This is a genomic window from Pseudomonas sp. GW456-12-10-14-LB2 (assembly GCF_002884345.1).
Lineage (GTDB): Bacteria > Pseudomonadota > Gammaproteobacteria > Pseudomonadales > Pseudomonadaceae > Aquipseudomonas > Aquipseudomonas paraglycinae.
Genome location: NZ_POHV01000043.1, coordinates 1 through 53998 on the forward strand (window position 1 = coordinate 1; position 53998 = coordinate 53998).

Here is a 53998-nt window from a genome sequence, read left to right on the forward strand (position 1 = left end):
ACCCTAACCCTCTCCCGGGGGGAGAGGGGACTGATTGGGGGATATTGGGGAAGTACGCCGACGTGAACGAACTGTTCTGAATCCATAGTCGACTGGTTTTTTCAGGTCGATGTATAGCGAAAGACACCTCGGTAGGCTCCCTCTCCCTCCGGGAGAGGGCTGGGGTGAGGGCAGCTCTTGATCTTGCCACCTCAATCCGGCTGAAACGGCGACTCACTCAAAATCACCCCGGTCTCCTCCACATACCGCTGCCAATGCTCGATCAGCGCTTCAAGTTTCTGCGGCTGACTCGACGCCAGGTCATGAATCTCCCCCGGATCACTACCGAGATCGTAAAGCTGCCAGGTTGCCGGCCCCACCGGGCCGGGGATCCACACCGCCTTCCACTGACCCTGCCGAATCGCCCGGCGCCCGAACAATTCCCAACCGGTGACCGTGTGTTCGTCATGCACCTGCGCCGTCTCGCCGGACAGGAAGCCCAGCCACGATTTACCACGCAACGGCGCCACCGGTTTGCCGTGCCACTGCTTGCCGGGATGCCGCACGCCGGCCAGATCGAGAATGGTCGGCGTGATGTCCATCACCGTGCCGAAACCATGGCTGATCTGCCCCTTCAGCGGCAGTTGCGGATAGTGCAACAGTGCCGGAACGCGAATCCCGCCCTCGGTGGTGAACGCCTTGAACAGGCGCGACGGCGCGGTGGCCACCTGCGCCCAGTTCGGCCCGTACCAGACGTAGGAATTGGCGCGGCCGATGTTGTCGAGGCTGTTGTCGTAGTGCTGGCTCAGGTAGGTCACCAGCTCCGGACCGAATTTCGGGAAGGCTTCCAGCAGCGCGCCTTCGGCACCGTTGTCGGACATGAACAGGATGAAGGTGTTGTCGAGCTGGCCCTGCTGGCGCAGGTAATCGACGACGCGCCCGATGTTCCAGTCCATACGCTCGACCATCGCCGCGTAGACCTCCATCGCCCGGGCGGAAATCTGTTTTTGTTCATCGCTCAGCGCGTCCCATTGCGTGGTCAGCTGGATCAGCGGATGCGGCTCGACATCCGGCTCGATCAGCCCCAGCGACTTGAGCTTTTCCAGACGCTCGAGGCGCAGCACTTCCGGCCCCGCGTCGTAGCGGCCGCGATATTTTTCGACGATGTCGGCGGGCGCCTGCAACGGCCAGTGCGGTGCGGAAAACGGCAGGTACGCGAAGAACGGCCGGCTCTGGTCGCGCTCCTTGAGGTACTGCAACAGCTTGTCGCCGAACGCGTCGGAGGAATAGAAATCCTTGGGCAGTTCGTCGATGAACCTGTCGTCCTCGATGTACAGCGCCGGGGTGGATTTCAGCAGGCCGGGTGTGTGTTCATCGTAGGTCGGTTCGAATCCGTAGTGATTCGCCGCGCCGGGCAGCAGCGAGAACGAGCGCTCAAAGCCTCGGGCGTGAGGCGCCAGTTCGGCGGTCAGGCCCAGGTGCCATTTGCCGCTCATCAACGTCTGATAACCGGCCTCGCGCAGCAACTCCGGCAACGCCACGACACGGTCGTTGAGATAGCCTTCGTAACCCGGTTTGCCGATCAGCTCCGGGGTCAGGGTTTCGGCCATGGTGCCGATGCCGGCGATGTGGTGATCGGTGCCGGTGAGCAGCATCGAGCGGGTCGGCGAGCAGGTTGGTGCGGTATGAAAATCGGTCAGGCGCAGGCCATTGTTGGCCAGGGCATCGAGGTTCGGCGTGGCGATTTCGCCGCCGAAGGCTCCGATGTCGGAGAAACCGAGGTCATCGGCCAGAATCACCAGAAAGTTGGGACGTTGCGGCATCGACAGGCTCCTGTTCAGCAGGCAATGAACGACAGCGGCAGATCGCGGATCTGCACCGGTGCGCTCGGTTGGTAATGGTCGTCACTGGTCAGTTCGTGCAGCAGTTCTTCGCGCAGCTGATGGAAGTCGAAACTGCTGCGCTGGCGCGGATGGGGCAGGGCGATGTCCACCACCCGCTTGATCCGGCCGGGGCGCGGTTCCATCACCACCACGCGGTCGGCGAGGAAAATCGCTTCCTCGACATCGTGGGTGACCAGAATCGTGGTGATCTTTGCCCGCTCGCGGATCGCCAGCAGTTCGTCCTGCATCTGCTGGCGGGTCAGCGCGTCGAGGGCGCCGAAGGGTTCGTCGAGCAGCAGGATTCGTGGGCTTGCCACCAGCCCGCGAGCAATCGCCACGCGCTGGGCCATGCCGCCGGAGAGTTGATGCGGGTAGGCGCGGGTGAAGTCGCGCAGGCCCACCAGTTCGATGAAATCGTTGACGCGTTGCTGCTTTTCGGAGGCAGCCAGCGGCTCGTTGACCAGGCCCAGGCCGATGTTGTCGGCCACCGTCAGCCACGGGAACAAACGGTGCTCCTGAAACACGATGCCGCGCTCGCCGCCAATGCCATTGACGGCTTTGCCATCGACGCTGATCTGCCCGCGAAACTGCGTGTCGAGACCCACCAGCAAACGCAGCAAGGTGGATTTGCCACAGCCGCTGGAACCGACGATGGCGACGAATTCGCCCTCGGCGATGTCGAGGTTGAATTCGCGAATCGCCTCCAGTTCGAAACCGTCGACGTCAAAAGATTTGCCTACATGGTTGAAGCTGACAATCGGTGCGTTCATGCGTGTCTCCAGCGGGTGGCGCGGATTTCCAGGCGTTCGCCAATGAGGTTGAGCAGGGCGCCGGTGAGGCCGACCAGCAGCATCCCGGCCATGATCAGGTCCATGTGCAGCAGTTGTTGGGCGCCGATCATCTGGCTGCCGATGCCGCCGTTGGACGGCATGAAATATTCGGCGCCGATGGTGCCGAGCCAGGCGTAGATCAGGCTCAGGCGCAGACCGGCGAAAATCCCCGGCGCGGCGCCCGGCAGGACCAGTCGGCGCAGGCGCTGAGTGAGGCTCAGGCGCAGCACCTGCGCGGCTTCATTGAGTTGCGGCGAGAGGTTGGCGACGCTGCGTTGAGTCGCGACAAACAACGGAAAGAACGCGGCGAGGGCGACGAACACCCATTTCGCCAGTTCGCCCAGACCGAACCACGCGGTGAGCAGCGGCACCCAGGCGAAAATCGCGATCTGGCGCAGGGCGGCGAGGGTCGGGCCGAGTACGCGTTCGCTGGTACGCGACAGACCCAGCAACAAACCCAGCACGAGGCCGAGGCCGCCGCCAATCAGCAAGCCGCCGAGTGTGCGGCCCAGGCTCAGGGCCATGCCCGAGATCAACGTGCCGTCGAGCAATCCGTTTTTCGTCGCCTCAAGCACCACCCACGGGCTGACCAGAATGTTGGCATCGATCCATTGCTGATCGACCGCCAGTTGCCACAACGCAAACAGCGCCAGCGGCAGCAGCCACGGCTGTACGCGCTGCCAGCCTTCGTAGCGCGGGCCGCGACGAATCTCCGCCGTGGCCGGGTGCGGCCAGTGCACCAGTTTTTTGTCCAGCAGACCGATGCCGCGATCCATCGCCACGCCGATCAGACCGATCACCACGATGCACACGAAGACGATGTCGAGCATGAACAGCTGTCGCGCCCAGACCATCAGGTAACCGATGCCTTCGCTGGAGGCCAGCAGCTCGACGGCGAGCAACGAGGTCCAGCCAGCGGCCAGCGCCAGACGCACGCCAGCCATGAACGCCGGGAGGGCGGCGGGCAGCACCAGTCGGCGGATCAACAGTCGTGGAGGCAAACGTAAAACAGCGGCGGCTTCGCGCAGCTTGGGTTGCGCATCGCGCACGCCGACCAGCGTATGCAAGGTCACCGGAACCACGATGGCCTTGACCAGCACCACCAGTTTCAGCGTTTCGCCGATGCCGAAAAACACCATGAACAACGGAATCCACGCCAACGTCGGCACTTGGGCCAGGCCGGCGAATGTCGGGAAGATCAGGCGCTCGAGGCGGCGGCTGAAGCCCAGCGCCGCACCGAGCACTGCGCCGGCGCTAACACCCGCCAGCAGTCCCCAGAACAACCGTTGCAGGCTGATCCACAAATGACTCCACAACTCGCCCTGGGACAGTTCGATCGTGCTGCTCCACACCAGTGACGGCGCGGGCAGGATCTGTTCGCTCATCCATTGATTGCGCGCCGCCAGCCACCACAGGGCGAACAGTCCGAGCGGTAATATCCAGGGTAAAACGCGGTGGCTCAGGCTTGGCCAGGTGCGCCGGCTTTTCAACGGCGGTGCGGCCAGTGGCAGGCTGAGCAGGGATTCACGGGCCATGGGTGACCTCCGTTGTCGGGTTGGATCGTGTCAGCGGAATTAGCTAAAAACCAATTGTTATAAGTGAGTTGGAAAATAATCATTTTGGAGATAAGCAGCGCCATTTAAGGCCTCCAGCCCTGCGCGCATCCAATGCATTCGAAGAATATTTTCGATGCTCTCCATGCATACGGCTCTGCATGTCCCGACTTTGCTGGCTTAGCTTGAAAAGCTATAAAAATGTGCTTTTTAAGTATTTAAACGTTGATACGGAATGTGCCTACTTTCGGCTCCTCAATGCCCGCCGTGATCAGGAGCCGCACCCATGAACCTTCCCTTCAAACGTGTCATCAGTCTGTTTGCCGCGCCGGCACTGGCGGGTCTGCTGGCGTTCTCTGCCCAGGCCGACGAGCTCAAGGAAATCAGGATTGCCGTGCCTGATCTGAGTGCGGGTACTCAACACAGCGGCGGGGGCATCGTGGACGTGTTGCGCGATCAGCAGATCTTCGAAAAGGCTTTCGCCGATCAGGGCATCAAGATTCAGTGGAGCTTCTTCAAGGGCGCCGGACCTGTGATCAACGAGGCGTTCGCCAACGGTCAGGTGGATCTGGCCTATCTCGGAGATCTGGCGGCCATCATCGGCAAGTCCAACGGTCTGGATACGCGCCTGCTCAGCGCCAGCGCCCGGGGTGTGAAGCAATACCTCGGCGTGGTGCCTGGTTCGGGGATCAAGACGCTGCAGGATCTCAAAGGCAAGCGCGTGGCGATCTTCCGGGGCACCGCGACCCAGTTGTCGTTCGATGCGGCGCTGGCCAGCGTGGGCCTGAGCGAGAAGGACGTGAAGGTGATCAACCTCGATTTCAACGCAGCGGTTGCGGCGCTGGCGGCGAAGCAGATCGATGCGTCGTGGGGCAGTTCCGGGTTGACTGCATTGCAGGCCAAAGGCCTGGCCGAGTTGCCGCTTAACACCAGGGATCTCGGTGGCGCCGGCAGTGTGCAGTCGGTGCTGGTGGGCACCGGCAAATTTGTCGACGGGCATCCGGAAGCCGTGGCGAAGCTGCTCAAGGCGCAGCAGCAGGCGGTGGAGTGGTTGACTCAGGACAGCAACAAGGACGCTTACGTGCAGCTTGTGTCGGGACTGGCTAGTTATCCGCCAGTGATCCTCACCCAGGATCTGAAGGATCAGAATCTGAGCGAAGTGTTCCCGTCGACACTGGATCCGCTGTTCCTCGAAAACCTGCAGGGCAAGGTGGATCTGGCGGCGCAGCAGAAGCTGATTCGCAAGCCGTTCAAGGTGAACGAGTGGGTGGCGCCTGAGCTGGCGGCTGCGAAGCTCTGAGTCATGTGGTCATTCCTGCGCAGAGCGTGGGAATGACCCTCAAACCGCGACGCTGATCGCCTGTTTATCCACCGCCACCAACGTCTCGATCATCGCCCGCGCTGCCGGTGACAGCCGGAATCCCGTGCGGCTCACAATCCCGCACCGCGCATTCATGCTCTCCAGATTCTGCGGCAGATTGCGCCAATGCAGCAGCGCCAGCGAGCCTTGGGCGATGTCCTCGACAAACGCCTCTTCAGTGCCGACACCAATCGCGTTGGATTGCAGCACCACTTTCACCAGCGCCGGAAAGTGCTCGGTCTCGATGGTAGGCGAAAAGTCGATCCGTCCGCTGAGATTCGCCAGCAGTTTGCGAATGCCTGGCGGGATCAGCGTGGTCGCCAGCGGGTAGTCGAACATGTCGTTGGTCGACAGGCTTTCCTTGGCCAGCAGCGGATGCCCCGGCCGGCAGAAAAACACCCCGCGCTTGGGCGTCAGCGGCTGGGTCTGGAAGTTCGGGTCGGACTCGAAATGGCGGATGTCGGCGATGAAGAATTCGATCTCTTCGCGGCTCAGGGCGCGGCTGAGTTTTTCCCAGTTATCCACCTGAAAACAGGTGCGCACTTTCGGGTGCGCATTGATGAATTGCGCCACCGCATCCGGCACCAGTTTCACCGCTGGCGCCGGGCCGCAACCGAAATGCAGTTCGCCGGCGTCGAGCTTGGTCATCTGCGTCACTTCGGCGCTGAGCAACGCCGCGCCCTGCACCAGGGTCAGGGCGTGTTGCAGCACCACTTGGCCTTCGGGTGTCGGGCGCAGATCCTTGTTGCCGCGATCCACCAGCACGCAGCCGAACTCCTGCTCCAGCCCTTGGATGCTGCGGCTGAACGCCGGTTGAGTGATGCCCATGGCGTCAGCCGCGCGGACAAAACTGCGGTGTTCGTTGAGGGCGATGAAGTAGCGCAACTGGCGAAGATCCATATGCTTTTCCGGCATCCTAAAAATAGCTCGAAGGCATTTGCGACGAGGTTGCTTGAGGTTTTAAATGCAAGCTCTTATTCCGTCAACGAAGCATGTGAATATCTATTAGATGTAAATGGAATATAGATAGAGCGTTGTTTCGCTGCCGTCCAACCGCAAGCAGTCGATGAGGGTCTACCCATGAGCAATGCCGCACTCGCTGTAAAACCCGCTGTCCACGCGCTGGATATTCATCCGGTGGCCGGCCGTATCGGCGCCGAAATCCGTGGCGTGCACTTGTCCGGTGAGCTGGATGCCGCGACGGTTGAAGCCATTCAACAGGCGCTGATCCAGTACAAGGTCGTGTTCTTCCGCGAGCAGACCCAGCTCGACGATCAACGTCAGGAAGCCTTCGCGCATCTGCTCGGCGAGCCGGTGGCGCACCCGACCGTGCCGTCCCGCGAAGGCACCCGTTATCTGCTGGAACTGGACGGCGCCGAAGGGCAGCGCGCCAACTCGTGGCACACCGACGTGACCTTCGTCGATGCCTACCCGAAAGCCTCGATCCTGCGCTCGGTGGTGGCCCCGGCGTTCGGTGGCGACACGCTGTGGGCGAACACCGCGACCGCGTACAACGAACTGCCGACTGAATTGCGTGAGCTGGCAGACAAACTGGTGGCCGTGCACAGCAACGAGTACGACTACGCCGCCGTGAAGCCGGACGTGTCGGCGGAGAAGCTCGAGCGCTATCGCAAGATCTTCACCTCGACCGTCTACGAGACCGAGCACCCGGTGGTGCGTGTGCATCCGATCAGCGGCGAAAAGAGCTTGCTGCTGGGGCATTTCGTCAAACGCATCAAGGGCTATTCCCAGGCCGATTCGGCGCACCTGTTCGGCTTGCTGCAAAGTCATGTGATCCGCCAGGAGAACGTCGTGCGCTGGCGCTGGAAGGCCGGTGATGTGGCGATCTGGGATAACCGTTCGACGCAGCATTATGCGATTGATGATTACGGCACTCAGGATCGGGTGGTGCGGCGGGTGACGCTGAAAGGAGAAGTGCCGGTCGGGGCGAATGGGCAGCGTAGCCAGACCATCAAAGGGCGTGAGTAAGAGCAGAAGATCAAAAGCCCCTCACCCCCGCCCTCTCCCGGAGGGAGAGGGAGCTGACCGAGATGTCTGGCGCCATACATCGACCTGAAGGATCAAGTCGATTATGGATTCAGCAAAGCTCATACAGGTCAGCGCAAATCACCAATATCCCGCGGTCAGTCCCCTCTCCCTCCGGGAGAGGGTTAGGGTGAGGGGGCTCTTGCTCTTGCCTTCGCTCGATCACTACCAAACGCCAATCTGAACGAGCTTCTCGGTCTCGGGCTCCCCATAGCGAAACCGCTGCCCGCGCAAATCAATCTCCTGATGACTGATCGTCGTGCGCCGCTTCAACCCGCGCACCCACTCGAACAGATACCCCGCATGCTCCTCGCGCACCGCCGCATACGCCTGGTCCGCGCCCAGATCCTGCAGCTCCTGCGGATCATTCAACAGATCGAAAAGCTGCGGCCGGAAGCCGTCATACGCCAGGTATTTCCAGCGCTCGCTGCGCACCATGGTCATGCGGCAACGGTCGATCGGCTGGCCCAGTCGCTCCCGCGCCGGGGCCTGGAAGGCGTAGTCGTATTCGCTGATCGCATAGCGGCGCCAGTCCGGGTTTTCACCGTGCAGCAGCGGAATCAGCGAGCGACCTTCCAGGCGATGCTCGGCGCCCGTCACGCCCAGCGCGTCGAGAAAGGTCGGCACGCCGTCGATGGTTTCCGCCAGGCGTTCATCCACCGTGCCCCGCGTGACATCCGCTGCCGTACGCGGATCGCGCACGATCAATGGCACGCCCACCGCCTGCTCCAGCAAAAACTCCTTCTCGCCCAGCCAGTGATCGCCCAGGAAGTCGCCGTGATCGCTGGTGAACACGATCAGCGTGTCCTCCCAGCGGCCGTTGCTTTGCAGGAAATCGAACAGCCGCCCCAACTGATCATCGACCTGTTTGACCAGGCCCATGTACGTCGGGATCACGTTCAGTCGTACCGGATCTTTGGAGAAATTCAGGCTTTCCTCATGCTGGCGAAAGGCCTGATAGACCGGGTGGTCGCTTGGAGAGGCATTACGTACCGGTTCGAGAATCGATTTCGTACTGTAAAAAGTGTGGTACGGCGCCGGTACGATGTAGGGCCAGTGGGGTTTGATATAGGACAGGTGTAAAAACCACGGTTTTTCACCTTGCTCACCGATGAAGTCGATGGCTCGATTTGTAGTGTAGACAGTCTCTGAATGTTGCTCGGGAATTCGTGCCGGCAAATGGGCATTACGCATTTTCCAGCCGCTGAGGATTTCGCCGTTGTCGCCTTCGGCCGCGTTGGCCCAGTCATGCCAGGGGTTACGCCCTTCGAAACCCTGCTCGCGCAGGTAGTGGGTGTATGGCGCGGATTCGCGTTTGTCATCGAACAGCGGGTTGTCGGGGAAGATGCCGTCGTGACGAAAGTACGGCTCGAAGCCGACTTCATTGAGCACTTCGGCCTGGGCGCTTTCGGGGTTGATCGCCAACCGCTGCAAGGCGTCCACATTGGCCGTGGCGTGGGTCTTGCCGACCAGCGCAGTACGAATGCCGTGGGGCCGCAGGTAATCGCCGATGGTCAGTTCTTCCAGCGGCAGCGGCACGGCGTTCCACGCCACCTGATGGCTGCTGACATAGCGCCCGGTGTAAGCCGACATCCGCGACGGTCCGCAGATCGTGCCCTGGGTGTAGGCGCGGCTGAAGCGCACGCCGGCAGCGGCCAGGCGATCGATGTTTGGGGTGTGCAGGTGCGGGTGGCCGTAGCACGACAGGTAATCGCGGCGCAGTTGATCGCACATGATGTACAGAACGTTGCGCACAGGGTTTTGCGGGTTGGACATGGGGTTCACCAGTCAGAAAGACAGGCGAGGTTTTTCGCTTTCGGCGAGGGTGTTCGGCAAGTGCATTCGGGGAATGCTTGCCATGCATGAAACGCATGGGCTCAGACGGCGAGGTTCGCCAGTGAACACACCTCCTCATCCACCGCATCGATCGCCTTGATCTGCTCGATCATCGCCTCGGCCAACGGCGACAGCCGATACCCGGCGCGGCTGACAATTCCGTAACGGGTGTAAAGCTCCTCCAGATCATCCGCCAACCCTTCGACCTTCAAGCACACCAGTTCACCCCGCGCTTGATGCAGTGCATCCGAATAGGCGCCAACGATGCCGATTGCATCGGAGCGCAATACAACGCCGAGCAGGCTGGCACTGTTTTCACATTCCACATTCGGAACGAAATCCGGGCGGCCACTGAGGTCGACGATGACCTTGCGCAGATTCGGCGGACGAATGCTGACGGCCAGTGGATAACTCATCAATTGCTCGGCCGTGACCCGATCCGATGCGGCCAGCGGATGCCCGGCGCGGCAGCAGAAATGCCATTTGCGTGGCCGCAAGCGGTGGGTCAGATAATCCGGATCTGCTTCGAAGTGCCGAGTGTCGGCAACGAAGAATTCGAACTCTTCGCTCAGCAGCCGTTTGCTCAGGCTCTGCCAGTCATCGACCTGGTAATGCACTCGCGCTTTCGGGTAGCGGCCGATGAAGCTGCCGATCGCTCGCGGGATCAATCCCGCCGCTGGCGCCGGGCCACAACCGAAGCGCAATTCCCCCGCCTCCAATCCGTTGAACTGGCTGATCTCGTTGGCCATCTGCTGCGCACCGCTGACCAGTCGCCGCGCGTGTTCAAGCAGCACCTGGCCCTGTTTGGTCGGCGGCAATTCCTTGCGTCCGCGATCCACCAACTGGCAACCGACGCTGTGTTCCAGCGCCTGAATGCTGCGGCTGAATGCCGACTGCGACAGGTTCACCGCCTGCGCGCCCGCGACGAAGCTGCGTTGTTCGGCGAGGGCGATGAAGTGTCTGAGTTGGCGCAAGTCGATATGCATTTTTCACATAAAAAATATCCGGGAAATGCATTGGATATGCATTGGGTCGACTCCTTATAAAGGCAATCTCTTATGCAGTAAATCTTTGTAAAAACATAAATAAATAACTTAAAAGAATATGCGGCACGGAAGATGTCTGCGTGTTTTTTGACCAGGAGCAGCCCCATGAGTCCGTTGAATCTCGCTTCACCGCCGCCGCCACGACGGCTCAAACGTCTGCCTCTGGCCCTGTTGCTGGCGGGGAGTGCCAGCTGGACCCACGGCTACGCCGCTGAAACGGAAACCCCTGTGCCAGCACCGGCCGGCAAGACCGCGACCGCCACTTCGCAACTGGAAACCGTGACCGTCACCACCCGCCGTCGAGAAGAAAGTTCTCAGGACGTGCCGACGCCCATGAGCGTGGTCAGCGGCCAGACTCTGGAGACGCAAAGGGTCTACCGGATTCAGGATCTGCAGCAACTGGTGCCCAGCGTCAACGTCGCCTACATGCATGCGCGCCAGTCCAGCGTGTCGATCCGGGGCCTGGGCAACAACCCGGCCAGCGATGGTCTGGAAGGCAGCGTCGGGCTGTACATCGACAACGTTTATCTGGGCCGTCCGGGGATGGCGGTGTTCGATCTGATGGACATCGAGCAGCTCGAAGTCCTGCGCGGGCCGCAGGGGACGTTGTTCGGCAAGAACACCACCGCCGGCGTGATCAACATCAGCACCCGCGCGCCGAGTTTCACCCCGGAGCGCAGCATCGAAACCTCGGTCGGCGAGGACGGTTATTTCCAGACCAAGGGCACGATTTCCGGGCCGCTCAACGATCAGTTGGCCGGACGCATCTCTGCCTATCGCACCCGCAGCGACGGTGACATCAAGAACGAATTCAACGGCCATGATTTGAATGGCGGCTCCCGCGACGGCTTCCGGGCGCAACTGCTGTTCAAGCCCAACGAGAATTTCAACCTGCGCTGGATCGGTGATTACAACGAAGAGGATTCCAGCGCCGGCACCCGCGTGTTGTACAACACCGGGCCGACCATCAATGGCGTCAATCTCTACTCGGCCCGCGCCGCCGCTGCCGGCGCGACGCTGGTCAACGGCTCGCACCGCAAGGTCAATCTGGACAATGATCAGCACGTCACCGTGCATCAGGGCGGCACGTCGGTGGAGGCCAACTGGACCCTGCCGAGCGACTTCACCCTGACCTCGGTCAGCTCCTACCGCTTCTGGAATTTCACCCCGCGCAACGATGATGGCCTCAACGTGCCGGCAACCTACAACGCCGGGGTGTCGGTGGAGGACAAACAGTATTCCCAGGAATTTCGTCTCGCCTCGCCCAAGGGCGAGTTCTTCGATTACGTCCTCGGTGCCTACTATTTCGGCTCGGACCTGGACAACAAATCCTTCGCCTATTACGGCCCGCAGGCAGACATCTGGAACGGCACGCCACGGGGCGCGCTGGCCAACGTCAACAGTGTCGGCCGTGGCCATATCAAGACCGACAGCTTCGCGTTGTTCGCCCAAGGCACCTGGCACCTGACCCCGCGACTGGATTTCACCGCCGGGGTGCGTGGCACTTATGAAGAGAAGAACGCCTGGGTCAATCGTGATGCGCCGGTCGGTGGCGCCGCTGTCACGGGGGCCGCAGCCACTGCGCGACGCGGCCGGACCGGTGCCTACGATTCCGGCGACCTGAACCAGTACAGCTCCAGCCCGTCCGGATTGCTCAACCTCAGCTATCGCTTCACCGATGATCTGCTCGGCTACGCCACGTTGTCTCATGGTGAAAAATCCGGTGGGGTCAACCTTGTGGTCGGCTCGGCCCCGACCGCTGGTGCCGACTCGCTGCTTATCGGTACCGAGCGCGCCAACAACGCCGAACTCGGTTTCAAGAGCACGCTCTGGGATCGCCGTTTGCAGCTCAACGCCAACGTGTTCTGGACTCAGGTCAACGCTTACCAGACCAACGCCTACGACGACGTCAACCGTGTGCAATACCTGACCAACGCCGGTTCGGTGCGCTCGCGCGGCGTGGAGTTCGAGAGCACCGTGATCCCGTTGCGCGGCCTGACGCTGAACTTCAACGGCTCGTACAACGACGTCAGTTACCTCTCGTACAAGGACGCGCCGTGCCCGCCGGAAGTCAGCCAGGCACCGGGTGCTCCGGCCTCTTGCGACCTCAGCGGCCATCAGGTGGTCGGCGCCTCGAAGTGGATCGGCAACGCCAACGGCAAGTACGAATGGAATCTGAATAACGGCCTGCAACCTTACGTCACCGGCAGCTACGCGTTCCGCTCCAAAGCGGTGGGCACGGTCGAAGATTCCGACTACGGCCAGATCCCGAGTTACGCGGTGGTCAATCTCTCCACCGGCCTGCGCGGCGATTTCAATCAGGGTCAGTGGGATGTCTCGCTGTGGCTGAAAAACGCCTTCGACAAAACCTACTACACAACCCTGTGGACCGGCGGCAACGGCGGCTATGAAGGCCTGCTCGGCACGCCGCGCACCCTCGGTGTCACTGGTCGCTACGACTTCTGATCGATCCTTCAAGGAGCTGCATCATGTTGCGCATCAAAACCGCTTTACCGGTGTTGTTGTCCGGCGCAGTGCTCAGTGCCGGGGCGCTCGCCGCGCCCAGCGTCTACCCCACCGGCGTCACCCGTTACGACCCGGCCAAGGCCTTCAATCAGTATGTGATCTTCAGCGGTGCCGACAAGCAGACGCACCTGATCGACATGAACGGCAACGAGGTCAAGAACTGGCCTCAGGCCGGTTTCCCGTCGGCGATCATCGACCCGCAACTGGTCGGTGGCGAGCGCGGCCATGTGTTGCTGCAACTGAGCGAAAAGGATCCGGGCAAGCTCGGTTCCGCCGGCAACGGCCTCGGCAATCAGAGCGTCGGCGAGCTGGACTGGAATGGCAAAGTCGTCTGGCAATGGGGCGACAAGGCCCCCGGTGGGGCGGCGCAACAGCATCACGATCAGCGTCGCCTGAGCAACGGCAACACCGTGGTGCTGGCGAACAAGGTGCACAAGGTCAAAGGCTTCAAAGTGCCCGAGGTGATTGACGATGCGATCTATGAAGTCAGCCCCGCCGGCGAGGTGAAATGGCAGTGGCTGGCGTCGGATCACTTGAACGAATTCGGCTTCACCACCGAGCAGTTGAAGCTGGTTCGCGCCAGTGAAAATCCGGATTATCTGCACATCAACAACCTCAGCCTGGTCGGGCCGAACAAGTGGTTCGATGCCGGCGACAAGCGCTTCAACCCGGACAACCTGCTGATCGATTCGCGCAACGCCAACTTCATCGCGATCATCGACAAACACAGCGGCAAGGTGGTCTGGCGCCTGGGGCCGAATTTGCCGCTGGCCAGTCCGAAAACCGCGCAGAAAATCCCGCGCCCGGTAGACCAGTTCGTCGGCCAGCATGACGCGCACATCATCCCGGCCGGACTGCCCGGCGCGGGCAATCTGCTGGTGTTCGACAACCAGGGTTCGGCGGGTTACCCGAACGTCACGCTGGGGCTGATTTCCGGTTCGCGGGTGCTGGAGATCGACCCGGTGAAAAATGAAATCGTCTGGCAGTACAGCGCGGCGAATTCGAAGCAGCCGGGGTGGGCGTTCTACAGCTCGTTCATCAGCAGCGCGAGGCGCTTGCCCAACAGCAACACGCTGATCGACGAAGGCATGAACGGGCGGTTTTTCCAGGTGACCGCCAGTGGTGAAAACGTCTGGGAATACGTCAGCCCTTATCTGGGCAAGGCACCGGGCAGTGACGCGATCAGCAACTGGGTCTATCGAGCCCTTCCTGTAAGTTATGACTGGGTGCCGGCGGGCACGCCGCGTTCGGAGACAGCAGTGATTGCGCCGGCCATCGGCGTGCAACAGACCAATGCCAGTCGTTAGTTATCAAGATTGTTCACCGTCGAAACCAGGACTGTTGAGCTTGTGAAGCAATAAGAAATTCAGTCATCGAAGGCCGATGCATTAAACATGCATCGGCCTTTTTTGTTTGGTTATTTCCAAGATCCGATGCCTTGGATGAATACTTTTTATGCCGGGAAAGCATGTCGATTCTGACGAATCGCTGGAAGCCTTGCAGGCCGTGGCTATGGCGGAAATGACCGTTTCACATATTCCGAAAGCGTCTATTCATAACATGAAAGATTACTTTCGGAGATAAGCCGCTGGCCCAATGATTGACCCATCGATCACGCCGTGGGGGATTCAACAAGCGGCGAATCGGCTAAGCGAAAAAACGCAAAGAGACCGCAGGGAGTAAATCAATGGGCAATGTCCAGACCGCCGCCAGTGCACAGGAGGTGCTGTGGCGCCAAGCGCCGAGTGGCGAGTTGGTCGATCTCGGCCGGCCCCATCGCGTGCCGTTGGGGCAGCTGCGTTTGCAGCGCGCGCCCAAGGGCATTCTGAGCCGCCGCGAAACGATTCTGCTCGGCGTTCTGGCGCTGGTGGTGCACGGCGCGGTGATCTACTGGATCAACCAGCATCCGACACCGGCGCTGCCGATCGTGCCGCCGGAAATTCCGCCGATGACCATCGAATTTTCGCGCCCGGCGCCACCGGCACCACCTGTGGTTGTACCGCCGCCACCGGCACCGGTGGTCGAGCCTCCGCCACCGGTGGAGGACGAACTGGCAACCAAGCCACCACCGAAACCGAAGCCGATCCCCAAACCGAAACCGGTCGCCAAACCTGTACCGAAACCAGCGCCAAAAGCGGTCGAGCAACCACCGGCGCCGCCACAACCGGCCACTCCGGTCGCCGCGCCCGCGCCACCTGCACCACCGGCGCCTGCTCCGGTGACGCCGGCCTCGGCCAACGCCGCGTACCTGAAGAACCCGGCGCCGGAGTATCCGTCGCTGGCCCAGCGTCGCGGTTGGGAAGGCACGGTGTTGTTGCGGGTGCACGTGTTGGCCAGCGGCAAACCGGGCGAGATCCAGATTCAGAAAAGCAGTGGCCGGCAACAGCTCGACGACGCGGCGCTGGACGCCGTGAGGCGCTGGAGCTTCGTGCCGGCCAAGCAGGGTGATGTCGCCCAGGACGGCTGGGTCAGCGTACCCATCGATTTCAAGATTCATTAAACCGAAACCAATTTCGCGCTAAACGTTTACACGAGGGAACACATCATGACGTTACTGGCATCTCCACTGGAATCCATCGAAAGCGCGGTGATCTGGCTGCTGGTGGTCTTCTCTGTCGCCACTTGGGGCCTGGCATTGCTCAAGGCTTTGCAGTTCGGCCGGTTGAAGGCGCAGGACCGAAAATTTCACAAACGCTTCTGGGCGGCGTCGAGTCTGGACTCCGCCGCCGAGTTGAGCGAAACCCAGCCCGGCGCGGCAGCGCGGGTGGCACAGGCCGGTTATGCGGCGATACAAGTGGGCGAGGCGCCGCAGGCCAATGACCTGAGCCAGGCGATCAATCATCAGGATCGCCTCGAACGTGCCTTGCGCCAGCAGATCGTCCGCGAGCGCCGTTCGCTGGAAACCGGTCTGGCGGTGGTCGCGAGTATTGGCAGCACCTCGCCGTTCATTGGTCTGTTCGGCACGGTGTGGGGAATCATGGAAGCGTTGAAAGGCATCAGCGCGGCAGGTTCGGCGAGCCTGGAAACGGTCGCAGGGCCCATCGGTGCAGCGCTGGTCGCCACCGGGGTGGGGATCGCGGTCGCGGTGCCGGCGGTGCTGGTTTACAACTACTTTTTGCGTCGTCTGAAACTGACGGCGGCGGACCTGGACGACTTTGCCCACGACTTCTACAGCCTGGCGCAAAAGAGCTCGTTCCGCGTACTGATCCACCCGACCGCGCACAAGGCTGCGGCCCAGGGCAACGCAACAAAAGTGAAGGAGGCGTCCTGATATGGCCTTCTCCACGCAAGACAGCGACGAGGTGCTGAGCGAGATCAACGTGACGCCGCTGGTGGACGTGATGCTGGTGCTGCTGGTGGTGTTCATCGTCACCGCGCCGCTTTTGACCAACGCGATACCGATCAACCTGCCGAAAACCGAAGCGGTGGCGCCGGTCGAGCAGAAAGACCCGTTGGTGGTGAGCATCGACGGTGCTGGAAAACTGTTTATCAACAAGGACGAAATCCAGCCGGACCTGCTGGAGTTCAACCTCAAGTCGGCCAAGGCCAAGGACCCGGAAGTGCGCGTGCAATTGCAGGCCGACGACGGGGTGAATTACGGCGAAGTGGCGCGAGCCATGGCTTCGATTGAGCGGGCGGGCATCACCAAGCTGTCGGTGATCACTGCACGATAAGGGTTTCACGTTTTTCCGGGGCCGTCTCCTTGGCAGGGTGCGGCCCCTTTTTTTGCCCAATGCTTAATATGCTTTTCAGGTCTTAATAAATAGCTTCTTATTCCTTAACGAATATATATCCCGTCCCTATACTCGTTCAGGAACAGACACGACGCAGGAGAGCTCCCCCATGCGCAACGAATCAATCCGTTATCTGATTGTGCCGGGCTGGCAAGGATCGCCAGAAGATCATTGGCAAACCCACTGGCAGAACAGCCTGCCCAACAGCGCGCGGGTGGAGCAGGCCGACTGGCTGACGCCGCGTCGTGAAGACTGGGTCGCGGCGCTGGCCGAGGCGATTGCCGCCGACAGCTCGCCGGTGATTCTCATTGCTCACAGCCTGGGCTGCATCACCGTGGCGCACTGGGCTGCTACTGTGCCACTGCATCATTTGCGTCAGGTGCGCGGGGCGCTGCTGGTGGCGCCGGCGGATGTCGAGCGTCCGGCGTGCGTGCCGGCACTGCGCAATTTCGCACCGATCCCGACCGATCTGCTGCCGTTCCCGAGCCAGGTCGTCAGCTCCGACAACGACGCCGCCGTCAGTGCGCCGCGTGCGCTGGAACTGGCGCGCAACTGGGGCGCCGAGGCGGGAATTCTCGCAGGTGCCGGCCATATCAACGTGAAGTCCGGGCATCAACGCTGGGAGCAGGGATTCGCTTATCTGTATCGCCTGCAAAACCGCATGGAACACCACGCCCGGCGCCGTGCCTGACCACTTTTGTTTTTTCAACGCCCCCGTCTCCCGGCGATTTGGGGCGGGAGTCTGCCATGAGTTTTGAAACCTTCGGCCAGCCGTTGCTGACCTTTCCCGATGCGGAAAAAAGTCCCCTGAGCATTCGCGCCAAGGCGCTGGTGTTTGTCGATCCACGCTCGCGCCAGTTGCGCGAGGAAATGGCGCAGCTCGCACCACGCTCGATCTCGGTGTTGATTCGCGGCGAGACCGGCACCGGCAAGGAATTGCTCGCCCGCCACATCCACCGCGCCAGTGATCGCAGCGGGCTTTTTGTCTCGGTCAATTGCGGCGCCATCAGCCCGACCTACGCCGATGCCGAATTGTTCGGCTACGCCGCCGGCAGCTACAGCGGCTCGGCCAGCAGTCGCGCCGGCTGGTTCGGCTCGGCCAACGGCGGCACCTTGTACCTGGACGAGATCGGCGACCTGCCGCTGCCGATCCAGATCAAGTTGCTTTCCGCCCTGGAAAACCACGAAGTCACCCGCGTCGGTGCGCATCAACCGAGCCCGGTGGACGTGCGCCTGGTAGCGGCGACCAGCATCGATCTGGCGCAAGCGGTGGCGGCAGGGAAATTCCACGAGCGGCTTTATCACTATCTCAGCGAAGGCCATCTGGAACTGCCAGCGTTGCGCGCGCGGGTCGGCGACATTCTGTCGTTGGCCGAGTACTTCCTCGGCATTTACAGCCAGCGCCTGGACCTGCCGGTGCCGCTGATCAGCGAGGCGGCGCAACAGGTGCTGGAGCAACACAGCTGGCCGGGCAACACCCGGGAGCTGGAAAACGTCATTCATTTTGCGCTGCTGGTGAGCACCGGCGACGAAATCCTGCCGGAGCACCTGAACCTGCCCGAGGTGTCTGGGCCGCTGGTTCAGATCGAGCGTCAGGTGGCGAGCGTCAGCCTCAACGGCACTGCCGACGAACGTAAGGCATTGAAAGAATTGCTGTTGAGCCTGAGCGAGGCGTTGTAACCATTTTGTTCAACATGAACAAAATGGAATATGAAGCTGAATAAACGTTATTGTCCGGGAATAAAAAATCCCGGTATTGTCCGCTTCACGCCAGCAGTAGCACATCGCTGGCACACGTATTAATGCCGTCGTCGATGACGACCGATTTTCGATAAGGACACTGCATGAAAAAGGTTCTGTTGTTTACCGCATTGGCGGCTGCTCTGACTGCTTCCCTGGCCCAGGCCGGCGAGAAACTGGTGGTTGCTGCGACGCCGGTACCGCACGCCGAGATCCTCGAACTGATCAAGCCGACCCTCGCCAAAGAAGGCGTGGATCTGGAAATCAAGGTCTTCACCGACTACGTACAGCCGAACGTACAGGTGGGCGAGAAGCGTCTGGACGCCAACTACTTCCAGACCAAGCCTTACCTGGACAGCTTCAACGCCGGCAAATACAAGGACGACAAGGCCAAGTACCTGGTGACCGTGCAAGGCGTTCACGTTGAACCGTTCGGTGGCTACTCGAGCAAGTACAAGACCCTGGCTGAACTGCCGGACGGCGCCACCATCGCCATTCCGAACGAAGGCAGCAACAGCGGTCGCGCTCTGATCCTGCTGCAGAAGGCTGGCCTGATCGAGCTGAAAGATCCGAAGAACGCCCTGGCGACTCCAAAAGACATCGCCAAGAACCCGCACAACTTCAAGTTCAAGGAACTGGAGTCGGCCCTGCTGCCGCGCGTTCTGAAAGAAGTCGATCTGGACATGATCAACACCAACTATGCACTGGAAGCCAAGCTGAACCCGACCAAGGACGCCCTGGTGATCGAAGGTGCTGATTCGCCTTACGTGAACTTCCTGGTTGCCCGTGAAGACAACAAGAACAGCGACGCCATCAAGAAACTGGCCGCTGCCCTGACCAGCCCTGAAGTCAAAGCGTTCATCGAGAAGAAGTACAACGGCGCGGTACTGCCGGCGTTCTGATCCGACGCAACAGCAACCCCCTTCAAGGTTGAAAAAAAACGCCGATGATTAGCGATGGTCATCGGCGTTTTTTTTGCGTGTGGATAACTCAGGCAGCGCTGGTTTTCAGCGCCCTGCGCAAAGCCACCAGCCATTTCACGAAATCCTGCGGGTCCGGTCGCTGCGGCACTTTTACGTCCATGTTCTCTTCCTTGTTATGGGGTTGGCCGGGGGAGTCTGGCCAAAAGCTGTTCGTCCTTGGAGGGCTTTTACGAAAAAAAGATCCGTCCTACAGCGAAAGGAAAAATAGCCTTCTTATTCTGTCGGGGCAAACCCGCAGGATAGTTTTTTGCGTGATATCAATATGCTTTAACGGTATTTAAATTCTTTTTCTTATACCTTTAAAGTCGGTGCCTGCCGGACAGTTACCCGCTGTCCATGGACTGCACCACCGTCGCTTACCGAGCGGCGTCAGGATGTTTCATGACCTTCGATTACGCATTTATCCTCAGCACCCTGCCGGCGTTTCTCAAAGCCGTGGGCGTGACGCTGCAGGTCGGTTTGATCGCCATTGGCACCTCGCTGCTGGTGGCGTTGCTCAATGCAACGATTCTGGTGTTCCGCACGCCTTACCTGCAAAAACTGGTCGGGCTGTATGTGGAACTGGCGCGCAACACGCCGCTGCTGATTCAGTTGTTCTTCGTCTACTTCGCGCTGCCGGCCCTTGGGATCAAGGTTTCCGGATTCAGCGCCGCGATCATCACCATGACGTTTCTCGGCGGGGCCTACCTCACCGAAGTGCTGCGCGCCGGCGTCGATGCGGTGCCCCAGACGCAGCTTGAATCGGGCCGCTCAATCGGCCTGTCCCACGGTCAGTTGCTGCGCTACGTGATCCTGCCGCAAGCGGGGATCCTCAGCCTGCCGTCGCTGTTCGCCAATTTCATTTTCCTGCTCAAGGAGACCACCGTGGTCTCGGCAGTGGCGGTGCCGGAAATTCTCTACACCACCAAAAGCTACATCGCGCTCTACTACAAAACCTACGAAATGCTCGCCGTGCTGACGCTGATCTGCGTGCTGCTGTTCCTGCCGCTGTCGCTGCTGTTGAGCCGTCTGGAAAGGAGGCTCCAGCATGGCCAGTTCGGGTCTTGAACTGCTCTGGGTGTCGTTGCCGCAACTGGCCAAAGGCGCCGGGCAAACCCTGTCGATCTCGTTCCTCAGTATCGCCATCAGCACCGTCGGCGGCGTGCTCTACGGCGTGCTGCGCACGCTCAACGTGACGTGGCTGAACGCGCTGCTGCGGATCTATCTGGAGCTGTTCCGGGCGATCCCGGTGCTGGTCTGGTTGTACCTGCTGTTTTTCGGCCTGCCAATTTTCTTCGGCCTGAGCCTGCCGAGCTTCTGGTGTGCGGTGTTGGTGCTGTCGCTGTGGGGCGCCAGCGAGGTTGGCGAAGTGGCGCGCGGTGCGTTGCATTCGTTGCCGCGCGGGCAGCGTGAGGCGGGGCTGTCGATCGGTCTGAACGCGGCGCAACTCTACGGTTACGTGCTGCTGCCCCAGGCGCTGAAACGCATGACACCTCCGACCATCAACGTCTACACGCGGATCATCAAGACCAGTTCGCTGGCGGTGCTGATTGGCGTGGTGGATGTGATCAAGGTCGGTCAGCAGATCATCGAGCGCACCTACGAATCGGTGCTGATCTACGGCGCGCTGTTTCTGTTTTTCTTTTTTATCTGCTACCCGCTGTCGGCCGCCTCGCGCGTGCTGGAGCGGCGCTGGACGCAAGCATGGGCGCATTGATCGAGTTTCAGGGTTTCAACAAATTCTTCGGCGAACAGCAGGTGCTCAAGGGCATCGACCTGCAAGTGAAATCCGGCGAAGTCATCGTCATCCTCGGCCCCAGCGGCTGCGGCAAAAGCACCTTGCTGCGCTGCCTCAACGGTCTGGAAACCGCCCACAGCGGCCACCTGAAATTCGCCGGCCGTGAATTGCTGGACAAGGCCACCGACTGGCGCGAAGTGCGTCAGCAGATTGGCATGGTGTTCCAGAGTTATCACCTGTTTCCGCACATGAGCGTGCTCGACAATTTGCTGCTCGGCCCGTTGAAAGTGCAGAAGCGCGAACGCCGCGAAGCACAGCAACAAGCCGAAGCGTTGCTCGCGCGCGTCGGCCTGGCGGACAAGCGCGACTCCTTCCCGCGCCAGCTCTCCGGCGGCCAGCAGCAACGCATCGCCATCGTCCGTTCGTTGTGCATGAACCCGCGGGTCATGCTCTTCGACGAAGTCACTGCCGCCCTTGATCCGGAGATGGTCAAGGAAGTGCTGGAAGTGATTCAGGGCCTGGCCCGCGAAGGCATGACCCTGTTGATCGTCACCCACGAAATGGCCTTCGCCCGCGCGGTGGCCGATCGCATCGTGTTCATGGATGGCGGGCGCATCCTTGAGCAGAACCCGCCCGAGCTTTTCTTTACGAACCCGCAAACCGCACGCGCGCAGCAGTTCCTGGAGAAGTTCTCCTACGTCGAAGCGTTGACTTCAACGACTTCGCCCACAACGACTCAACCCAAGGAACTGGAACTGCCATGAAAACTGCCAAAGCCCTATTTGCTTTACCGCTGATCAGCCTCGTGCTGCTGGCCGGCTGCAACAAGACCGAAGAACCGGCCAAGCCGAAAGTCGCCAGCGAAAGCACCGCGCCGGCCGGTTACTTGGACAAGATCAAGGCCCGCGACAAACTGATCGTCGGCGTGTTCACCGACAAACCGCCGTTCGGTTTCGTCAACGAAGCGGGGCGCTACGTCGGCTTCGATACCGACATCGGCCGTCAATTCGCCAAGGATCTGCTGGGCGACGAAAACAAGGTCGAGTTCGTGGCCGTGGAACCGGCGAGCCGCATTCCGTTCCTGCAAAGCGACAAGGTCGACCTGATCCTCGCCAACATGACCGTGACCCCGGAGCGCAAGGAAGCGGTGGAATTCACCAACCCGAACCTCAAGGTTGCGGTGCAGGCGCTGGTGCCCCAAGGCAGCGAGGTGAAAAAGCTGGATGATCTGGCGACCCGCACCACCATCGTCACCACCGGCACCACCGCCGATATCTGGCTGACCAAGAACCACCCGGACTGGAAACTGCTGAAGTTCGAGAAAAACTCCGAGTCCCTGCAAGCCCTGGCCAACGGCCGTGGCGATGCCTACGCGCAGGACAATCTGGTGCTGTTCAGCTGGGCCAAGCAGAACCCGGGCTACCGCGTGCTGGACGAAAAACTTGGCGCCGAAGCGCCGATTGCCCCGGCGGTGAAGAAGGGCAATATCGAATTGCGCGATTGGGTGAACGCGGAATTGGCCAAGCTGGGGGAAGAGAAATATCTGCTCAAGCTGTATGACCAATATGTGCGTAAAGAGCTGAGTGATGACACCAAGCCCGAGAGCGTGATTGTTGAGGGTGGGAAGTGGCAGGGCTGATTGCCTGACAGGTCGGCGGTGAGGATGCAGAGCAACCCCTCACCCCAGCCCTCTCCCGGAGGGAGAGGGAGCCGACCGAGGTGTTTTGAGAGTTACATCGACCTGAGACACCGAGTCGATTATGGATTCACAGAAGCACTTTCAGGTCGGCGTAACTCTTGAGCTTTCCCCAATCGGTTCCCTCTCCCTCCGGGAGAGGGTTAGGGTGAGGGGCTCTCCAACTGACACACCTAATCAGGCCAATTCCACGCCGGCTCATCCAGAACCCTCTGCCCGACGATCCCCGTCTGGCCGAGGGTTTTTTCCAGCACGATGCAATTGCATTCCGGGTCTTCCTGCAACGCCGAAATCAATCGCCGGGCATGGGACACCACCCACACCTGACACTGCTCCGACACCCGGATAATCAAGCGCGCCAGCGCCGGCAGCAGATCCGGATGCAGGCTGGTTTCCGGTTCGTTCAGCACCATCAGCGACGGCGGGCGTGGCGTCAGGAGCGCGGCGACCAGCAGCAGATAGCGCAACGTGCCATCCGACAGTTCCGCCGCCGACAACGGCCGCAGCAATCCTTCCTGAAAGAACTCGATAGCGAAGCGTCCGCCTGCCAGCGGCGCAATGTTCAGCCGTGCACCGGGAAACGCATCGCTGATCGCCGCCTGCAGCGCCTCGGGATCGCCGATCTCGCGGATGGTCTGCAACGCCGCCGCCAGATCGCGCCCGTCGTGATGTAGCACCGGCGTGCGCGTGCCCAGTTGCGGCTGGCGCACCGGGGCGTCGGCGTCGCTGCGAAAGTGGTCGTAGAAGCGCCAGCGGCGGATGAACTCACGCATCTGGAAAACTTCCGGCGAGGTACGCAGGCTGCCGACCTGATCGAACAGGCTGTCGAAGTTCGGCGTGTATTGCGCCAGAACATCCCAGCCACGACCTTCACGGGTACGGATCATCGGCCCGTCGCGATCCGCCAGCAGACTGGCCGGACGATAGAGCGGCCCGGCCCAGATGCATTCCTTTTTGATTTCCGGGTCGAGGGAAAAAAACGAGAGGCTTGGCTCCGGCAAACCCAGGGCGATCGAATAGCTGAAATCTTCCCCGGCAAAGCCCAGACGCAGGCGTTTCACACCCTGGCGCACGGTGGACTGGATCGGCACCTCGCCGTTGCGCATGCGCCGGCTGATGGTTTCCGGTCCGGCCCAGAAGGTCGAGTCGAGACCACCCTCACGGGCCAGCGCATTGACCACGCCGCCCTGAGCGGTTTCCGCCAGCAGCCGCAGCGCCCGATAAAGGTTGGACTTGCCGCTGCCGTTGGGGCCGGTGATCAGGTTCAGACGGCCCAGCGGAATCACCAATTTATTGATCGAGCGGTAATTGGCCACCGCGAGGGTCTTGAGCATGAAAATCCTTCTTGGGTGCCCCGAAATCCGGATCAGGATACTCGCTGCACAGAAATGCATATATCGCCCGGACGAAGGTTGAACCCTGTTCTAAGCTCACAGTCGTATCGTCACTTGCACGTTCGTACACAGGAAGGAGTCTGCATGGCGAGTCCCGGATTGAAAACAGCGGTCATGCTGAGTCTGTTCGCTTTATTGAGCGCCTGCGGCGAGAAAAAGGCCCCTGCGGAATACCTGCCCCGGGTCTTCGTGCAGGAGGTGAACCCCGCCAATTACGCCGCCGCCGTGACCCTCACCGGCGATGTTCAGGCACGGGTGCAGACCGAACTGTCGTTCCGGGTCGGCGGCAAGATCATCCAGCGCATGGTCGATGTCGGTGACCGCGTCTCGGCCAAACAAGTGCTGGCCAAGCTCGATCCGAAGGATTTGCAGACCAACGTCGATTCCGCCCAGGCCCAGGTAGTGGCCGAGCAGGCGCGGGTCAAACAGAGCGCCGCCGCGTTCGTCCGCCAACAGAAACTGTTGCCCAAGGGCTACACCAGCCAGAGCGAATACGATTCGGCGCAGGCCGCCTTGCGCAGCAGCCAGAGTGCCTTGAGTGCAGCCCAGGCGCAGTTGGCCAATGCCAAGGATCAATTGAGCTACACCTCGCTGATCGCCGATGCACCCGGCGTCATCACCGAGCGTCAGGCCGAAGTCGGCCAGGTGGTTCAGGCCACTGCACCGATTTTCAGCCTGGCCCGGGACGGCGACCGCGACGCCGTGTTCAACGTTTACGAATCCCTGCTGGCGGAGCGGCCAGCGGAGCGTTCGATCGTCGTCAGCCTGCTCGACAACCCCGCCATCAAGACCACCGGCACCGTGCGCGAAATCACCCCGGCGGTGTCCGCGCAATCCGGCACGGTGCAGGTCAAGGTCAGCCTCGACAGCCTGCCGCAGGGAATGCAACTGGGCTCGGTGGTGAGCGCCACGGCCAAGGGCACCGGCAAGTCGGCCGTTGAATTGCCCTGGTCGGCGCTGACCAAGAACGTCAGCGATCCGGCCGTGTGGATGGTCGACGATAAAGGCGAAGCGCAGTTGCACAACGTCACCGTCAGCCGCTATCTGATCGGCAAGGTCATCATCAGCGAGGGCCTCAAGGGCGGGGAAAAAGTCATTGTCGCGGGTGGGCAGTTGCTGCATCCGGGCATGAAGGTCGAAATTGCCGAAAACACCTACAAGGATCTGCAACCGGGAGCACAGCCATGAAGCGTCTGTGGCTGTTATCCATTGGCGTGTTGCTCGCCGCCTGCTCGAAAAGCGAGCCACCGCCGGAGCCGGTACGGCCGGTGTTGTCGGTCAAGGTCGAAGCGATGAGCGAGGAAAACCTCGGGCGTTTCGCCGGCAGCATTCAGGCACGCTATGAAAGCAACACCGGTTTTCGTGTCGGCGGGCGCATTGCCAGCCGTAACGTCGATGTCGGTACCGAGGTGCAGAAGGGCACGCTGCTCGCCACCCTCGATCCGACCGACCAGCAGAACCAGTTGCGTTCGGCCCAGGGCGACCTGGCCAGGGTTCAGGCACAGCTGATCAACGCCCAGGCCAATGCCCGCCGTCAGCAAGCGCTGTTCGACCGTGGTGTCGGCGCGCAGGCGCAACTGGACATTGCCATGACGGACCTGAAAACCACCCAGGCTTCGCTGGATCAGGCGCGCGCGGCGGTCAACCAGAGCAAGGATCAACTCGATTACACCCAGCTACGCTCCGACCACAAGGCGGTGGTCACCGCGTGGAACGCCGAGGCCGGGCAGGTGGTGACGGCGGGCCAGCAGGTGGTGACCCTGGCGCAACCGGACATCAAGGAAGCCGTGATCGATCTGCCGGACACCCTGGTCGATGAGATACCTCCTGACGTGGTGTTTCTGGTGGCCGGGCAGCTCGACCCGAGCATCAACTCCACGGCCACCCTGCGCGAGATCGAACCCCAGGCACAAAGTGCGACGCGCACCCGCCGCGCACGGTTGACCCTGGCCAATACGCCCGACGGCTTTCGCCTCGGCACCGCGATCAGCGTCACCCTCAGCTCGGCGATCAAGCCACGTATCGAATTGCCCGTCACCGCGTTGCAGGAGGTCGACGGAAAAGCGCGGATCTGGGTCATCGACACCCAGAGCAAAACCGTCAACCCGCGCGACGTCAGCGTGATCAGCCGCACCGATAGCAGCGTTGTACTTGCGGGGGGCGTGAAGAACGGCGAGCGTGTGGTCAGCGCCGGCGTCAACAGTCTCAAACCCGGACAATCCGTGAAACTTGACGAGGACAGTCAATGAAAGGCTCTTTCAATCTCTCCGAATGGGCCCTCAAGCATCAGTCTTTCGTCTGGTATCTGATGTTCGTCGCATTGCTCATGGGGGTGTTCTCCTACTTCAATCTGGGGCGCGAGGAAGACCCGTCGTTCACCATCAAGACCATGGTGATCCAGACCAAATGGCCGGGCGCGACCCAGGAAGAAACCCTCAAGCAGGTCACCGACCGCATCGAGAAAAAGCTCGAAGAACTCGATTCCCTCGACTACGTGAAAAGCTACACGCGCCCCGGCGAATCGACGGTATACGTGTACCTGCGCGACACCACCAGCGCCAAGGACATTCCGGAAATCTGGTACCAGGTGCGCAAGAAGATCGACGACATTCGCGGGCAGTTTCCTCAAGGTATTCAGGGGCCGGGATTCAACGACGAATTCGGTGATGTGTTCGGCTCGGTGTACGCCTTCACCGCCGACGGCCTGACCATGCGCCAGTTGCGCGATTATGTGGAACAGGCGCGGGCCGAGATCCGCAATGTGCCGGGGCTGGGCAAGATCGAAATGATCGGCCAGCAGGACGAAGTGATTTACCTGAACTTCTCCACCCGCAAACTCGCGGCGCTGGGCATTGATCAGCGCCAGGTGGTGCAGAGCCTGCAATCGCAGAACGCCGTGACCCCGGCCGGTGTCATCGAGGCCGGCCCGGAGCGGATTTCCGTGCGGACTTCGGGGCAGTTCGCTTCGGAGAAAGACCTGGCCGAGGTCAATCTCAAGCTCAACGACCGCTTCTATCGCCTGGCAGACGTCGCCGACATCACTCGCGGTTACACCGATCCGGCCACGCCGGAATTCCGTTTCGACGGCAAACCGGCGATCGGGCTGGCGATTGCCATGCAGAAGGGCGGCAACGTCCAGGAGTTTGGCAAGGCCCTGCACAAGCGCATCGATGAACTGACGGCGGATCTGCCGGTTGGCGTGGGTGTGCACACAGTGTCCGATCAGGCCGTGGTGGTGGAGGAAGCCGTTGGCGGCTTCACCAGCGCGTTGTTCGAAGCAGTGGTGATCGTGCTGGTGGTCAGCTTCATCAGCCTCGGCGTGCGCGCCGGGCTGGTGGTGGCGTGCTCGATCCCGCTGGTGCTGGCGATGGTGTTTGTGTTCATGGAGTACAGCGGCATCACCATGCAGCGGATTTCCCTCGGTGCTCTGATCATTGCCCTCGGCCTGTTGGTGGACGACGCGATGATCACCGTGGAGATGATGGTCACGCGCCTGGAAATGGGCGAGAGCAAGGAAGAGGCCGCGACATTCGCCTACACCTCGACCGCGTTCCCGATGCTCACCGGTACGCTGGTGACGGTCGCCGGTTTCGTCCCCATCGGGCTCAACGCCAGTTCTGCCGGCGAGTACACCTACACGCTGTTCGCGGTGATTGCCGTGGCAATGATCGTCTCGTGGATTGTGGCGGTTTTTTTCGCCCCGGTGATCGGGGTGCATATTCTGAGCACCAACGTGAAATCCCATGAGGCTGAACCGGGGCGCGTTGGCCGTGCATTCAACGGCGGTTTGCTGTGGTGCATGCGCAATCGCTGGTGGGCCATCGGCATCACCGTGCTGTTGTTTGTGCTGGCGGTGTTCTGCATGCGGTTTGTGCAGAATCAGTTCTTCCCGTCCTCGGATCGACCGGAAATTCTGGTCGACCTCAACCTGCCGCAAAACGCCTCGATCGACGAGACCCGCAAGGCCGTCGACAAGCTCGAGGCCACGCTCAAGGGCGACGCGGACATCGTGCGCTGGAGCACCTACATCGGTCAGGGTGCGATCCGTTTCTACCTGCCACTCGACCAACAATTGCAGAACCCGTACTACGCGCAACTGGTGATCGTCAGCAAAGACTTCGAAGCCCGCGAGGCCCTGAGCCAGCGCCTGCGCGAACGGCTGCACAAGGACTTCGTCGGCATCGGCAGTTACGTGCAGGCGCTGGAAATGGGTCCGCCGGTGGGGCGTCCGATCCAGTACCGGATCAGCGGCAAGGACATCGACCAGGTGCGCAAGCACGCCATCGACCTGGCGACTGAACTGGACAAGAACGAGCACATCGGCGAGATCATTTACGACTGGAACGAGCCGGGCAAGGTCCTGCGAATCGACATCGCCCAGGACAAGGCGCGCCAGCTCGGGCTGTCGTCCGAGGACGTGGCGAACCTGATGAACAGCATCGTCAGTGGCGCGCCGCTGACCCAGGTCAACGACGACATCTACCTGATCAATGTGGTCGGTCGCGCAGTGAGTTCGGAACGCGGTACGCCGGAAACCCTGCAGAACCTGCAGATCGTCACGCCCAACGGCACGTCGATTCCGCTGCTGGCCTTCGCCACGGTTCGTTATGAGCTGGAGCAGCCGCTGGTGTGGCGTCGTGATCGCCTGCCGACCATCACCATCAAGGCGTCGGTGCGTGACGAGATTCAGCCGACCGATCTGGTGAAACTGTTGAGGCCGTCCATCGACGCGTTCGCCGACAAACTGCCCGTTGGCTACAAGGTCGCCACTGGCGGTACGGTCGAAGAGAGCGGCAAGGCCCAAGGGCCGATTGCGAAAGTACTGCCGTTGATGCTGTTTTTGATGGCGACGTTTCTGATGATCCAGCTGCACAGCGTGCAGAAGCTGTTCCTGGTGGCCAGTGTCGCGCCGCTGGGGCTGATCGGCGTGGTGCTGGCGCTGGTGCCGACCGGTACGCCGATGGGCTTCGTGGCAATCCTCGGGATCCTGGCGCTGATCGGCATCATCATCCGCAACTCGGTGATCCTCGTGACCCAGATCGACGAGTTCGAGCGCAAAGGCTACGCGCCGTGGGATGCGGTGGTGGAAGCCACCGAACACCGCCGTCGCCCGATCCTGCTGACCGCCGCCGCGGCGAGCATGGGCATGATCCCGATTGCCCGGGAAGTGTTCTGGGGGCCGATGGCCTACGCGATGATCGGCGGGATCGTGATTGCGACCCTGCTGACGCTGCTGTTTCTGCCAGCGCTGTACGTGGCCTGGTACAAGATTCGCGAGCCGAAGAAGGACGCTTCGCCATCGGCACAGTGAGTACGCCTGTTACATATTTGCGAAAGGCCTGACTTACAGCGTCGGCGTATTCGGTTAACGTCCCTCCTCCTTTATGAGAAGGGACGTCTGATGCTTACCGTTACCTGCTGGCTGCGCGCGCTATTGCTGATTGCCGGTTTATGCCTGTCGTCCCTGTCCTGTGCCGACACATTATTGGAAAACTCGTTGTGGCACGTGCAACTCGATCCGGCAACGCTGGCTGTCCGTGTCACGCCTGCAAACGATGCGACGGTGCAGGTCTCGGCGGGCGTTGCCGCACATAAGGTCAGCCACTTGATCAGGCGTGGTGATCGCATCGATTGGCAATGGGATGACGGGGCCTGGACCCTAAGCGCGAGCCTGGATCAACATGATCTGTCCTTCTCGATCACCGCGCGTGAACCCGCGGAACTGGAATTTCTTCGTCAGCCCGCCAGCGTGATGGGCAAGGGACTGATCTGGCCCCTGGCCGAGGGGCACTATGTGCCGCGTGGCGATCCGGTGTGGCAGGCATTCCTTTTGAGTCAGGGCGAATTCAATACCACTCAGGATCTGAGCCTGCCGCTGTGGGGTGTTGAGCATGACGGATTCAGCCTGCATTGGCTGATGACCAATCCCTTCAACAATCGGCTGTTGTTCAGTGCCCAAGGCGAGGCTTTGGCACTTTCCGCCCGGCATCGCTTCACCTCACTCGATCCGTCCGCACCATTGACGTTCACGCTGTTCCTCGCGGCGGACGACCCGTTGGCTGGTGCCAAACGCTACCGGCAATGGCTGATCGATAACGGTCGCTATGAAACGCTGAGCAGCAAATTCGAGAAAACGCCTCAGGCGAAGCGGCTGCTGGGTGCCAATCATCTGTACCTTTGGGGCAACGATCTGCTGGGGGCCAAAGATGTGCGCAGTTGGCCCGTGCTGCTTGACACCTTGCGCGGTGGTGGCTCGCTGGCCAGTGGGCTGAAAGCGGGAATGGATCGTGAGGCGTTGCAGATCCTTGCCATTGGTGGGGAGTTGAACGGTTATCAGAAAAAAGTGCTGTTGCGCGGTCTCAACCACGCCCTGAATACCCTGGCGCGCAAGACCTGGCAGGCCCGGGCCGTGCCGGACATGCAGGCTCTGGTCAGAGGTTACGCTGATGTACGCGCACAAGTGGCAGCCGACCTCGGTGAGGCGCTGATGCCCGAACCCGAACGCTGGGGCAGCACCTTGTCACTGGATACGATCAAGCAATTACAGAACGCCGGGCTGTCCCGTTTGTGGTTGGGACTGGGTGAAGGCTGGGAGGGTGGCCTCTGGCACCCCGAGACGATCAAGGCCGGCGTGGCGGCGGGTTATCTGATCGCGCCGTACGATTCCTATGAGACGGCGCTGAGCCGCAGCGAGAACCCTGATTGGACCACTGCACATCTGGGGGACAAGGCGAATCTCGAGTGCGCAATCGTGAAGGGCGACGGAACGTTGAAAAGCGGTTTCCAGCAATCGGGGCATTACACCGACCCCCGTTGCGTGCGACCGCTGCTTGAGCAGCGCGTCGAAGCGATTCGCGACGCCGCCGGTTTCAACAGCTGGTTTCTCGATGCCTATGCCACCGGCATGCTGTTCGACAGCTACCGTCCCGGAGCAACGATGACCCAGGCACAAAATGCCGAAGGCAACATCGGCGCATCACGCTGGATCAATGAAGTATTGAAACTGCCCACCGGTTCAGAAGATGGCAACGCAACGACCGCGCAAGGCGTGCTGTTCGCCCATGGCATGCAGACGCCAGTGATCGGTTGGGGTGACGTCGAAATGAGCAAGAACACCAAGTCCAGGTATTTTGCAGGCAAGTGGTATCCGCCGGAGCAGCCAGAGGTTTTCTTCAAACCTGTGCCGATCAAAGAGTCGTTGCGGCGTATTCACTTTGATCCGGCCAGCCGTTTGCCGCTGTACCAAGCGGTTTTTCATGGCTCGGTGATCACGTCCCACCATTGGCTGTTCGATAGCCTGAAATTGACCAACGTTCGGGCGGACAACGAGCTCGCTCAGCTTCTCTACAACGTCGCGCCGCTGTATCACCTCAGTGTCGATACGTTTGCGCAGCGATTGCCGCAGATTGCCCGTCAGGATGCGTTCTTCCGGCCTTTGCATGAACGTCTGGCAACTCAGGCGCTCACCGGTTTCGAATGGTTGAGTGCGGACCGGCTGGTTCAGCAGACATCCTTTGAAGACGGCACGCGATTGCTGGCCAATTTTGATGTGCAGGCGCGTGAGGTGCAGGGGCTGACATTGCCCGCACGGAGCATCACTGTGCGCTCGCCCGAGCAAGCGCCAGCTTACTTTCAGGTTGAGACGGGGCCCTGAGTCTCAGGTCTTGCGCCAGACACTCGCCAGCCAGGGCTGCTGCTCACGCGGCAGCCCCGCCGGCCGGTAATAGTGCTCCAGCTCGACGAACCCGGCAGCGGTCAACAATCCGCGCCACGCTTGCAGGTCGTGATACGAGCCATAACGCGGCCCGTTCCAGCCCTCACGGTTATCCCCGCGCGGATTGGAACTGAACAGCACGCCGCCCGGTTTCAATGTCTCGTGCAGCTGTTTCAAGACCCGGGGCAATTCCTGCAACGGCACATGAAACAGCACCGCATTGGCGAAGATCCCGTCGAAACGTTCTGCCGGCAGATCCAGCTTCAGAAAGTCCTGGCACCACACTTCACAGCCACTGTCTTCCCGAGCCATCTGCGCGAACTTCTCCGCGCCGTCGAGGCCGACGGCGACGTGGCCCATCCGGGTGAATGTCTGCAAATCGCGCCCCGGCCCGCAGCCGAAATCGAGGATGGAAAACGGCGCCTCAGCCTGGATGTGCCGCAACAGGGCGTCGATGTTCTGGCTGACATCGTGATCGCGGGTGCCTTCACGAAAATCTTCGGCCACCGCGTTGTAGTGGCCGAGGGTGGTGGAGGTGATCTGCTCCAGATCGGTGGGGGTCTGCTTCATGGTCGGGCTGCGCTGGCAAAGGAATCTGCCGACTATACGCCATGCCATTCAGCGCTTGTTCAACCCTCGCGCCAGGCGATCACCGCCCAGCTGAATCACTGCCACCAGCGCCACCAGCAACACGATCACCGTCAGCATGATCTGGCTGTCGAAGCGCTGATAGCCGTAGCGATAGGCAATGTCGCCCAGACCGCCGGCGCCGATCGCTCCGGCCATGGCCGAGGAGTTGATCATCGTCACCAGGGTGATGGTGAAACCGCCGACGATCCCCGGCAGCGCCTCGGGCAACAGCACATGCCAGACGATGTGCCAGCGCCGGCAGCCCATGGCCTGCGCGGCTTCGATCAGGCCGTAGTCGACTTCACGCAGGCTCACTTCGGCGATCCGCGCAAAGAACGGCGTGGCCGCGATGGTCAAGGGCACGACGGCTGCCCACACGCCGTAGGTGGTGCCGACGATCAAACGGGTGAACGGAATCAGGGCGACCATCAGAATCAGGAACGGGATCGAACGAAACAGGTTCACGAATGCACCCAACGCGCGATTGAGCACCGGTGCTTCGTAGATGCCGCCCTTGTCGCTGGTGACCAGAATCACCGCCATCGGAATCCCGGCGAGCAATGCGATCAGCGACGACACGCCGACCATCAGAAACGTGTCGATAAAACCCTGCAGCAAGCGATCAAACCACATAACCCAGCACCTCCGTGCGTTGTGCCCACTGGCTGGCACGCTGGCGCAATTCCTCGGCGTTCAGCTTTGAGCCCGCTACCGCCAGCAGCAGTTGCCCGAGCGCGTGGCCCTGAATCCGTTCCACGCCACCCTGGAGCAATTTCACCCGCCCACCGAGCGCGGCGAACAGCGCGGCCAGATCCGGCTCATCCTGCTGGCTGCCGGTGAACTGCAAACGCAGCACAACTGACGCATCGGACGACGACGGTTGCGCCTGCAAACGGCTTTGCAGCTCCTCGGGCAAAGCGTGTTGCAACGGTGCGAGAAGGGTCTGGCTGACCTCGTGCTGTGGATTGCCGAACACTTCCCACACCGGGCCTTGCTCGACGATGCGGCCATGTTCGAGCACGACGACGCGGTCGCAGATTTCCCGGATCACCGCCATCTCGTGGGTGATCAGCACGATGGTCAGGCCCAGGCGTTTGTTGATCTCGCGCAGCAGGCCGAGGATCGACTGGGTGGTTTCCGGATCGAGGGCCGAAGTGGCTTCGTCACACAGCAAAATATCCGGGTCATGCACCAGCGCGCGGGCGATGCCGACCCGCTGTTTCTGCCCGCCGGACAGCTGCGCCGGATACGCCTTGTGCTTGGCTTGCAGGCCCACCAGTTCCAGCAGTTCGCGAACCTTGTTCTCCCGTTGTTCCTTCGGGACGCCAGCGACTTTCAGTGGCAGTTCGACGTTCTGCCACACCGTTTTCGCCGACATCAGGTTGAAGTGCTGGAAGATCATGCCGATCCGCCGGCGCAGGGCGACGAGGCGGTCCTCGTCGTATTCGCCGATGTCCACCTGATCGATCAGCACCCGGCCCGAGGTCGGTTGTTCGAGGCGGTTGATGGTGCGAATCAGCGACGACTTGCCGGCGCCGCTGCGGCCGATGATGCCGAACACTTCACCGCGCTGGATCGCCAGGTCGATGCCTTGCAGGGCAGCGACCGGGCCTTGTTTGCCGTCGTAGGTTTTGCCGAGCCCGACGAAACGCACATGAGCGCGGTTCAGTTCCGGATGCAGTTCGGTGCGCTCCGCAAGCGCGGGTGGCTCTGGAAGATCCAGTCGCCGTTGGATGGCCGCGGTCATCCTCAGCTTTCCCAACCGGCCTGGTACAGCTTGCCGTGAGCCTTATCCAGCGCAGCGCGTACGGCTGGCGAATGTTGGTAAATGTCGACGAACTTGATCAGGCGCGGGTCGGTTTTGCTCTTCGGCTGGATCACGAACTGAATCACGTATTCCTTGTGGTCGAGGCCGTCGAACAGCAACGCGGAGCCCGCATCGAAGGTCTTCGCCAGACGGATGTAGGCCGGGTAGCCCTGGACCAGATCGGCGTCATCGTAGGCGCGCACCAGTTGCACGGCTTCGACTTGCAGGATCTTGATCTTCTTCGGGTTGGCGACGATATCGTCTTCGGTGGCCTTGTAGCCGACGCCCGGTTTGAGGGTGATCAGACCGGCCTTGGCCAGCAGTTGCAGACCGCGTCCGCTGTTGATCGGGTCGTTGGCAATGGCGACGCTGGCGCCTTCCGGCAGCTCGTCGAAGCTTTTGTATTTCTTCGAGTACAGGCCGACGTTGTTGATGATCCCCGGGGCGAATGGCACCAGGTCGAAACCGGAGGCGGCCTTGGCATTTTCCAGGAACGGGATGTGCTGGAAGTAGTTCACGTCGATGTCACCGGCGGCGAGGCTGACGTTCGGCGCGATCCAGTCGGTGAATTCCACCAGCTCGACTTTCAGGCCTTGTTTGGAGGCCTCTTCGACGGCCGCTTCCAGCGGAATCGCGAAGGCGGCGGTGGTGCCGATTTTCAACGGAGCATCGGCGGCGAACACCGCCGAGCTGAACAGGCCGAAGGCCAGGGCCAGTGCTTTGACTGGGTGGGACAGGAGCTTCTTGGTCATGGTGGTTTTCCAGTCAGTGCGAGGAGGAGTGTCGGTAGTGGGCGCCGGTGTGTTGCTGCGGCAAATGCGCTTCGCCGTGAAACAGTTTTTCCCGCAGGCTGCCGCTGTCGTATGCGGTCTTGTACGAACCGCGTCGTTGCAGCTCCGGAATCACCAGATCGATGAAATCCACATAGCTTTCCGGGGTGACGATGCGGGTCAGGTTGAAACCGTCGAGGCCGGTTTCGGCGATCCACGATTCCAGTTCATCCGCCACTTGTTGCGGCGAGCCGACCACGGTGATGTAGCGTCCGCCGAGGGCGTGCTGGTCGAGCAACTTGCGCCGGGTCCAGTCGTTGCTCTGCAGATTCTTGGTGGCGGACTGGATCGCGTTGCTCTTCACGTACTGGATCGGTTCGTCGATTTCGTACTGGGAAAAATCGATCCCGGTGGACGCCGAAAAATGCGCCACGCCCGCTTCGGCGCTGGCGTAGCTCAGGTATTCGGCGTGCTTGGCCCAGGCCGCTTCTTCGGTCTCGCCGACGATCACGTTGAGGCCCATGAACACCTTGATGTCCTCGGGATTGCGCCCGGCTTCGACGGCGCTGGCCCGAACCTTGTCCACCTGCACCTTGGTCGACGGCTTGTTCTGGCCGCTGATGAACACGCACTCGGCATGGCGTCCGGCGAACAGCAGACCGCGATCCGAACTGCCGGCCTGGAACAGCACCGGCGTACGCTGCGGTGACGGTTCGCACAGGTGATAACCCTCGACCTGATAGAACTCGCCCTTGTGCTCGACCTTGTGCACCTTGTCTGGCTGCGCGTAGATCCGCTGCTGTGGATCGTTGAGCACCGCGCCGTTTTCCCAGCTGCCTTCCCAGAGTTTGTAGAGCACTTCGAGGTACTCGTCGGCCTGGTCGTAACGGCGGTCGTGCTCGACCTGTTCACTGAGGCCCATGGCCTTGGCGGCGCTGTCCAGGTAACCGGTGACGATGTTCCAGCCCACCCGTCCACGGCTCAGGTGATCGAGGGTCGACATGCGTCGGGCGAACAAATATGGCGGCTCGTAGGTGAGGTTGGCGGTCAGGCCGAAACCGAGGTTTTTGGTCACCGCGGACATCGCCGATACCAGCAACAACGGATCGTTGACCGGCAGCTGGATCGACTCTTTCAGGGTGACGTCCACCGAGTTCTGGTAGACGTCGTACACGCCGACGATGTCGGCGATGAACAACCCGTCGAACAGCCCGCGCTCCAGCAACTGCGCCAGTTCGGTCCAGTATTCGATTGTCTTGTACTGGGTTGAGGTGTCGCGGGGATGGGTCCACAACCCGTGGTTGATGTGGCCGATGCAGTTCATGTTGAACGCATTGAGCAGGATCTTTTTCTTGCTCATCAGATGGTCCCTCGCAGCGGCGGGTTTGCATCGTTGAGGTAGTAATTGCCCACCGCGTGATACTTCCAGCGCACCGGGTCGTGCAGGGTGTGCACCCGGGCGTTGCGCCAGTGACGGTCGAGGCCGTGCTCGATCAGGGTGGCCTGGCTCCCGGCCAGTTCGAACAGGGTGCTGCCGGCGGCCAGGGAGATTTCGGTGCTGATCGCCCGTGCTTCGGCGACGGCAATCGAAGCCGCTGCAACCGTCTCGGCGTTGGTCTCGGTCTGGGCCGCATCGAGGAATTCGCCGGCGCGTTCGAGCAGGGCTTCGGTGGCGTGCAGGCGAATGCTCAGGTGGCCGAAGCTCTTGAGGGTCAGCGGGTCTTCGGTGGCCTTGTCGTTGCCCGAATCGATCCATGGCCGGGTCTTGCTGCGCACGAAGTGCAGCGCATCTTCGTAGGCAGCGCGGGCGATGCCGGTGTCGATGGCGGCGTGAAGGATCTGCGCCAGCGGGCCGACCGGGGTCGGGCGCTCGAAAGCGCTCTGGAACGGGATGACATCTTCGGCGGCGACATACACGTCTTCGAACACCACCGAACCGCTGCCGGTGGTGCGCTGGCCGAAGCCGCTCCAGTCGTCGATCACGGTCAGGCCTTTGCTGTCGCGGGGGACGAAGGCCAGTTGCTGCACGCCGTGTTCATCGACTACCGACGTTGGAATGCGTTGGGCGTAAATCGCACCGGTCGCATAGAACTTGCGACCGTTGATGCGATAACCGCTGCCGTCACGTTCGAGGCGGGTGACCCGGTCGTGGGCGGTCTTGGTGCCCAGCTCTGCCAAGGCGTTGCCGAAGCGCTGACCGGCGAGGACTTCGGCGTACAGCCGTTGTTTCTGCTCGTGGCTGCCGTTCACCCGAAGCACTTCCAGGGCATAGAAATGGTTCTGTGGAATCTGCCCCAGCGAGCCATCGGCCCGGGCGATCAGGGCGATGACTTTGGCCAGGGTCACGTTGGATACGCCGGCGCCGCCGTACTCCTTGGGCACGCTGATGCCCCACAGGCCGGAGCGGGAAAACACGTCGAGCTCCGGCAGCGGCAGGCGGCGTTCGCGGTCGCGCAGGTTGCTGTCACGCTGGAAATCTTCGGCTAGGTCGCTGGCGACGATCAGGGCTTGCTCGTCGCTGGTGATGAGCGCGACGGGATGGGAAAGAGTCATGTGTTTCTCCAGAGATCTGGTCAAAAGTGTTCGGGTCGTCAGATCCAGGAATGGCGAGCCGGCAACTTGCCGTTGAGGCGATAGGCGCCGACCGCGTGGTACTTCCAGCGCACCGGGTCGTGCAGGGTGTGCACCCGGGCGTTGCGCCAGTGACGGTCGAGGTTGAATTCGGCGAGGGTCGCGCGGCTGCCGGCCAGTTCGAAGAGTTTTTCGCTGGCCAGCAGCGAGATCTCAGTGGTCAGCACCTTGGCTTCGGCCACGGCAATCGAGGCGCGGGCGGCGGACTCGGCGGTCAGTGGCGCGGCGTGCACCTGATCCAGCACCTGCCCGGCCTTGCGCAACAGCGCTTCGGCAGCGTGCAGTTCGATTTTCAGCTTACCGATGTCGGCGATCACGTAGAGATCGTCGCTGGCGCGCTCGACGTTGGCGTCGATCCACGGCCGGGCGCGAGTCTTGACGAACTCGATGGCGTCATCAATGGCGCCACGGGCGATCCCGGCGTCGATCGCCGCTTGAATCAGCTGCGACACCGCGCCTTGGGTGTTGGGCTTTTCGTTGATTTTCCAGTTGTCCACCACGAGGCCGGCATCGACCCGCACGTTGTTCAACAGGATCGTGCCACTGGCGGTGGTGCGCTGGCCGAAACCCGACCAGTCATCGACGATGCGCAACCCCGGTGTGCCGCGACGGACGAAGGCCAGCACTTGCTTGCCGTCATCGTTGAGCGCCTTGACCGCCACCCAGTGGGCGAACAGGGCGCCGGTGGAATAGAACTTCTGGCCGTTGATTACGTAGTCATCTCCGTCGGCGGTAATGCGCGCTTTCAGTTCCAGGGTGTCCTTGGTGCCGCGTTCAGGCCCGGCATTACCGATGCGCCAGCCTTCGAGCACGCTCTGCAACAGCTGTTTTTTCTGCTGTTCGGTGGCGCTGCCGAGGATCAGGTTGATGATGCCGAACTGGTTCTGCGGGATCTGTCCCAGTGCCGGGTCGGCCGCGGAAATGATCGCGAACACTTCGGCCAGGGTCACGAAGGAAACCTGCGGGCCGCCGTACTCGCGCGGAATCGCGATGCTGCCGAGGCCGCTGCGGGTGAACTGTTCGATTTCCGACCACGGCAGCTTGCGCTGACGGTCACGTTTGGCGGCCTGCACGCGGGCGACCTGCGCCAGCTCATGGGCGGCCTTGATGGCTTGAGCGTCATTGCGCAGCACTTGCGCGGGCAACAACAATGGGGCGATGTCCAGGTCACTCTGGACGTTTGCGTCTGCCAGACTGGACATCAGTGCCGCTCCTTGGCTGCACGCAATGCCCTGGCGATCTGCACTGGGGTGATTGTGTTCCGGACCATGTTACCTACCTCACATCTCATGAAAAACGCCGCAAAAGTGCGGCGAACGAAAGAATGTCCGGTGGTCCGGTTCATATACCCTAAGCGCGTATAAAATTTAAATAAACTAACTTTTAGGAATATGTATAGAAGGGGGCGTGATCCGTCTGGTCAAGTTCGCGGCGGCGAGGGAGGACGCCTCTCGCCGAGCGAGGTGTGTCATTTTTTTCGGTGCTCTGCGGCCTTCAGCGTTTCCTTGAGCGGCACCTTGAGGTAGGGATTCACACAACCGATCTTCAGTGTTCGCGGCGGCGCCCAGCGCGAGTTGTTGCCGACCCGGTCGAGGATGCAGTAGGTCACGTCCAGCCGCAGGTCCTCGCCGGCCTCGGTGATGATCGCCGGCGGCACCCAGACCTGAATCGGCTTGTCGATATCGGCCGTGGTGATGCGCGCCAGATCCATCCGTACATCGCCCCAGCGCAGGGTGATGGCGTCGCCTTCGGCCATGTTCAGATAGGGCTCGATGGTCAGCGGTACGCCGCGTTTGATCTGGTTCGCGTTGACGCCTTGACGACGAATGGTGTCGGGCAGGGTCACGGGGGCGAGTTGCTGGTTTTCGTCGCCACACAGCGCTGGAGGCTGTCCACCTGGGCAGTCGAGTTTGACCGTGACCCGCGCCGCTGCCGACAACGATGGTCCGTGACCCACCCGCATGACCCGGTAGTGGATGCGAGACGGACCGCTGGCGATAAAGCTCTCCGGCACACGCAGACTGACGGGGGTGGCGACGTCCTGCGCTGTCAGCACTTGAGAGGCGACATAGCAGTTGTTCCAGAACAGTTCGATCAGATCGCCGATGTCCATGTCCGGGTAGGGCGGCACATCGACCAGCAGATGAGCCGCTGCTGCGAGGTTGATGCCGTGGTTTTGGGATGGCGCCAGGCTCGGCGCGGCCAGTTCGGGGATGTGCGAAGTGCGGGTCATGAAATCCTCTCCTTGAAGCCTTGCAGCGAAATCCGTTTCTGAAAGTTCAAAAGGCCAGAATTGCCTGGTAATAAAAACAGGATCTTTCGGCCAGTCGTTATTGGGTCTTGTTGATGTAGCGGGTTGCGATGAGTGACTAGATAAAAGTTCGCCGAATGGCATGTCAACGGACAGGATTATTTAATTGAAGAATTACGGATTTATCAGAAGCTTCCTACGCGGATAAGGCACTCTACCTATTCTCCATAGCGAATCGGGCCACAGCTTTTGCCGGATTTTATTGCTCTGCCGTCGGTCGGTTTGTACAGCTGGAAATTTGGAGGGGACGAACTTTAATCGCGGGGAGACCTGTTGCAGGACATATATATGTAATGCAGTCACTTGATTAAGTTTTTATTTGGGAGGGTGTAAGCGAAACTTCCGTCCATGGAAGTTTGTATTCGGGGAAGTTTGCAGGTCAGCCGTTGTTTCTGAACTTGCTGAGGAACTGTCGAGTGCGTTCTTCTTGCGGATTGGCAAACAACGCTTTCGCTTCACCTTGTTCGACGATCACGCCTTTATCGAAAAACACCACGCGGTTGGCCACATCACGGGCGAACGCCATTTCGTGGGTGACGATGACCATGGTGCGTTTCTCCTCGGCGAGGCCGCGGATGGTTGCCAGCACTTCACCTACCAGTTCCGGATCGAGGGCCGAGGTCGGCTCGTCGAACAGGATCACTTCCGGCTCCATCGCCAGCGCCCGGGCAATCGCCACGCGCTGTTGCTGGCCACCGGACAGGCGCCGTGGGTAGGCGTCTTCCTTGCCCGCCAGGCCGACCTTGGCCAGCAGCTTCTTGCCCAGGGCAATGGCTGCATCGCGGGGCGTCTTCTTGACCACGATCGGGCCTTCGATGACGTTTTCCAGAGCGGTGCGGTGCGGGAACAGGTTGAAGTTCTGGAACACGAAGCCCACGTGCTGGCGCAGGTTGCGCACCAGGCTCTGCTGCTGGTTCAGCGGGCGGCTGGTATCGATCTCGATCTCGCCAACCTTGATCCGGCCGCTGGTGGGTTGTTCGAGGAAGTTCAGGCAGCGCAGAAACGTGGTCTTGCCCGAGCCGCTGGGGCCGATGATTGCCACGACCTCACCTTCCTTCACCTCCAGATCAATGCCGTTGAGCACGACTTGACCCTTGAACTGCTTTGTCAGTTTTTCCACGACAATCATGGGGTCAGGACTCCTGGTCGTGCCGATTGACCCGCTCTTCCAACTTGTTCTGGAAGTGCGACAGCACCGTGGCCAGAATCCAGTAGATCAGCGCGGCGGCAAGATACATGGTGAAGACTTCGAAAGTCCGGGCGGTAATCAGCTGTGCCTGACGGAACAGCTCCGGCACCTGAATGGTGGCGGCCAGTGCGGTGTCCTTGACCAGCGAAATGAAGCTGTTGCCCAGCGGCGGCAAGGCCGTGCGCATGGCCTGCGGCAGGATGGCCCGGCGCAGGGTCTGCGCGCGGGTCATGCCGATGCTCGCAGCGGCTTCCCACTGGCCGCGTTCGATCGAACCGATCGCGGACCGCAGGATTTCACAGGCGTAGGCGGCCATGTTCAGCGAGAAGCCGATCAGCGCCGCCGGCAGCGGGTCGAGTTCCAGACCCATTTGCGGCAAGCCGTAATAGATCACGAACAGCTGGACCAGCAACGGCGTGCCGCGAAAGAACGACACGTAGATGCGGGCCAGCCAGCTGACCGACTTGAAGCGCGACAGGCGCATCAACGCCAGGCCAAAGCCCAGCAGCAGGCCGAAGAACATGCCGCCCAGGCTGAGGATTACCGTGTAGTACGCGCCCTTCAACAGGAAGGGCGCGGAGTCCAGAGCGAGTTGGAAAGCTTCTTCCATTATTGGGTGACGTCAGCGTTGAAGTATTTCTTGGACAGCTTCTCAAGGGTGCCGTCGGCACGCAGTTCGTCGAGGGCCTTGTTCACGGCGGCCAGCAGTTCAGGCTCGCCTTTGCGCAGGGCGATACCGGCTTCCTGACGCGAGAAGGCTTCACCGGCGGCGACGGTTTTCGGCGCTTTCTTGGCGTATTCCAGTGCAGCCAGACGGTCGATCAGGATCGCGTCGGTACGGCCGTTGTTCAGGTCGGCGAACTTGGTCGGATCATCGTCGTAGGTGCGCACGTCGGCCCCCGGCACGTTGGCGCGGACCCATTGTTCGTAGTTGGTGCCCAAGCCTACGCCGACTTTCTTGCCGGACAGGTCAGCGGCGGACTTGATGTTCAGCGCAGCTTCCTTGTCCTTCAGCACCAGCGCCTGAATCCCGGAGATGGTGTAGGGCTCGGAGAAGTCATACTTCTTCTTGCGCTCGTCGGAGATGGTCACTTGGTTGACCACAACGTCCAGACGCTTGGATTCCAGGGCTGCGAGGATGCCGTCCCATTTGGTCGGCTGAATCTTGGCCTTCACGCCCAGCTTCTTGGCCAGGGCTTCGGACAGCTCGACTTCGAAACCCGACAGCTTGCCGTCGGCATCGACGAAGCTGAACGGTGGGTAAGTGCCTTCCAGGCCGACGTTGATAACGCCTTTGTCCTTGATCTGTTGCAGTTGCTCACCGGCAACCGCCTGCCCCAGCAGACCGGCGCTCAGTGCCAGGCCCAGCGAACCTACCAGCAGATTTCGACGTAGTGCGGAAAAAATCATGACAAGCCCCTGTGTTTTCTTATGGAAGACGCTTAAGGAAAGTTGGCGAATCCGGGAATTGGACGACAGCGCTATCCTGCCTTAAAGCAGCTTATGCGTCTCTCGCGAAATTCGCCTGCGGCGAGACTATATGACGGTTCTTTTAGAATGGAAAATAATGAATTTTCCATTTGTTATTCTTGTGTGGAATATGTGTTTTTCGTATTTCGGGATGCATTCCCACGCAGCGCGTGGGAACGAGCGCGTCAGAGAAAATCCTTGTACGCGAACAACGCCGGGGCGCCGCCGGTGTGCAGGAAAATGATCGGGCCGTCGTCGAAACGCCCGCGGCCGATGCCGTCGAGCAACCCGGCCATGGCCTTGCCGGTGTAGACCGGATCGAGCAGCACGGCGTCCTGGCTGGCCAGCAGTTTCACCGCCGCCAGTGTCCCGGCGTTCGGCTCGCCGTAGCGCGGGCCGAAGTATTCGTCCCACAACTCGACCTTGAAACTGTCCGGCAGCGCCACGCCCAGCAGGTCGGCGGTGCGTTCGGCCAGGCCCTGGACTTTCGGGCGCTGATCTTCTTCGCTGCGCGACACCGTCACGCCGATCACCGGCAGTTGTGGCAGGGCTTCACTCAACGCCAACGCCAGACCGCTGTGAGTGCCGGCGCTGCCCGAGGCCAGGACCACGGCGGAAAATTGCAGGCCGGTGTCCTTGATCTGCTCCGCCAGCTCCAGACCGGCGCGCACATAACCCAGCGCGCCGAGGGAGTTGGAGCCACCGATCGGTACCAGATACGGCTTCTTGCCGTTGCTGCGCAGGCGCACGGCGAGGGCGGCCAGTTGTTCGTCGGCGTTGTCGAGGTTGTCGACCAGCTCGACCTTGGTGTCGAACAGGTCCAGCAGCAGGCGGTTGCCGTTGCCGGTGTAGTTGCTGTCGTCGGTGCCCAGTGGATTTTCCAGCAGCGCTACGCAACCCAGGCCCAGTTTGGCGGCCAGCGCGGCGGTCTGGCGAACGTGGTTCGATTGCAGTGCGCCGGCGGTGATCAAGGTGTCCGCGCCTTGGGCGAGGGCATCGGCGGCGAGGTATTCGAGCTTGCGCAGCTTGTTGCCGCCCATGGCCAGCGGCGTCAGGTCATCACGCTTGATGTAGACATCGCGGCCGAGCCAGGTGGACAGGCGCTCGAGTTTTTCCAGTGGGGTCGGTTGGCCGAGCAGGTCGAGGCGGTTAAAGCGGTCCAGCTGTTGTTTGATCGGTTGTGTGGACATGGTTCCGTACTGATGCAAGGAGATGTCAGGACTATAGGCACGCCGATTTACCGGGGCAACCGCCAATCGCTTATAGCCAAATGTGCTTAAGCCAGCACTATCGGTTCTTAATTCGCCCCGGTGGGCTTGCCGTAAAGTAGTCGCCGTTGACGCGGCCAGACAGTCCGGCCGCCCGTGAGGAGTCTTTACCGTGAGCGAGCGTTCCAGCCATTGGCAATTGCAGACCATCGTCAGCCAGCTGCGTACTGCGCGGGATCAGTGGCGGGCACAAAATGGCCGTGCTTCCGGCGAGCAGGGCGGGCGCGAGTTGCCGTCCCGCGATGCGATGGCGCAGATCCTTGAAGCCCTGTGCGGCGCACTGTTTCCGATGCGGCTGGGGCCGGTGGATCTGCGTGAAGAGAGCGAGGATTTTTACGTCGGTCATACCCTCGATGTCGCGCTGAATGCGTTGCTGGCCCAGGCACGGCTCGAGTTGCGTTACGTCGCCCGTCACAGTGCCCAGGCCGACACTGAAGTCGAGGCACAGGCGATCAGGATCATCCAGGATTTCGCCCTCGCATTGCCGGGCCTGCGCAGCCTGCTCGACACCGATGTGCTGGCGGCGTATCACGGCGATCCGGCGGCGCGCAGCGTCGATGAAGTGCTGCTGTGCTATCCGGGGATTCTGGCGGTGATTCACCATCGTCTGGCTCACCATTTGTATCGCGCGGGCCTGCCGTTGCTGGCGCGGATCAGTTCGGAAATCGCCCACTCGGCGACCGGCATCGATATTCACCCGGGCGCGCAGATCGGCCGCAGTTTCTTCATCGACCACGGGACGGGTGTGGTGATCGGCGAGACCGCGATCATCGGCGAGCGCGTCAGGATTTATCAGGCGGTAACCCTCGGCGCCAAACGCTTCCCGGCGGACGAGGACGGCCAGTTGCAGAAAGGCCATCCACGCCATCCGATCGTCGAGGACGACGTGGTGATTTACGCCGGGGCGACGATTCTCGGGCGGATCACCATCGGCAAAGGCTCGACCATCGGCGGCAATGTGTGGCTGACCCGCAGCGTGCCGGCCGGGTGCAACCTGACCCAGGCCAATCTGCAGCATGATGACGGGACGCAGAAGTAAAACATCAAAAGCCACCCTCACCCCAGCCCTCTCCCGGAGGGAGAGGGAGCCGACCGAGGTGTCTGGCGCTGTACATCGACCTGAAACACCGAGTCGATTATGGATTCAGCGAAGCACTTTCACGTCGGCGTATCTCTTGAATATCCCCCAATCAGTCCCTTTTCCCTGAGGAGAGGAAAAAAAACAGTCGATTATGGATTCGGTACAGCAAGATCAGGTCGGTGAAATTCTTAAGCATCCCCCAGTCAGTCCCCTCTCCCTCCGGGAGAGGGTTAGGGTGAGGGCGCTTTTGACTTTGATTTTTCCACTGAACGAATCCGCCCAAACCCCCGTCATACCCAACCTTGAGCTAGCGTACGAAAGGTACCGCTGAGCCCTGCGATTAGTCCTGAGCGTACTATCCATGTTTAACTTGAACGTTCATTCAAGTTAAATCGGCGGTTCGCTGCCCGCTCACAACAGGAGGCTTGCCTTTGCTGAGTCCGATCATTTCAGCCATTTTCCAACCCCTTGAGGTGCACCGTTCATGAGTGCATCGTCCACCCCCGCCAGCGGTCTGGTGCGCATGAATCCGCCGGTGTTCTGGTTCGCCGCGACGGTGATCCTGCTGTTTGGCCTGACGGTCATCGCCATGCCGGAACAGGCCGGCGCCTGGCTTCTCGAAGCGCAAAACTGGGCGGCCAACACGGTCGGCTGGTACTACATGCTCGCGATGACCCTGTATCTGGTCTTCGTGGTGGTCACCGCGTTATCGGGCTACGGCAAGATCAAGCTCGGTGCCGACCACGACGAACCCGAATTCAGTTACCTGTCCTGGGCCGGCATGCTGTTCGCCGCCGGGATCAGCATCACGCTGTTTTTCTTCTGCGTGTCCGAACCGTTGACCCACATGCTCCAGCCGCCGCAAGGCGAGGCCGGCACCCCGGAGGCGGCGCGTCAGGCGATGCAGATTCTGTTTCTGCACTGGGGCCTGCACGGCTGGGGCGTGTTCGCCTTCGTCGGCATGGCTCTGGCGTATTTCGCCTACCGGCATAACCTGCCGCTGGCGCTGCGCTCGGCGCTGTACCCGCTGATCGGCAAGCGCATCAACGGCCCCATCGGCTACGCCGTGGACGGCTTCGGCATCATCGCCACGGTGTTCGGCCTCGGTGCGGACATGGGCTTCGGCGTGCTCCATCTCAACTCCGGTCTGGACTATCTGTTCGGCATCGCCCACACCCAGTGGATTCAGGTCGGCCTGATCACGCTGATGATGGGCGCGGCGATCATCGTCGCCGTCTCGGGTGTGGATAAAGGCGTGCGGGTCATGTCCGACATCAACATGCTGCTGGCCTGTGCGCTGCTGCTGTTCGTGTTGTTCGCCGGCCCTACCCAGCATTTGCTCAACACCCTGATCCAGAATCTGGGCGACTACCTCGGCGCGTTGCCGATGAAGAGTTTCGACCTCTACGCCTACGACAAACCGAGCGACTGGCTCGGCGGCTGGACGGTGTTCTACTGGGCCTGGTGGATCGCGTGGTCGCCGTTCGTGGGCCTGTTCATCGCACGGATTTCCCGTGGTCGGACCATCCGCGAATTCGTCTTCGGCGTGTTGCTGATTCCGCTCGGTTTCACCCTGGCGTGGATGTCGATCTTCGGCAACAGCGCCATCGACCAGGTGCTCAATCACGGTATGTCGGCGCTGGGCATGTCGGCCCTCGACAACCCGTCGATGACTCTTTACCTGCTGCTGGAAACCTACCCGTGGAGCAAGACTGTCATCGCGGTAACGGTGTTCATCAGCTTCGTGTTCTTCGTCACCTCCGCCGACTCCGGCACCGTGGTGCTCTCGACCCTGTCGGCCAAGGGCGGTAACCCGGATGAAGACGGCCCGAAATGGCTGCGGGTGTTCTGGGGCGCGATGACCGCGCTGATCACCAGCGCGCTGCTGTTCTCCGGCAGCATCGATGCGCTGAAGTCGGCGGTAGTGCTCACCTCCTTGCCGTTCTCGCTGATTCTGCTGCTGATGATGTGGGGCCTGCACAAGGCGTTCTACCTGGAGTCGCAGAAGCAGATCGCGCAACTGCATTCGCTGGCGCCGGTGTCCGGTTCACGGCGGGGCAAGGGCGGCTGGCGTCAGCGTCTGAGCCAGGCCGTGCACTTCCCGTCGCGCGACGAGGTGTACCGCTTCATGGACACCACGGTGAAGCCGGCCATCGAAGAAGTGACTGCCGTGTTCGCCGAGAAAGGCCTGAACGTGGTCACCCAACCGGATCCGGCTCACGACAGCGTCAGCCTGGAAATCGGTCACGGTGAACAGCACCCGTTCATCTACCAGGTGCAGATGCGCGGCTACTTCACGCCGTCGTTCGCCCGTGGTGGCATGGGCTCCAAGCAGCTCAACAATCGCCGCTACTACCGCGCCGAAGTGCACTTGAGCGAGGGCAGTCAGGACTACGATCTGGTTGGTTACACGAAAGAGCAGATCATCAACGACATCCTCGACCAGTACGAACGGCACATGCAGTTCCTGCATCTGGTGCGTTGATCGGAGCAGGGCGCCGGGACGCTTTCAGGTCTCGGCGCTCAGCACCATGAACAACACCATCGCCGCCAGCGGCACGCCATAAACGGCGCTGCCGATCGCAATCTCCGTCCCCAGCGGCTGCCCGGCGTGCACCACGCCGACCGCACCATTGATCACCGTCAACGCCAGCCACAACGCCGCGAACACATAGGCCAGCGTCTGCCGACTGAAGCCGATGCGCTCGCCGATGTAAAACATCAGCGCCAGCAGGATCAGGCCGAAGAAGATGATGATTGCGGTGTGCATGGATGTGCCTGCGGGATGTGCGGTGTTTGATCGGACGATTTCGCGGGCAAGCCCGCGAAGGCGCCACCTCGGTTTCATTTAGAGCATAGCCAAACCCGCCCACGCCATATTCGTCAGGTACTTTCCCGCTCAATGACCGTGCATTGCAGCAGATTCAACCGCTGCACCTCATCACTCGGCAGCACGCCCAGACTTTCCAGCACCCGCGTCGCCGCCAGTACGCCGATCTCCAGCGCGGGCGGTTTGATCGTGCTCAGGCTCGGCAGCAGCATCTCGGCGAACGGGTAGTCGCCAAAGCCGAGGACGGCGCAGTCTTCGGGGATGTTGAGGCCGGCGCGTTGTCCGGCGAGCAGGCCGCCGGCGGCGAGGTTGTCGTTGGCGAAGATGATCGCGTCCGGGCGTGGGGAGGCGTTCATCAGTGCTTCCATCGCTTGCTTGCCGGCCTCGAACGGGGCACGATCGGCGTCGGGTGCGAATACCCAGGGCTCAAGTCCTAGCTTGCGCACGGTCGCGGCGTAACCGTCGCGGCGTTCCAGTGCGCTGAAGTCGCCGGGTGCGCTGTTCTGCACGAAGGCGATGCGTCGATAGCCTTTACCGTGCAGATAACGAGCGGCGCTGACACCCACTTCAAAGTGCGAGAAACCGATCTGCATCGGCTCGCGATCCGGTTGGTAATCCCAGGTTTCGATCACCGGGATATCCGCTTCGGCGAGCATCTTTTCCGTGCCCGCGCTATGGAAGTGGCTGGTGACTACCAGCGCTGCAGGCGACCAGCCGAGGAATGCCCGCACCGCGTTTTCTTCCTGCTCGGCGCTGAAGTAACTCGAGGCCAGAAGTAGCTGATAGCCGTGACGGCTGAGGGTGTCGCTGAAGCCCTGAATGGTGTTGGCGAAGATCGGCCCGGAGATGTTCGGGATCACCATGCCGACGATTTTCCCCCGCGCCGAGGCGAGCCCGCCGGCCACCAGATTCGGCACGTATCCCAGCTCGGCGACCACCGCCGCGATCCGTTCGCGGCGTTCGGGCGAGACCTGTTCCGGCTGGTTGAAGTAGCGCGACACGGTGATCGCCGAAACACCGGCCTGGCGCGCCACCGCGTTGAGGGTCACGCGACCGGCGCCACGGCGTTTGCGGGGCTTTTCTTCGCTCAAGGCTCGATCCTTCTTAAAAACCAAAACGCATATAAAAGTAATTTTTCAGTATTGGACGGTCTATGTCCGGCTTGCCAATACTGGCGATGTTAGCGCTAACAAAGCGCGTTGTCTGCTACTCGCTCGAGCGAATGCCCAAGACACCGAGACAGGCGCTGTCGTCGCAGAACGGCAGCGGTTCAGGGCAACTTTTCGAGCGGGCAAACATGCACAACATTCCTGGGGCGACACATAAACTGGCGCAATCGATCCGCGCTGCGGGCTGGCTACTCACCGGGCTGGCTGCGCTGCCGCTGCCCGCCGCGTTCGCCGCGGACAGCACCGATCAGGAGCCGACACTCAAGTCCGTCACGGTCACCGCCACCCGCCGCGAAGAGTCGCTGCAAAAGGTGCCGGTGGCGGTATCGGTGATCGACGGCGAGCAGCTGGAACGCGACAACCGCAACAGCGTGGCGAGCATCGTCCAGCAAGTGCCGTCGCTGAATTTCCGCACTGGCGCATCGAACAAGGACACCTCGTTGTTCGTGCGCGGCGTGGGGACCATTTCCACCTCGCCGGGCGTCGAACCGACTGTGGCCACGGTAATCGATGGCGTGGTCTACGCCCGTCCCGGCCAGTCCACTCTCGATCTGCTGGACCTGGAACGCGTCGAAGTCCTGCGCGGCCCGCAAGGCACGCTGTTCGGCAAGAACGCCTCGGCCGGTGTGCTGAACATCACCAGCAAGGCGCCGACCGCCGAGACCCACGGCTACATCGATCAGTCGTACTACAGCGGCAACGAAAGCCGCACCCGTTTCGGCATCGGCGGCAGCCTGATTCCGGAAACACTCAAGGGCTCGATCAGCACCTTGTTCGGCACTTACGACGGCAACGTCGACAACCAGCACAACGGTCAGGAGGTCAACGGGTATAACCATCGCGGCGTGCGCGGCAAACTGGAATTCACCCCGAACGACGACATCACCTTCACCCTGATCGCCGACTACATGCAGTCCCACGATGACGGCCCGAACGGCGTCGTGACCAAGGCTCTGACCCCGGCCTTCGCGAATGCGTTGAGCCCGGTCGGCGCCACCAGCCACAATCGCGACATCAACACCGACACCCGTTCCCACGTTGAGGACACCAACAAGGGCCTGTCCGGCCAGCTCGACTGGCAACTGGGCGATTACACCCTGACGTCGATCACCGCGTGGCGTGGCTGGGACAACACTCAGTATCAGGATGGCGATCGCCTCGGTACGGTGACGGCGGCGTTCCCCGGCACGGCGGACAAGGGCGATCTGGCCTTCGACCAGTACTCGCAGGAGCTGCGTCTGGCGTCGCCGAAAGGCGAGTTCCTCGAATACGTCGGCGGCCTGTTCTACATGCACGGCAAGGATGACGAGACCTACCAACGCACGCTGACCACCACACGGACAGATCGCGGCGTCGCCGATTACAGCACCACCAGCGACAGCTATGCGGTGTTCGGCGAGAGCACGCTGAATTTCACCTCGAACTTTCGTGGCATCGCCGGCCTGCGCTACACCCACGACAATCTCGAATACGATCACCGTCGCGTCTCTACGTCCGCCACCGCCGTCAGCGGCATTCAACCGGCGACCAGCAGTTCCGGCTCGGTGGATGAGGACGGCTGGTCGGGCCGGCTCGGTTTGCAGTACGACCTGAGCGATACCGTCACCACTTATCTGACCTACTCGCGTGGCTACAAAGGCCCGGCCTACAACGTGTTCTTCAACATGCAGCCGCGCGACACGGAAGCGCTGAAACCGGAAACCTCCAACACCTGGGAGGCGGGGATCAAAGCCTCAAGCTGGAACAATCGCCTGACCACCAACCTGGCGGTTTTCCACAGCGACTACGACAACTATCAGGCGAACTTTTTCGACACCGTCGCCGGGCAAGTCGTAACGCGCCTGATCAACGCCGGCAGCGTCAGCACCGAGGGTGTGGAACTTGATTTCGCCCTGCAGGCGACCCAGCAACTGAAGTTCTCCGGCGCGCTGGCCTACACCCGCGCCCGCATCGACGAGTTCGCCTGCCCGGCGGGCGCGGCGGCGTCGTGCAACGTCAACGGCAAACCGCTGCCGTTCAGCCCGGACTGGAAAAGCTACGTGCGGGCCGACTACACGATCCCGCTGGATAACGGCCTGGATATCGAACTCGGCACCGATTACAGCTGGCAGAGCGAAGTGCAGTACGACATCAGCCAGAACGCCGATACCAAACAGGGCGCCTACGGCCTCTGGAACGCCAGCGTGGCTCTGGCCGATTACACCAACGGCTGGCGCGTGGCGTTGCTCGGCAAGAACCTCACCGACAAGTCGTATTCGCCATTGCTCGCCAGCGGTGGCAACTACATCTACCGCGCTGTGCCTCGCGACGACGAGCGCTACTTCGGCGTGCAACTGCGCAAGGACTTCTGAGATGAGCAGACAGCTGAAACTCGGCGCGTTCCTCATGGCCACCGGGCACCACGTTGCCGCGTGGCGTCACCCGGAAGTGCCGGCCAACGCCGGGCTGGATTTCGCCCATTACAAACGGCTGGCGCAGATTGCCGAGGCAGCGAAGTTCGACACTCTGTTCGTCGCCGACAGCGTCGCCGCCCCGACCCAGGACATCGCCAGCCGCATGGCCCGTTCGGATCACTTCGAACCGCTGACGTTGCTCTCGGCGTTGAGCGCAGTGACCGAGCACATCGGCCTGATCGCCACCGCCACCACCAGCTACAACGAGCCGTACCACGTGGCGCGCAAGTTCGCTTCGCTCGATCACCTGTCGGGCGGGCGAGCGGGGTGGAATCTGGTGACCTCGGACAACGCCGCCGAAGCGCAGAATTTTGGCCGCGACGAACACATCGGCCATGCCGAACGCTACAGCCGCGCCCGGGAATTTCATCAGGTGGTCACGGGTCTCTGGGACAGTTGGCAGGACGATGCCTTCATTCGCGACAAAGCCAGCGGCGCGTATTACGACCCGGAAAAACTGCACGTGCTGAATCACGTCGGCAAGCACTTCAAGGTCAAAGGCCCGCTGAATGTCGCGCGTTCGCCACAGGGGCAGCCAGTGATCGTGCAGGCCGGCTCGTCGGAAACCGGGCGTGAACTGGCGGCGCAGACGGCCGAAGTGGTGTTCACCGCGCAGACTTCACTGGCCAGCGCCCAAGCCTTCTACGCCGACCTCAAGGGCCGCTTGCCGAAGTACGGACGCAGTGCCGATTCGCTGAAAATCATGCCCGGCGTGTTTGTCGTGGTCGGGCAGACGGAAGCCCAAGCGCAGGAAAAATGTGAAACGTTTCAGCAATTGGTCGAACCCGAGGTTGGCGTCGCCCTGCTTGGGCGTATGCTGGGCAACTTCGATCTGTCGAAGTACCCGCTGGACGGGCCGCTGCCGGAATTGCCGCTGACTGACAGCGGCCAGCAAAGCCGACAGAAACTGCTGACCGAACTGGCCGGCCGAGAACATCTGACCCTGGCCGAACTGGGTCGCAGAATCGCTGGCGGTCGCGGGCATTACAGCGTCGTCGGCACTCCGGCGCAGATTGCCGACCGTTTGCAGGAATGGTTCGAGCAGGGCGCGGCGGACGGTTTCAACGTGCTGGTGCCACATCTGCCCGGCGGGCTCGAAGACTTCGCCAATGGCGTGGTCCCGGAACTGCAACGGCGTGGGCTGTTCAGAACCGAATACGAGGGCCGGACCTTGCGCCAGAACCTTGGCCTCGCCCGGCCCGGCAATAGATTTGCGTAGCAATCGACACCTGATTCAAGACCGACAAGAGAGGATTCGATGACTTACACCGCTGCCGAAAACCGCTATGACTCCATCCCTTACCGCCGCGTCGGACGCAGCGGTCTGGTGCTGCCGGCGCTGTCCCTGGGCCTGTGGCACAACTTCGGCGACAGCACGCCGATCGACACCCAGCGCTCGTTGCTGCGCACGGCGTTCGACCTGGGCATCAACCACTTCGACCTGGCCAACAACTATGGCCCGCCCTACGGCAGCGCCGAGACCAATTTCGGCCGTCTGCTGCGCGAAGACTTCAAGCAGTATCGCGACGAACTGATCATCTCCAGCAAGGCCGGCTGGGACATGTGGCCCGGCCCTTACGGCCAGGGCGGTGGCTCGCGTAAATATGTGCTGGCCAGCCTCGACCAAAGCCTGCAACGCCTGGGCCTGGACTATGTGGATATCTTCTATTCGCACCGCTTTGACCCGGACACCCCGCTGGAAGAAACCGCCAGCGCGCTCGCCACTGCGGTGCAGCAGGGCAAGGCGTTGTACATCGGTATCTCGTCGTACTCCGGGGTGAAAACCCGCGAAATCGCCGCGTTGCTCAAAGAGTGGAAAGTGCCGCTGTTGATTCACCAACCGGCCTACAACCTGCTCAACCGCTGGGTGGAAAAGGACCTGCTCGACACCACCGACGAACTCGGCACCGGCGTGATTGCGTTCACCCCGCTGGCGCAAGGCCTGCTGACCGACAAGTACCTCAACGGCGTGCCGGCGGATGCGCGGGTCAATCGTCCGGGCGGTGGTTCGTTGCAGGCTTCGCATTTGTCCGAGGCCAACATCGCTCACGTGCGGGCGCTGAACGAGATCGCCAAACGTCGTGGCCAGAGCCTGGCGCAACTGGCATTGGCGTGGACACTGCGGGATCCGCGGGTGACTTCGGCGCTGATCGGTGCGAGCCGGCCGGAGCAGATAGTCGAGAACGTCGGGGCTTTGAAGAATCTGAGTTTCAGTGCGGAGGAACTGGCGGAGATTGACCGGTTTGCCCAGGAGGGCGGGATCAATCTTTGGGAGAAGCCTTCGACGGCGGAGTGATCGAAACTGGGGGGTGGGTCAGATAGATCCCCCCTCACCCCAGCCCTCTCCCCCAG

44 protein-coding genes are annotated in these 53998 nt (G+C 61.4%); 23 read left to right on the forward strand and 21 right to left on the reverse strand.

Annotation, left to right across the window (positions count from 1 at the left end):
* Positions 1–191: 191 nt before the first annotated feature.
* The 3 genes from C1X29_RS24295 to C1X29_RS24305 are packed head-to-tail and all read right to left on the reverse strand — an operon-like array spanning position 192 to position 4227.
* Positions 192–1802, reverse strand: coding sequence for an arylsulfatase (locus tag C1X29_RS24295; RefSeq protein ID WP_102718539.1), 1611 nt, complete (start codon positions 1800–1802; stop codon positions 192–194).
* 14 nt (positions 1803–1816) lie between these two features.
* On the reverse strand, positions 1817–2632 hold the full coding sequence (locus C1X29_RS24300; protein ID WP_102718540.1) for an ABC transporter ATP-binding protein: 816 nt from the start codon (positions 2630–2632) through the stop codon (positions 1817–1819).
* The gene (locus C1X29_RS24305; protein WP_102718541.1) at positions 2629–4227 is read right to left on the reverse strand and encodes an ABC transporter permease; all 1599 of its coding nucleotides are present in this window, start codon (positions 4225–4227) and stop codon (positions 2629–2631) included. Before C1X29_RS24305 ends, C1X29_RS24300 begins: the two co-directional genes overlap by 4 nt.
* 304 nt (positions 4228–4531) lie before the next feature.
* On the opposite strand from C1X29_RS24305, the gene C1X29_RS24310 reads away from it, so the two are divergent.
* A complete protein-coding gene (locus tag C1X29_RS24310) occupies positions 4532–5545 on the forward strand; it encodes an ABC transporter substrate-binding protein (RefSeq protein ID WP_102718542.1) in 1014 nt (337 codons plus the stop codon).
* A gap of 39 nt (positions 5546–5584) precedes the next feature.
* Here the strand turns inward: C1X29_RS24310 and C1X29_RS24315 are convergent, their stop codons facing one another.
* Positions 5585–6505, reverse strand: a complete 921-nt coding sequence (locus C1X29_RS24315) for a LysR family transcriptional regulator (RefSeq protein ID WP_041475105.1) — start codon at positions 6503–6505, stop codon at positions 5585–5587.
* Between the two features lie 180 nt (positions 6506–6685).
* Between C1X29_RS24315 and C1X29_RS24320 the strand changes: the two genes are divergently transcribed.
* On the forward strand, positions 6686–7594 hold the full coding sequence (locus C1X29_RS24320) for a TauD/TfdA family dioxygenase (protein WP_102718543.1): 909 nt from the start codon (positions 6686–6688) through the stop codon (positions 7592–7594).
* A 222-nt stretch (positions 7595–7816) separates the two neighbouring features.
* On the opposite strand, the gene C1X29_RS24325 is transcribed toward C1X29_RS24320, so the two are convergent.
* Together C1X29_RS24325 and C1X29_RS24330 are read right to left on the reverse strand one after the other, a co-directional pair.
* A complete protein-coding gene (locus C1X29_RS24325) occupies positions 7817–9427 on the reverse strand; it encodes an alkaline phosphatase family protein (protein ID WP_102718544.1) in 1611 nt (536 codons plus the stop codon).
* A 101-nt stretch (positions 9428–9528) separates the two neighbouring features.
* The gene (locus C1X29_RS24330) at positions 9529–10473 is read right to left on the reverse strand and encodes a LysR family transcriptional regulator (protein ID WP_039764502.1); all 945 of its coding nucleotides are present in this window, start codon (positions 10471–10473) and stop codon (positions 9529–9531) included.
* Between the two features lie 165 nt (positions 10474–10638).
* Here C1X29_RS24330 and C1X29_RS24335 point away from each other — a divergent pair, with 165 nt between their 5' ends.
* The 12 genes from C1X29_RS24335 to C1X29_RS24390 all read left to right on the forward strand — a co-directional run bounded on the left by C1X29_RS24335 (position 10639) and on the right by C1X29_RS24390 (position 22872).
* The gene (locus C1X29_RS24335) at positions 10639–12999 is read left to right on the forward strand and encodes a TonB-dependent receptor (protein WP_102718545.1); all 2361 of its coding nucleotides are present in this window, start codon (positions 10639–10641) and stop codon (positions 12997–12999) included.
* 23 nt (positions 13000–13022) lie between these two features.
* Entirely contained in the window at positions 13023–14366 is a 1344-nt protein-coding gene (locus tag C1X29_RS24340; RefSeq protein WP_102718546.1) for an aryl-sulfate sulfotransferase, read from the forward strand.
* A gap of 380 nt (positions 14367–14746) precedes the next feature.
* Positions 14747–15559, forward strand: a complete 813-nt coding sequence (locus C1X29_RS24345) for an energy transducer TonB (RefSeq protein WP_102718547.1) — start codon at positions 14747–14749, stop codon at positions 15557–15559.
* Between the two features lie 45 nt (positions 15560–15604).
* The gene (locus C1X29_RS24350; RefSeq protein ID WP_007952775.1) at positions 15605–16330 is read left to right on the forward strand and encodes a MotA/TolQ/ExbB proton channel family protein; all 726 of its coding nucleotides are present in this window, start codon (positions 15605–15607) and stop codon (positions 16328–16330) included.
* A gap of 1 nt (position 16331) precedes the next feature.
* Complete coding sequence (locus C1X29_RS24355) at positions 16332–16733, forward strand: biopolymer transporter ExbD (protein ID WP_003220570.1); 402 nt, start codon at positions 16332–16334, stop codon at positions 16731–16733.
* A gap of 169 nt (positions 16734–16902) precedes the next feature.
* Positions 16903–17484 carry an alpha/beta hydrolase gene (locus C1X29_RS24360; RefSeq protein WP_102718548.1) on the forward strand — a complete coding sequence of 194 codons (582 nt, stop codon included), beginning with the start codon at positions 16903–16905 and terminating at the stop codon, positions 17482–17484.
* A gap of 56 nt (positions 17485–17540) precedes the next feature.
* Complete coding sequence (locus C1X29_RS24365) at positions 17541–18473, forward strand: sigma 54-interacting transcriptional regulator (RefSeq protein WP_064592681.1); 933 nt, start codon at positions 17541–17543, stop codon at positions 18471–18473.
* Positions 18474–18637: 164 nt separating this feature from the next.
* A complete protein-coding gene (locus tag C1X29_RS24370; protein WP_011331930.1) occupies positions 18638–19435 on the forward strand; it encodes a MetQ/NlpA family ABC transporter substrate-binding protein in 798 nt (265 codons plus the stop codon).
* Between the two features lie 462 nt (positions 19436–19897).
* A complete protein-coding gene (locus tag C1X29_RS24375; protein WP_102718549.1) occupies positions 19898–20563 on the forward strand; it encodes an amino acid ABC transporter permease in 666 nt (221 codons plus the stop codon).
* Entirely contained in the window at positions 20544–21212 is a 669-nt protein-coding gene (locus tag C1X29_RS24380) for an amino acid ABC transporter permease (RefSeq protein WP_102718550.1), read from the forward strand. The genes C1X29_RS24375 and C1X29_RS24380 overlap by 20 nt, the downstream gene beginning before the upstream one ends.
* Positions 21200–21997 (forward strand): amino acid ABC transporter ATP-binding protein, encoded by a 798-nt coding sequence (locus C1X29_RS24385; protein ID WP_102718551.1) that lies wholly within the window; start codon positions 21200–21202, stop codon positions 21995–21997. The genes C1X29_RS24380 and C1X29_RS24385 overlap by 13 nt, the downstream gene beginning before the upstream one ends.
* A complete protein-coding gene (locus C1X29_RS24390; RefSeq protein ID WP_102718552.1) occupies positions 21994–22872 on the forward strand; it encodes a transporter substrate-binding domain-containing protein in 879 nt (292 codons plus the stop codon). Before C1X29_RS24385 ends, C1X29_RS24390 begins: the two co-directional genes overlap by 4 nt.
* A gap of 230 nt (positions 22873–23102) precedes the next feature.
* Here C1X29_RS24390 and C1X29_RS24395 read toward each other — a convergent pair whose 3' ends face one another.
* Positions 23103–24263, reverse strand: coding sequence for an AAA family ATPase (locus C1X29_RS24395; RefSeq protein ID WP_102718553.1), 1161 nt, complete (start codon positions 24261–24263; stop codon positions 23103–23105).
* A gap of 144 nt (positions 24264–24407) precedes the next feature.
* On the opposite strand from C1X29_RS24395, the gene C1X29_RS24400 reads away from it, so the two are divergent.
* From C1X29_RS24400 to C1X29_RS24415, 4 genes are all read left to right on the forward strand, one after another.
* The gene (locus C1X29_RS24400; protein WP_085608591.1) at positions 24408–25511 is read left to right on the forward strand and encodes an efflux RND transporter periplasmic adaptor subunit; all 1104 of its coding nucleotides are present in this window, start codon (positions 24408–24410) and stop codon (positions 25509–25511) included.
* On the forward strand, positions 25508–26572 hold the full coding sequence (locus tag C1X29_RS24405) for an efflux RND transporter periplasmic adaptor subunit (protein ID WP_102718554.1): 1065 nt from the start codon (positions 25508–25510) through the stop codon (positions 26570–26572). Before C1X29_RS24400 ends, C1X29_RS24405 begins: the two co-directional genes overlap by 4 nt.
* A complete protein-coding gene (locus tag C1X29_RS24410) occupies positions 26569–29634 on the forward strand; it encodes an efflux RND transporter permease subunit (protein WP_102718555.1) in 3066 nt (1021 codons plus the stop codon). Before C1X29_RS24405 ends, C1X29_RS24410 begins: the two co-directional genes overlap by 4 nt.
* Before the next feature lie 90 nt (positions 29635–29724).
* A complete protein-coding gene (locus C1X29_RS24415) occupies positions 29725–31977 on the forward strand; it encodes a glycoside hydrolase (protein ID WP_102718556.1) in 2253 nt (750 codons plus the stop codon).
* Positions 31978–31980: 3 nt separating this feature from the next.
* Here C1X29_RS24415 and C1X29_RS24420 read toward each other — a convergent pair whose 3' ends face one another.
* The 12 genes from C1X29_RS24420 to C1X29_RS24475 form a co-directional block, all read right to left on the reverse strand.
* Complete coding sequence (locus tag C1X29_RS24420; RefSeq protein WP_102718557.1) at positions 31981–32607, reverse strand: bifunctional 2-polyprenyl-6-hydroxyphenol methylase/3-demethylubiquinol 3-O-methyltransferase UbiG; 627 nt, start codon at positions 32605–32607, stop codon at positions 31981–31983.
* A gap of 48 nt (positions 32608–32655) precedes the next feature.
* Complete coding sequence (locus C1X29_RS24425) at positions 32656–33300, reverse strand: methionine ABC transporter permease (RefSeq protein WP_102718558.1); 645 nt, start codon at positions 33298–33300, stop codon at positions 32656–32658.
* Positions 33290–34414 (reverse strand): methionine ABC transporter ATP-binding protein, encoded by a 1125-nt coding sequence (locus C1X29_RS24430; RefSeq protein ID WP_102718559.1) that lies wholly within the window; start codon positions 34412–34414, stop codon positions 33290–33292. The genes C1X29_RS24425 and C1X29_RS24430 overlap by 11 nt, the downstream gene beginning before the upstream one ends.
* 2 nt (positions 34415–34416) lie before the next feature.
* Entirely contained in the window at positions 34417–35226 is an 810-nt protein-coding gene (locus tag C1X29_RS24435) for a MetQ/NlpA family ABC transporter substrate-binding protein (RefSeq protein WP_007952748.1), read from the reverse strand.
* Between the two features lie 13 nt (positions 35227–35239).
* On the reverse strand, positions 35240–36604 hold the full coding sequence (locus C1X29_RS24440; RefSeq protein ID WP_102718560.1) for an LLM class flavin-dependent oxidoreductase: 1365 nt from the start codon (positions 36602–36604) through the stop codon (positions 35240–35242).
* Positions 36604–37797: an SfnB family sulfur acquisition oxidoreductase gene (locus C1X29_RS24445; protein ID WP_102718561.1), complete on the reverse strand. Its 1194-nt coding sequence runs from the start codon at positions 37795–37797 to the stop codon at positions 36604–36606. Before C1X29_RS24445 ends, C1X29_RS24440 begins: the two co-directional genes overlap by 1 nt.
* Positions 37798–37835: 38 nt before the next feature.
* Entirely contained in the window at positions 37836–39077 is a 1242-nt protein-coding gene (locus tag C1X29_RS24450; protein WP_085746329.1) for an SfnB family sulfur acquisition oxidoreductase, read from the reverse strand.
* Positions 39078–39343: 266 nt separating this feature from the next.
* A complete protein-coding gene (locus C1X29_RS24455) occupies positions 39344–40108 on the reverse strand; it encodes a hypothetical protein (protein WP_102718562.1) in 765 nt (254 codons plus the stop codon).
* 457 nt (positions 40109–40565) lie between these two features.
* A complete protein-coding gene (gene tcyN, locus C1X29_RS24460; RefSeq protein ID WP_085746330.1) occupies positions 40566–41315 on the reverse strand; it encodes an L-cystine ABC transporter ATP-binding protein TcyN in 750 nt (249 codons plus the stop codon).
* Positions 41316–41319: 4 nt separating this feature from the next.
* Positions 41320–41985 carry a cystine ABC transporter permease gene (gene tcyL, locus C1X29_RS24465; protein WP_085746331.1) on the reverse strand — a complete coding sequence of 222 codons (666 nt, stop codon included), beginning with the start codon at positions 41983–41985 and terminating at the stop codon, positions 41320–41322.
* Positions 41985–42785, reverse strand: a complete 801-nt coding sequence (gene tcyJ / locus C1X29_RS24470) for a cystine ABC transporter substrate-binding protein (protein ID WP_102718563.1) — start codon at positions 42783–42785, stop codon at positions 41985–41987. The genes tcyL and tcyJ overlap by 1 nt, the downstream gene beginning before the upstream one ends.
* A 245-nt stretch (positions 42786–43030) precedes the next feature.
* Positions 43031–44035: a D-cysteine desulfhydrase gene (locus tag C1X29_RS24475; RefSeq protein ID WP_102718564.1), complete on the reverse strand. Its 1005-nt coding sequence runs from the start codon at positions 44033–44035 to the stop codon at positions 43031–43033.
* 190 nt (positions 44036–44225) lie between these two features.
* Here C1X29_RS24475 and epsC point away from each other — a divergent pair, with 190 nt between their 5' ends.
* A complete protein-coding gene (gene epsC / locus C1X29_RS24480; protein WP_007952730.1) occupies positions 44226–45152 on the forward strand; it encodes a serine O-acetyltransferase EpsC in 927 nt (308 codons plus the stop codon).
* A 565-nt stretch (positions 45153–45717) separates the two neighbouring features.
* A complete protein-coding gene (betT, locus tag C1X29_RS24490; RefSeq protein WP_165369568.1) occupies positions 45718–47679 on the forward strand; it encodes a choline transporter BetT in 1962 nt (653 codons plus the stop codon).
* A gap of 24 nt (positions 47680–47703) precedes the next feature.
* On the opposite strand, the gene C1X29_RS24495 is transcribed toward betT, so the two are convergent.
* Together C1X29_RS24495 and C1X29_RS24500 are read right to left on the reverse strand one after the other, a co-directional pair.
* Entirely contained in the window at positions 47704–47964 is a 261-nt protein-coding gene (locus tag C1X29_RS24495) for a hypothetical protein (protein ID WP_102687490.1), read from the reverse strand.
* Positions 47965–48077: 113 nt separating this feature from the next.
* Entirely contained in the window at positions 48078–49115 is a 1038-nt protein-coding gene (locus C1X29_RS24500) for a LacI family DNA-binding transcriptional regulator (protein ID WP_102718566.1), read from the reverse strand.
* Between the two features lie 206 nt (positions 49116–49321).
* On the opposite strand from C1X29_RS24500, the gene C1X29_RS24505 reads away from it, so the two are divergent.
* The 3 genes from C1X29_RS24505 to mgrA are packed head-to-tail and all read left to right on the forward strand — an operon-like array spanning position 49322 to position 53942.
* Complete coding sequence (locus C1X29_RS24505) at positions 49322–51544, forward strand: TonB-dependent receptor (protein ID WP_102718567.1); 2223 nt, start codon at positions 49322–49324, stop codon at positions 51542–51544.
* 1 nt (position 51545) lies between these two features.
* Positions 51546–52865, forward strand: coding sequence for an LLM class flavin-dependent oxidoreductase (locus C1X29_RS24510; RefSeq protein WP_102718568.1), 1320 nt, complete (start codon positions 51546–51548; stop codon positions 52863–52865).
* Between the two features lie 39 nt (positions 52866–52904).
* Positions 52905–53942 carry an L-glyceraldehyde 3-phosphate reductase gene (gene mgrA / locus C1X29_RS24515; RefSeq protein WP_102718569.1) on the forward strand — a complete coding sequence of 346 codons (1038 nt, stop codon included), beginning with the start codon at positions 52905–52907 and terminating at the stop codon, positions 53940–53942.
* The last annotated feature ends 56 nt before the right edge of the window (positions 53943–53998 follow it).

Excerpts from the sequence above, each read along its gene's own strand:
- C1X29_RS24295 (WP_102718539.1), bottom strand. The coding sequence starts at position 1,802 with ATGCCGCAACGTCCCAACTTTCTGGTGATTCTGGCCGATGACCTCGGT.
- C1X29_RS24300 (WP_102718540.1), bottom strand. The coding sequence starts at position 2,632 with ATGAACGCACCGATTGTCAGCTTCAACCATGTAGGCAAATCTTTTGAC.
- C1X29_RS24305 (WP_102718541.1), bottom strand. The coding sequence starts at position 4,227 with ATGGCCCGTGAATCCCTGCTCAGCCTGCCACTGGCCGCACCGCCGTTG.
- C1X29_RS24310 (WP_102718542.1), top strand. The coding sequence starts at position 4,532 with ATGAACCTTCCCTTCAAACGTGTCATCAGTCTGTTTGCCGCGCCGGCA.
- C1X29_RS24315 (WP_041475105.1), bottom strand. The coding sequence starts at position 6,505 with ATGGATCTTCGCCAGTTGCGCTACTTCATCGCCCTCAACGAACACCGC.
- C1X29_RS24320 (WP_102718543.1), top strand. The coding sequence starts at position 6,686 with ATGAGCAATGCCGCACTCGCTGTAAAACCCGCTGTCCACGCGCTGGAT.
- C1X29_RS24325 (WP_102718544.1), bottom strand. The coding sequence starts at position 9,427 with ATGTCCAACCCGCAAAACCCTGTGCGCAACGTTCTGTACATCATGTGC.
- C1X29_RS24330 (WP_039764502.1), bottom strand. The coding sequence starts at position 10,473 with ATGCATATCGACTTGCGCCAACTCAGACACTTCATCGCCCTCGCCGAA.
- C1X29_RS24335 (WP_102718545.1), top strand. The coding sequence starts at position 10,639 with ATGAGTCCGTTGAATCTCGCTTCACCGCCGCCGCCACGACGGCTCAAA.
- C1X29_RS24340 (WP_102718546.1), top strand. The coding sequence starts at position 13,023 with ATGTTGCGCATCAAAACCGCTTTACCGGTGTTGTTGTCCGGCGCAGTG.
- C1X29_RS24345 (WP_102718547.1), top strand. The coding sequence starts at position 14,747 with ATGGGCAATGTCCAGACCGCCGCCAGTGCACAGGAGGTGCTGTGGCGC.
- C1X29_RS24350 (WP_007952775.1), top strand. The coding sequence starts at position 15,605 with ATGACGTTACTGGCATCTCCACTGGAATCCATCGAAAGCGCGGTGATC.
- C1X29_RS24355 (WP_003220570.1), top strand. The coding sequence starts at position 16,332 with ATGGCCTTCTCCACGCAAGACAGCGACGAGGTGCTGAGCGAGATCAAC.
- C1X29_RS24360 (WP_102718548.1), top strand. The coding sequence starts at position 16,903 with ATGCGCAACGAATCAATCCGTTATCTGATTGTGCCGGGCTGGCAAGGA.
- C1X29_RS24365 (WP_064592681.1), top strand. The coding sequence starts at position 17,541 with ATGAGTTTTGAAACCTTCGGCCAGCCGTTGCTGACCTTTCCCGATGCG.
- C1X29_RS24370 (WP_011331930.1), top strand. The coding sequence starts at position 18,638 with ATGAAAAAGGTTCTGTTGTTTACCGCATTGGCGGCTGCTCTGACTGCT.
- C1X29_RS24375 (WP_102718549.1), top strand. The coding sequence starts at position 19,898 with ATGACCTTCGATTACGCATTTATCCTCAGCACCCTGCCGGCGTTTCTC.
- C1X29_RS24380 (WP_102718550.1), top strand. The coding sequence starts at position 20,544 with ATGGCCAGTTCGGGTCTTGAACTGCTCTGGGTGTCGTTGCCGCAACTG.
- C1X29_RS24385 (WP_102718551.1), top strand. The coding sequence starts at position 21,200 with ATGGGCGCATTGATCGAGTTTCAGGGTTTCAACAAATTCTTCGGCGAA.
- C1X29_RS24390 (WP_102718552.1), top strand. The coding sequence starts at position 21,994 with ATGAAAACTGCCAAAGCCCTATTTGCTTTACCGCTGATCAGCCTCGTG.
- C1X29_RS24395 (WP_102718553.1), bottom strand. The coding sequence starts at position 24,263 with ATGCTCAAGACCCTCGCGGTGGCCAATTACCGCTCGATCAATAAATTG.
- C1X29_RS24400 (WP_085608591.1), top strand. The coding sequence starts at position 24,408 with ATGGCGAGTCCCGGATTGAAAACAGCGGTCATGCTGAGTCTGTTCGCT.
- C1X29_RS24405 (WP_102718554.1), top strand. The coding sequence starts at position 25,508 with ATGAAGCGTCTGTGGCTGTTATCCATTGGCGTGTTGCTCGCCGCCTGC.
- C1X29_RS24410 (WP_102718555.1), top strand. The coding sequence starts at position 26,569 with ATGAAAGGCTCTTTCAATCTCTCCGAATGGGCCCTCAAGCATCAGTCT.
- C1X29_RS24415 (WP_102718556.1), top strand. The coding sequence starts at position 29,725 with ATGCTTACCGTTACCTGCTGGCTGCGCGCGCTATTGCTGATTGCCGGT.
- C1X29_RS24420 (WP_102718557.1), bottom strand. The coding sequence starts at position 32,607 with ATGAAGCAGACCCCCACCGATCTGGAGCAGATCACCTCCACCACCCTC.
- C1X29_RS24425 (WP_102718558.1), bottom strand. The coding sequence starts at position 33,300 with ATGTGGTTTGATCGCTTGCTGCAGGGTTTTATCGACACGTTTCTGATG.
- C1X29_RS24430 (WP_102718559.1), bottom strand. The coding sequence starts at position 34,414 with ATGACCGCGGCCATCCAACGGCGACTGGATCTTCCAGAGCCACCCGCG.
- C1X29_RS24435 (WP_007952748.1), bottom strand. The coding sequence starts at position 35,226 with ATGACCAAGAAGCTCCTGTCCCACCCAGTCAAAGCACTGGCCCTGGCC.
- C1X29_RS24440 (WP_102718560.1), bottom strand. The coding sequence starts at position 36,604 with ATGAGCAAGAAAAAGATCCTGCTCAATGCGTTCAACATGAACTGCATC.
- C1X29_RS24445 (WP_102718561.1), bottom strand. The coding sequence starts at position 37,797 with ATGACTCTTTCCCATCCCGTCGCGCTCATCACCAGCGACGAGCAAGCC.
- C1X29_RS24450 (WP_085746329.1), bottom strand. The coding sequence starts at position 39,077 with ATGTCCAGTCTGGCAGACGCAAACGTCCAGAGTGACCTGGACATCGCC.
- C1X29_RS24455 (WP_102718562.1), bottom strand. The coding sequence starts at position 40,108 with ATGACCCGCACTTCGCACATCCCCGAACTGGCCGCGCCGAGCCTGGCG.
- tcyN (WP_085746330.1), bottom strand. The coding sequence starts at position 41,315 with ATGATTGTCGTGGAAAAACTGACAAAGCAGTTCAAGGGTCAAGTCGTG.
- tcyL (WP_085746331.1), bottom strand. The coding sequence starts at position 41,985 with ATGGAAGAAGCTTTCCAACTCGCTCTGGACTCCGCGCCCTTCCTGTTG.
- tcyJ (WP_102718563.1), bottom strand. The coding sequence starts at position 42,785 with ATGATTTTTTCCGCACTACGTCGAAATCTGCTGGTAGGTTCGCTGGGC.
- C1X29_RS24475 (WP_102718564.1), bottom strand. The coding sequence starts at position 44,035 with ATGTCCACACAACCGATCAAACAACAGCTGGACCGCTTTAACCGCCTC.
- betT (WP_165369568.1), top strand. The coding sequence starts at position 45,718 with ATGAATCCGCCGGTGTTCTGGTTCGCCGCGACGGTGATCCTGCTGTTT.
- C1X29_RS24495 (WP_102687490.1), bottom strand. The coding sequence starts at position 47,964 with ATGCACACCGCAATCATCATCTTCTTCGGCCTGATCCTGCTGGCGCTG.
- C1X29_RS24505 (WP_102718567.1), top strand. The coding sequence starts at position 49,322 with ATGCACAACATTCCTGGGGCGACACATAAACTGGCGCAATCGATCCGC.
- C1X29_RS24510 (WP_102718568.1), top strand. The coding sequence starts at position 51,546 with ATGAGCAGACAGCTGAAACTCGGCGCGTTCCTCATGGCCACCGGGCAC.
- mgrA (WP_102718569.1), top strand. The coding sequence starts at position 52,905 with ATGACTTACACCGCTGCCGAAAACCGCTATGACTCCATCCCTTACCGC.